56 protein-coding genes (1 of these 56 only partly in view) are annotated in these 55920 nt (G+C 65.7%); 31 read left to right on the top strand and 25 right to left on the bottom strand.

Annotation, left to right across the window (positions count from 1 at the left end; genetic code table 11):
* The 5 genes from PV772_RS14380 to PV772_RS14360 form a co-directional block, all read left to right on the top strand.
* A protein-coding gene (locus tag PV772_RS14380) for an ABC transporter ATP-binding protein (RefSeq protein WP_307360968.1) crosses the window boundary here: on the top strand, positions 1-841 show its final stretch. Its footprint begins 1091 nt before the window's first position; only the last 841 of its 1932 coding nucleotides appear in the window; its start codon lies off the left edge, out of view; the stop codon is at positions 839-841.
* Between the two features lie 38 nt (positions 842-879).
* A complete protein-coding gene (locus PV772_RS14375) occupies positions 880-1296 on the top strand; it encodes a thioesterase family protein (RefSeq protein ID WP_141157970.1) in 417 nt (138 codons plus the stop codon).
* A 95-nt stretch (positions 1297-1391) separates the two neighbouring features.
* The gene (locus PV772_RS14370; protein WP_141180857.1) at positions 1392-1649 is read left to right on the top strand and encodes a PLD nuclease N-terminal domain-containing protein; all 258 of its coding nucleotides are present in this window, start codon (positions 1392-1394) and stop codon (positions 1647-1649) included.
* A 71-nt stretch (positions 1650-1720) separates the two neighbouring features.
* Positions 1721-3952: an AAA family ATPase gene (locus PV772_RS14365; protein WP_347886588.1), complete on the top strand. Its 2232-nt coding sequence runs from the start codon at positions 1721-1723 to the stop codon at positions 3950-3952.
* Positions 3939-5183, top strand: coding sequence for a restriction endonuclease (locus PV772_RS14360; RefSeq protein WP_210411287.1), 1245 nt, complete (start codon positions 3939-3941; stop codon positions 5181-5183). Before PV772_RS14365 ends, PV772_RS14360 begins: the two co-directional genes overlap by 14 nt.
* Here PV772_RS14360 and PV772_RS14355 read toward each other — a convergent pair.
* Complete coding sequence (locus PV772_RS14355; RefSeq protein ID WP_347886587.1) at positions 5161-6816, bottom strand: HAMP domain-containing sensor histidine kinase; 1656 nt, start codon at positions 6814-6816, stop codon at positions 5161-5163. The two genes, PV772_RS14360 and PV772_RS14355, sit on opposite strands and share 23 nt — an antisense overlap.
* A 94-nt stretch (positions 6817-6910) precedes the next feature.
* Between PV772_RS14355 and PV772_RS14350 the strand changes: the two genes are divergently transcribed.
* Positions 6911-7675, top strand: a complete 765-nt coding sequence (locus PV772_RS14350; RefSeq protein WP_210411285.1) for a response regulator transcription factor — start codon at positions 6911-6913, stop codon at positions 7673-7675.
* On the opposite strand, the gene PV772_RS14345 is transcribed toward PV772_RS14350, so the two are convergent.
* Positions 7648-8058, bottom strand: a complete 411-nt coding sequence (locus tag PV772_RS14345; protein ID WP_141157966.1) for an Hpt domain-containing protein — start codon at positions 8056-8058, stop codon at positions 7648-7650. The genes PV772_RS14350 and PV772_RS14345 overlap by 28 nt on opposite strands.
* A 73-nt stretch (positions 8059-8131) precedes the next feature.
* Positions 8132-8377 (bottom strand): hypothetical protein, encoded by a 246-nt coding sequence (locus tag PV772_RS14340; RefSeq protein ID WP_347886605.1) that lies wholly within the window; start codon positions 8375-8377, stop codon positions 8132-8134.
* Here PV772_RS14340 and PV772_RS14335 point away from each other — a divergent pair.
* The gene (locus PV772_RS14335; RefSeq protein ID WP_347886586.1) at positions 8286-9521 is read left to right on the top strand and encodes a glycosyl hydrolase; all 1236 of its coding nucleotides are present in this window, start codon (positions 8286-8288) and stop codon (positions 9519-9521) included. The two genes, PV772_RS14340 and PV772_RS14335, sit on opposite strands and share 92 nt — an antisense overlap.
* A 137-nt stretch (positions 9522-9658) precedes the next feature.
* Here PV772_RS14335 and PV772_RS14330 read toward each other — a convergent pair whose 3' ends face one another.
* Together PV772_RS14330 and PV772_RS14325 are read right to left on the bottom strand one after the other, a co-directional pair.
* Positions 9659-10117: a very short patch repair endonuclease gene (locus PV772_RS14330; RefSeq protein ID WP_141180860.1), complete on the bottom strand. Its 459-nt coding sequence runs from the start codon at positions 10115-10117 to the stop codon at positions 9659-9661.
* 19 nt (positions 10118-10136) lie between these two features.
* Positions 10137-10571 carry a pyridoxamine 5'-phosphate oxidase family protein gene (locus PV772_RS14325; RefSeq protein WP_141157963.1) on the bottom strand — a complete coding sequence of 145 codons (435 nt, stop codon included), beginning with the start codon at positions 10569-10571 and terminating at the stop codon, positions 10137-10139.
* Positions 10572-10757: 186 nt separating this feature from the next.
* On the opposite strand from PV772_RS14325, the gene PV772_RS14320 reads away from it, so the two are divergent.
* The 4 genes from PV772_RS14320 to PV772_RS14305 all read left to right on the top strand — a co-directional run bounded on the left by PV772_RS14320 (position 10758) and on the right by PV772_RS14305 (position 15503).
* Positions 10758-12485: a hypothetical protein gene (locus PV772_RS14320; RefSeq protein WP_347886585.1), complete on the top strand. Its 1728-nt coding sequence runs from the start codon at positions 10758-10760 to the stop codon at positions 12483-12485.
* Positions 12486-12840: 355 nt separating this feature from the next.
* Positions 12841-13365 (top strand): DUF6318 family protein, encoded by a 525-nt coding sequence (locus tag PV772_RS14315; RefSeq protein ID WP_347886584.1) that lies wholly within the window; start codon positions 12841-12843, stop codon positions 13363-13365.
* Positions 13366-13580: 215 nt separating this feature from the next.
* Positions 13581-14315 carry a hypothetical protein gene (locus tag PV772_RS14310; protein ID WP_347886583.1) on the top strand — a complete coding sequence of 245 codons (735 nt, stop codon included), beginning with the start codon at positions 13581-13583 and terminating at the stop codon, positions 14313-14315.
* A 117-nt stretch (positions 14316-14432) separates the two neighbouring features.
* Positions 14433-15503 carry an alkene reductase gene (locus PV772_RS14305; RefSeq protein WP_347886582.1) on the top strand — a complete coding sequence of 357 codons (1071 nt, stop codon included), beginning with the start codon at positions 14433-14435 and terminating at the stop codon, positions 15501-15503.
* Positions 15504-15736: 233 nt separating this feature from the next.
* On the opposite strand, the gene PV772_RS14300 is transcribed toward PV772_RS14305, so the two are convergent.
* On the bottom strand, positions 15737-16054 hold the full coding sequence (locus PV772_RS14300; protein WP_141157959.1) for a hypothetical protein: 318 nt from the start codon (positions 16052-16054) through the stop codon (positions 15737-15739).
* Between the two features lie 129 nt (positions 16055-16183).
* Here PV772_RS14300 and PV772_RS14295 point away from each other — a divergent pair, with 129 nt between their 5' ends.
* Positions 16184-18616, top strand: a complete 2433-nt coding sequence (locus PV772_RS14295; protein WP_347886581.1) for a Tex family protein — start codon at positions 16184-16186, stop codon at positions 18614-18616.
* A gap of 33 nt (positions 18617-18649) precedes the next feature.
* Here PV772_RS14295 and PV772_RS14290 read toward each other — a convergent pair whose 3' ends face one another.
* From PV772_RS14290 to PV772_RS14270, 5 genes are all read right to left on the bottom strand, one after another.
* Positions 18650-19456: a DUF2071 domain-containing protein gene (locus PV772_RS14290; RefSeq protein WP_347886580.1), complete on the bottom strand. Its 807-nt coding sequence runs from the start codon at positions 19454-19456 to the stop codon at positions 18650-18652.
* A gap of 63 nt (positions 19457-19519) precedes the next feature.
* Positions 19520-20299: an isocitrate lyase/phosphoenolpyruvate mutase family protein gene (locus tag PV772_RS14285; protein WP_141180865.1), complete on the bottom strand. Its 780-nt coding sequence runs from the start codon at positions 20297-20299 to the stop codon at positions 19520-19522.
* Between the two features lie 64 nt (positions 20300-20363).
* Positions 20364-20759: a DUF1622 domain-containing protein gene (locus PV772_RS14280; RefSeq protein WP_141180866.1), complete on the bottom strand. Its 396-nt coding sequence runs from the start codon at positions 20757-20759 to the stop codon at positions 20364-20366.
* Between the two features lie 81 nt (positions 20760-20840).
* Complete coding sequence (locus tag PV772_RS14275; RefSeq protein WP_347886579.1) at positions 20841-21701, bottom strand: SDR family oxidoreductase; 861 nt, start codon at positions 21699-21701, stop codon at positions 20841-20843.
* A gap of 3 nt (positions 21702-21704) precedes the next feature.
* Positions 21705-22625: an MSMEG_6728 family protein gene (locus tag PV772_RS14270; RefSeq protein ID WP_307360931.1), complete on the bottom strand. Its 921-nt coding sequence runs from the start codon at positions 22623-22625 to the stop codon at positions 21705-21707.
* 156 nt (positions 22626-22781) lie between these two features.
* Here PV772_RS14270 and PV772_RS14265 point away from each other — a divergent pair, with 156 nt between their 5' ends.
* Entirely contained in the window at positions 22782-23369 is a 588-nt protein-coding gene (locus PV772_RS14265; RefSeq protein WP_141157952.1) for a hypothetical protein, read from the top strand.
* A 181-nt stretch (positions 23370-23550) separates the two neighbouring features.
* On the opposite strand, the gene PV772_RS14260 is transcribed toward PV772_RS14265, so the two are convergent.
* The gene (locus PV772_RS14260) at positions 23551-24192 is read right to left on the bottom strand and encodes a transglycosylase family protein (protein ID WP_141157951.1); all 642 of its coding nucleotides are present in this window, start codon (positions 24190-24192) and stop codon (positions 23551-23553) included.
* Positions 24193-24554: 362 nt separating this feature from the next.
* On the opposite strand from PV772_RS14260, the gene PV772_RS14255 reads away from it, so the two are divergent.
* From PV772_RS14255 to PV772_RS14245, 3 genes are all read left to right on the top strand, one after another.
* A complete protein-coding gene (locus PV772_RS14255; RefSeq protein WP_347886603.1) occupies positions 24555-25589 on the top strand; it encodes an adenosine deaminase in 1035 nt (344 codons plus the stop codon).
* Positions 25590-25850: 261 nt separating this feature from the next.
* The gene (locus tag PV772_RS14250) at positions 25851-26771 is read left to right on the top strand and encodes a glycosidase (protein WP_347886578.1); all 921 of its coding nucleotides are present in this window, start codon (positions 25851-25853) and stop codon (positions 26769-26771) included.
* A gap of 103 nt (positions 26772-26874) precedes the next feature.
* Positions 26875-27201 (top strand): acylphosphatase, encoded by a 327-nt coding sequence (locus PV772_RS14245; RefSeq protein WP_141157949.1) that lies wholly within the window; start codon positions 26875-26877, stop codon positions 27199-27201.
* Positions 27202-27223: 22 nt separating this feature from the next.
* On the opposite strand, the gene PV772_RS14240 is transcribed toward PV772_RS14245, so the two are convergent.
* The 4 genes from PV772_RS14240 to PV772_RS14225 form a co-directional block, all read right to left on the bottom strand.
* Positions 27224-30874: a TM0106 family RecB-like putative nuclease gene (locus PV772_RS14240; protein WP_141157948.1), complete on the bottom strand. Its 3651-nt coding sequence runs from the start codon at positions 30872-30874 to the stop codon at positions 27224-27226.
* Positions 30875-31022: 148 nt separating this feature from the next.
* Positions 31023-32225 carry a TerC family protein gene (locus PV772_RS14235; RefSeq protein ID WP_141157947.1) on the bottom strand — a complete coding sequence of 401 codons (1203 nt, stop codon included), beginning with the start codon at positions 32223-32225 and terminating at the stop codon, positions 31023-31025.
* A 37-nt stretch (positions 32226-32262) separates the two neighbouring features.
* Entirely contained in the window at positions 32263-33930 is a 1668-nt protein-coding gene (locus tag PV772_RS14230; protein WP_141157946.1) for an ATP-dependent DNA helicase RecQ, read from the bottom strand.
* Positions 33931-34052: 122 nt separating this feature from the next.
* Positions 34053-35027 carry an aldo/keto reductase gene (locus PV772_RS14225; RefSeq protein ID WP_141157945.1) on the bottom strand — a complete coding sequence of 325 codons (975 nt, stop codon included), beginning with the start codon at positions 35025-35027 and terminating at the stop codon, positions 34053-34055.
* A gap of 304 nt (positions 35028-35331) precedes the next feature.
* Here PV772_RS14225 and fdhA point away from each other — a divergent pair, with 304 nt between their 5' ends.
* Together fdhA and PV772_RS14215 are read left to right on the top strand one after the other, a co-directional pair.
* A complete protein-coding gene (fdhA, locus tag PV772_RS14220; protein WP_141157944.1) occupies positions 35332-36543 on the top strand; it encodes a formaldehyde dehydrogenase, glutathione-independent in 1212 nt (403 codons plus the stop codon).
* Between the two features lie 112 nt (positions 36544-36655).
* The gene (locus PV772_RS14215; protein ID WP_141157943.1) at positions 36656-37009 is read left to right on the top strand and encodes a GNAT family N-acetyltransferase; all 354 of its coding nucleotides are present in this window, start codon (positions 36656-36658) and stop codon (positions 37007-37009) included.
* A 69-nt stretch (positions 37010-37078) separates the two neighbouring features.
* Here PV772_RS14215 and PV772_RS14210 read toward each other — a convergent pair whose 3' ends face one another.
* Complete coding sequence (locus PV772_RS14210; RefSeq protein WP_141157942.1) at positions 37079-37537, bottom strand: hypothetical protein; 459 nt, start codon at positions 37535-37537, stop codon at positions 37079-37081.
* A gap of 393 nt (positions 37538-37930) precedes the next feature.
* Here PV772_RS14210 and PV772_RS14205 point away from each other — a divergent pair, with 393 nt between their 5' ends.
* Positions 37931-38884: a serine hydrolase gene (locus tag PV772_RS14205; protein ID WP_347886577.1), complete on the top strand. Its 954-nt coding sequence runs from the start codon at positions 37931-37933 to the stop codon at positions 38882-38884.
* 68 nt (positions 38885-38952) lie between these two features.
* A complete protein-coding gene (locus tag PV772_RS14200) occupies positions 38953-40314 on the top strand; it encodes an MFS transporter (protein ID WP_347886576.1) in 1362 nt (453 codons plus the stop codon).
* A 19-nt stretch (positions 40315-40333) separates the two neighbouring features.
* Here PV772_RS14200 and PV772_RS14195 read toward each other — a convergent pair whose 3' ends face one another.
* From PV772_RS14195 to PV772_RS14185, 3 genes are all read right to left on the bottom strand, one after another.
* Positions 40334-41086: a metalloregulator ArsR/SmtB family transcription factor gene (locus PV772_RS14195; protein WP_347886575.1), complete on the bottom strand. Its 753-nt coding sequence runs from the start codon at positions 41084-41086 to the stop codon at positions 40334-40336.
* A 43-nt stretch (positions 41087-41129) separates the two neighbouring features.
* Complete coding sequence (locus PV772_RS14190; protein ID WP_347886574.1) at positions 41130-42359, bottom strand: mechanosensitive ion channel domain-containing protein; 1230 nt, start codon at positions 42357-42359, stop codon at positions 41130-41132.
* A 105-nt stretch (positions 42360-42464) separates the two neighbouring features.
* Positions 42465-42872: a DUF1304 family protein gene (locus PV772_RS14185; RefSeq protein ID WP_141157938.1), complete on the bottom strand. Its 408-nt coding sequence runs from the start codon at positions 42870-42872 to the stop codon at positions 42465-42467.
* Between the two features lie 117 nt (positions 42873-42989).
* Here PV772_RS14185 and PV772_RS14180 point away from each other — a divergent pair, with 117 nt between their 5' ends.
* Positions 42990-43325, top strand: coding sequence for a cupin domain-containing protein (locus PV772_RS14180; protein WP_141180877.1), 336 nt, complete (start codon positions 42990-42992; stop codon positions 43323-43325).
* 99 nt (positions 43326-43424) lie between these two features.
* Here PV772_RS14180 and PV772_RS14175 read toward each other — a convergent pair whose 3' ends face one another.
* Together PV772_RS14175 and PV772_RS14170 are read right to left on the bottom strand one after the other, a co-directional pair.
* Positions 43425-44501 (bottom strand): glycerophosphodiester phosphodiesterase family protein, encoded by a 1077-nt coding sequence (locus PV772_RS14175; protein WP_347886573.1) that lies wholly within the window; start codon positions 44499-44501, stop codon positions 43425-43427.
* Between the two features lie 131 nt (positions 44502-44632).
* A complete protein-coding gene (locus PV772_RS14170; protein WP_347886572.1) occupies positions 44633-45874 on the bottom strand; it encodes an MFS transporter in 1242 nt (413 codons plus the stop codon).
* Positions 45875-46142: 268 nt separating this feature from the next.
* On the opposite strand from PV772_RS14170, the gene PV772_RS14165 reads away from it, so the two are divergent.
* The 6 genes from PV772_RS14165 (at position 46143) to PV772_RS14140 (ending at position 49487) form a co-directional block, all read left to right on the top strand.
* Positions 46143-47060 (top strand): 2-hydroxyacid dehydrogenase, encoded by a 918-nt coding sequence (locus PV772_RS14165; RefSeq protein WP_347886571.1) that lies wholly within the window; start codon positions 46143-46145, stop codon positions 47058-47060.
* Between the two features lie 31 nt (positions 47061-47091).
* Positions 47092-47559 carry an SRPBCC family protein gene (locus tag PV772_RS14160; protein ID WP_347886570.1) on the top strand — a complete coding sequence of 156 codons (468 nt, stop codon included), beginning with the start codon at positions 47092-47094 and terminating at the stop codon, positions 47557-47559.
* Between the two features lie 8 nt (positions 47560-47567).
* Positions 47568-47912: a DUF1801 domain-containing protein gene (locus tag PV772_RS14155; protein WP_347886569.1), complete on the top strand. Its 345-nt coding sequence runs from the start codon at positions 47568-47570 to the stop codon at positions 47910-47912.
* A 137-nt stretch (positions 47913-48049) separates the two neighbouring features.
* The gene (locus PV772_RS14150; RefSeq protein WP_141157931.1) at positions 48050-48373 is read left to right on the top strand and encodes a hypothetical protein; all 324 of its coding nucleotides are present in this window, start codon (positions 48050-48052) and stop codon (positions 48371-48373) included.
* Between the two features lie 239 nt (positions 48374-48612).
* Positions 48613-48999, top strand: a complete 387-nt coding sequence (locus tag PV772_RS14145; protein WP_141157930.1) for a VOC family protein — start codon at positions 48613-48615, stop codon at positions 48997-48999.
* A gap of 137 nt (positions 49000-49136) precedes the next feature.
* Positions 49137-49487, top strand: a complete 351-nt coding sequence (locus PV772_RS14140; RefSeq protein ID WP_141180883.1) for a cupin domain-containing protein — start codon at positions 49137-49139, stop codon at positions 49485-49487.
* Positions 49488-49511: 24 nt separating this feature from the next.
* Here PV772_RS14140 and PV772_RS14135 read toward each other — a convergent pair whose 3' ends face one another.
* Together PV772_RS14135 and PV772_RS14130 are read right to left on the bottom strand one after the other, a co-directional pair.
* Positions 49512-50768 carry an MFS transporter gene (locus PV772_RS14135; RefSeq protein WP_347886568.1) on the bottom strand — a complete coding sequence of 419 codons (1257 nt, stop codon included), beginning with the start codon at positions 50766-50768 and terminating at the stop codon, positions 49512-49514.
* A complete protein-coding gene (locus PV772_RS14130) occupies positions 50765-51226 on the bottom strand; it encodes a MarR family transcriptional regulator (RefSeq protein WP_347886567.1) in 462 nt (153 codons plus the stop codon). Before PV772_RS14130 ends, PV772_RS14135 begins: the two co-directional genes overlap by 4 nt.
* 133 nt (positions 51227-51359) lie before the next feature.
* Between PV772_RS14130 and PV772_RS14125 the strand changes: the two genes are divergently transcribed.
* Positions 51360-51866 (top strand): DUF3592 domain-containing protein, encoded by a 507-nt coding sequence (locus PV772_RS14125; RefSeq protein ID WP_347886566.1) that lies wholly within the window; start codon positions 51360-51362, stop codon positions 51864-51866.
* Positions 51867-51944: 78 nt separating this feature from the next.
* Positions 51945-52550: a heme-binding protein gene (locus tag PV772_RS14120; RefSeq protein WP_347886565.1), complete on the top strand. Its 606-nt coding sequence runs from the start codon at positions 51945-51947 to the stop codon at positions 52548-52550.
* 62 nt (positions 52551-52612) lie between these two features.
* Here PV772_RS14120 and PV772_RS14115 read toward each other — a convergent pair whose 3' ends face one another.
* Positions 52613-53005, bottom strand: a complete 393-nt coding sequence (locus tag PV772_RS14115) for a VOC family protein (RefSeq protein WP_347886564.1) — start codon at positions 53003-53005, stop codon at positions 52613-52615.
* A 393-nt stretch (positions 53006-53398) separates the two neighbouring features.
* Here PV772_RS14115 and PV772_RS14110 point away from each other — a divergent pair, with 393 nt between their 5' ends.
* Positions 53399-54670 (top strand): DUF1524 domain-containing protein, encoded by a 1272-nt coding sequence (locus tag PV772_RS14110; protein WP_347886563.1) that lies wholly within the window; start codon positions 53399-53401, stop codon positions 54668-54670.
* Between the two features lie 67 nt (positions 54671-54737).
* Positions 54738-55448, top strand: coding sequence for a PASTA domain-containing protein (locus PV772_RS14105; RefSeq protein WP_347886562.1), 711 nt, complete (start codon positions 54738-54740; stop codon positions 55446-55448).
* Positions 55449-55920: the final 472 nt, after the last annotated feature.

The raw sequence follows: 55920 nt of genomic DNA, 5'->3' as shown, positions 1-55920 counted from the left end.
CGAATTCCTGGACGCCGACGAACAGGACGTTGAAACGGCCACCGAACACCTGCCCGCCAAGACCGACGGGCACGTGGACTTCAGGAACGTGACCTTCAGCTACAGCCCGGACAAGCCGCTCATCGAGAATCTGTCCTTCACCGCGGAGCCCGGGAACACGGTTGCCATCGTCGGGCCCACGGGAGCCGGCAAGACCACCCTGGTGAACCTGGTAATGCGTTTCTACGAGCTCAATGCGGGCTCCATCATGCTGGACGGTGTGGACATCACCCACCTGAGCCGCTCCGAACTGCGTTCCAAGGTGGGCATGGTGCTGCAGGATGCATGGCTGTTCGGCGGGTCCATCTACGACAACATCCGGTACGGCAACCTCGAGGCCACCGAAGAGCAGGTCATGGCGGCAGCGAAGGCCACGTTCGTGGACCGATTTGTCCGGGCGCTCCCCGAGGGCTACCAGACCGTGATCGACGAAGAAGGCAACAACGTCAGCGCCGGCGAGAAGCAGCTGATCACCATAGCCCGCGCATTCGTGGCCAACCCGTCACTGCTGATCCTGGATGAGGCCACCAGTTCCGTGGATACCCGCACCGAGCTCCTGGTGCAGAAAGCCATGGCTGCGCTGCGATCGGACCGCACCAGCTTCGTCATCGCGCACCGGCTCTCCACCATCCGGGATGCCGATACCATCCTGGTTATGGAGAACGGACGAATCGTGGAACAGGGCAACCACCACATGCTGCTCGCCGCCGGCGGGGCATACCACCGCCTCTACATGTCGCAGTTTGCCGGGACCGACGCCGGGGACGTACCGGTGGATGATTCGACGGCGGTGCACAGCTGAGCGCGCATGGCGGCCAGCGGATCGAGGTGCTGGTGCCAATGCGCTGGGGCGACATGGACGCCTATGGCCACATCAACAACGTCCAGATCGTGCGGATGCTGGAGGAAGCCAGGATCGCGGCTTTCGGACCGCCGCGGGGCGCGGGCCTTCCCGGCATTGAACCACCGGTGTCCCTGTTTAACGACGTCCCCGAGGGCACCCTCGCCCTGGTGGTGGACCACAAGATCCGCTATGTCCGGACCCTGGAGTACCGCAACGTTCCGGCGGTGGTCCAGGTATGGATCGGTGCCGTCAAGGGCGCCAGCTTCGACATCCACTACCTGCTCCAGGACCCCGTCACGCGGGAGGACTGCGTGAAGGCCAGCAGCCATCTGGCGTTCGTGGATGAAGCGACGGGCCGGGTGCAGAGGCTCAGCCAGGAGCAGAAAGACCGGATGGCTCCATACAGGCACTAAGACTCTGGACGGGGCTGCCCCGGACCCGTGGACTGGAACCAGGTCCCCAGCATCACCCAGACCTGCAACACGTTGTACAGCGAAAGGAAGCCGCCATGGCCAGCAACAAGAACCGCGCCGCCCGGAAGAAGAAGACCTGGAAGGAGATGTCACCGGGTGCCAAGATAGGCACCATTGTGACGGGCCTGGTGCAGGTCTCCCTGCTGGTTGCCGCCCAGCGCGACATCTCCCGGCGGCCGGCAGAACTCATCAACGGTCCCAAAGCCGCGTGGCGGGCGGCGTCCTTCGTCAATTTCATCGGCCCCATGGGCTACTTCATCTTCGGCCGGAAGCACTCCGCCGCCGCCAAGTAGCCCAGTCCGGCGGAAGGGCGGCCGGGCGCCCGTGGAGCGGCCGCCCAGCTTGACCCTGTAAATTTGAGGGTATGACCCCCACTGCCACTGTTGCCATGACCCGCGCCCTCGGCATCTCCAGGGAGATCGAAGACGCAGCGTGGTTCGTCCTTGGCCCGGGTCTGCAGGGGAAGGCGTCGCCGCTGGACGGGCGGACCCGGACGTGGTCGGTCGCGGCGGCCTCGGAGCTGCTGGACCGCCTGGAACGGGGCATCCCGGACGCCAAGGCCCCGATGATGACCAACCTCCGCGAGAACCTGGACGGCGCCACCCGTGGAGCCAAGCAACTGGCGGTGGAGCTGCTCTTCCTGCAGTCCCTTCCGCTGGCCCACGAAGTGAAATCCCTCAAGGTCAAGCGCGCCCGCGTCGCCGAGGCCGCCGGCTGGCTGGAGCCGCCGCTGGAGCTTCCCGAAGAGCTTTACGCGGGCATGACGGACCACGGCGTGATCCGTGACCGGACGGCTGAATTCAACTGGACCATCTGGGACCACCTGAAGTGGCTGTGCCGGTTCGTCCGGAACGTCGCACAGCGGCCGGCCGCCGTGGTGCAGGCCGCCATCAAGGATCCGCTGCAGTTCCACCGCCTCGCGGCCTCCACCCCGGATGACCAGCCCGCCATTCGCCGCAGCATCGAATTCCTGGCCTGGCCCAGCTACTTCGAGCCCGTGGTGGCGGACGTGGAACGCCAGGAAATCCGTGACGCGTTCGCCTCCCTGGTGGGCGGGGCGAAAGGTGACGGGGAAGAGGACATCACCGCTGACATCCACCGCATCCGGCTGCACCTGGACGAGCAGGCGGGCCAGCGGATCGACTGGTACTCCCGCCAGCTGGTCAGCCAGTGGCGCAAGGTGGGCGACCCCGGCCGGCGCGCCTGGCTGCTCCGGACGCACAGCGATCACGCCGACCTGCTCACTGCCTGGCACGGAGAGGAGAAGGTGACCCTCGACGTCGAGCATCTCCGCACACTGGACCCCGGCGTGACCGCCGGCCTGGTGCAGAATGCCGTGGACGAGGACTACAAGCACCTTGGCTACGTGGAACGCGAGGACACCAAAACCGCGGTCTTTGCCTTCCTGACCGTCATGAAGCCCGGTGACCTGGTGCTGTACCAGCACGCCGGAACCGTACGGCTTGGCGGCGTGCTGGGGGAGCCCGAGTACAACGACGACAACCGGCGCCTGCGCCGCAAGGTGCGCTGGTTCGACGACGGCCACACCACCACCAGCCTTCCCCGCCACGTGCAGCGGCAGCTCGCCACCCCGGGCATTGTGGTGGACGTAACCCGCGTGGTCCAGGCGCTGCAGGCGCTGCTGCCGGCCGAAGCGGAAACCGAGCCCGACGGCGACACTGACGGCGCCGTCGTCGTCCCTCCTGTCCAGGAGGGCTTCCGCCCGCTGACGCAGGAATTCGCAGCCTCGCTGCACATGGAGCTGGAGCCTCTCCAGGAGATCGCCGACCTGCTGGAGGAAAACCGCCAGCTGGTGCTTTACGGCCCTCCCGGCACGGGCAAGACGTACTTGGCCAAGCACCTCGCCGCGGAACTGGCGGATGACACCACGGACGAACGCGTCAAGCTGGTCCAGTTCCACCCGTCCTACGCCTACGAGGACTTCTTCGAGGGCTATCGGCCGGATAAGACGGACGAAGGCCAGGTGTCCTTCAAACTGGTGGCCGGGCCGCTGCGCCGGTTGGCGGAGGAAGCCGCCAAGCCAGGGAATGAGAAGAAGCCGTACTTCCTGATCATCGATGAGATGAACCGCGCCAACCTGGCCAAGGTGTTCGGCGAGCTGTATTTCCTGCTGGAGTACCGCGATGACCGGATCTACCTGCAGTACAGCCCCAACGAGCCGTTCACGCTGCCGGACAACCTCTACATCATCGGCACCATGAACACCGCCGACCGTTCCATCGCGATGATGGACGCGGCTATCCGCCGGCGCTTCTCCTTCATCGAACTCCACCCCCAGACGGAGCCGGTCAAGGGCTCCCTGCTCCGGTTCCTGGAGGCGAGGGAGCTCGATACCACCCCGGCGCTGCTGCTGGACGCGCTCAACGGGGCCATTGACGAGTGGGACCGGGACCTGATGATCGGCCCGTCGTACTTCATGAAGCCGGCAGCCCAGACCCCTGCCGGCCTGCGCCGGATCTGGAAGTACGAGCTCATGCCGCTGCTGGAGGAGCACTATCACGGCCAGCTGACGCGGGCCCAGCTGGAGGAGCGGTTCGGGCTGGACCAGCTGCTGGGACGCGTTGCAGCGCGCTGACCCCAGGGCGTCCGTGCGTCACCTGGTCCTGGACGAGCTGTCCAGCGGGCTGGTGGAGCGGCTGGATGCGCCCAGCGCTTCCTTCCTGAACTCCAGTGGCCTGGCCAAGGCCTCGCCCATGGGCATGGGGCTGTACCGGATCGAGCCGGTGGGCAAGGTAGGCTCGGTGCGCACCTCAACGCTCCAGCTGGACGTCCGGCCCAAGGACCGTCTGGGCCTCAGCCGGCTCCTCTTCCTGCTCAGTTATGCGGGGGAGCAGGGCTTCCGGCCGGACCTGGTGGCTGCTGAGGAAGACCGGGACCTGTGGAGCGCCCTGGCCGAGTCCCTGGCGCAGCTCGCCGAACGTGCCCTGGGCCGCGGGGTCCTGCAGGGCTACCTGACCGTGGACGAATCCCTGCGCACGGTCAAGGGCCGGATCCGGATCTCGGACCAGATCTCCCGCCGCCCCGGCATGCTGGTTCCGCTGGAGGTCTCCTACGACGAGTTCACCGAGGACATCGCCGAGAACCGGATCCTGCGCGCCGCGCTGGAGCGGATGGGCCAGGTGCCCGGAGTCCGGCCCGAGGTACTGGGCCGGCTGCGCCAGCTGAAGGGAAAGCTCGACGCCGTCACCCGCCTTCCAGCCGGCAGCCCGGTGCCGCCGTGGAACCCCACCCGGATGAACCTGCGCTACCACTCCGTGCTGCGCCTGGCTGAGCTGGTCCTGCGCAACGCGTCCGCGGAAGCGGGGGAGGGCAGGCAGCAGACGGCGTCGTTCGTGGTGGACATGGCCCAGGTTTTCGAAGACTTCGTGGGAACGGCGCTGCGCAGCGCCATGGCGTCATATCCAGGGGAACTGCGGCTGCGGTACAACGCCCTCCTCAGCGAGGCGGTGCGCGACTCCGACCGGCTGTCCGTGCGCCCGGATGCCGTCCACATGCTCGGCGGACGCCCTGTGGTTGCCTACAATGCCAAGTACCGGGCGGCGTCGGACGCCGGTGCGTCCCTGACCGCCGACCATTACCAGATGCTGGCGCACTGCACCGCCCTGGCCGTGCCCACCGCCTGGCTGGTCTACGCGGGCAAAGGCGAGATGAAACTCCGCCGCATCCTGAACACCGACATCGACATCGTGGAGTTCCCGCTGGACCTCAGCCAGCCGCCGTCGGCCATCCTGGCATCCATCCGGGAACTTGCCTTCCAATCCTGGGGCGAGGTGCTCAGGACTGCTACACCGGAACCCGGAACGTAAACGTTGTCCCCTCGCCCAGCGTGCTTTCGACGTCGATGGTCCCGCCGTGGGCCTCTACGATCGCCTTGCTGATGGGCAGGCCCAGGCCCACGCCCGGGATGGCGGTCCGCCGGACGTTGCTGGTCCGGAAGAACTTGGCGAACACCTCGGAAGCGTCCTCCGAGCTCATGCCCATCCCTGTGTCCCTGACCCGGCACGCCAAATGGCCGTCTTCCCGTGCCAGCGACACCACCACCTCGCCGCCGTCGGGGGAGTATTTGATGGCGTTGGACACCAGGTTGTCCAGGACCTGGGAGATCCTGGCGCTGTCCACGCGGGCCTCCAGCCGTTCCGGGGTCTCCGCCCGCAGATCCACGCCGGCTGCTGCTGCGCGGGGCAACGCCGAAGACACGCTGCTGCGTACCAGCTCGGCAACATCCACGGCGTCCGGCGAGACGATCAGCTGGCCGTTCCGGCTGGCCAGCAGGTCTGACACCAGTGTCAGGAGGCGCTCAGAATTGCGGCGGATGATCTCCAGCATTTCCCGCTGGGGATCGTCCTGGTCTTCGGCGAGCAGAATTTCGACGTAGCCCAGGATGGATGTCAGCGGGGTCCGGAATTCGTGCGAGACGCTGGATACGAAGTCGTCCTTGGCGGTGAGTGCGTTCACCAGGTCCGTGACGTCGCTGAAGACGACCACCGAGCCGGTGAAGTTGCCGTCCGAGTCCTTCATGGCACGGGCGGTGGTCACGAGTGCCCGCTGGTCCTTCCCGTCGCCCAGCCACACCAGGTAGTCGGTGAAGGTTTCCCCCAGGACGGCCCGCCGGACCGGACGTTCCTGGACGGGGACCAGAGTCTTCCGGTCCGGGCCGTAGACCAGCAGCTGCGATTCGTTGGGGTCCGCAATGTTCTTTGGCCGGGCCAGTTCATGGTTGGCGCGCTGCTTCCGGTTCATCAGGATGTCGTGGCCCTCCGCATCGACAGCCAGCACCCCCAGGTGGACGGTGTCCAGCACGGTGTTCAGCAGCGATTCCTGGCGCTTGCTGGTCCGCAGGCTGGCACGCAGCTGCTCGTCCTTTTCTTCCAGCTGCGCCTGCTGGCGCATCATGCTCAAGGTCAGGACGCTCACCGACACGCCGATGCCCAGCATCATGACGGGCAACAGCAGTGAACGGGCGAAGTCCTGCGGCGTGTAGTTGCCCTTCAGGAGCAGCGGCACCCAGATGATGGCCAGCGGACCGAGGAAGGAAAACCACAGTGCAGCCCGCGGGTAGTAACCCGATGCGCAAAGCCATATGACGGGGAACACGGCCAGCAGGCTGATTCCCGTCAGGCTTTCCTGGCCGCCTTCCCTGCCTGCGGCAATGGAGACAAAGTCGAGCAGCGGGATCGCCAGGAAACTGGTGTAGGGCAGCCGCTCCCAAGGAATGATGTAGCAGAGCGCCATGATGGCCAGTTGGGAGACGAGGAACGTGACGAACAGCGGGTTGTCCATCGTGGCCGGGAAGAATGCCCACATCAGCAAGGCCGTCAGGATGGTGGTCATGAACAACGGCATCTGGCTTAGCGCCACCCGGTCCGTCAGCCGGTACTCATGGAACGGCCGCCTGAAGAACCGCAGCCGTCCCGAGGACCAGGCGGTGGGGTTGCTCATGCGGCGGAGGACGCGGACGCGGGGGTGTGCGGGACCATACCAGCAGGATATCCGCAGCCAGCTATACTTCAGACGTTGGCACTGAGGGGGCTCTATGAGTGAGGCACGTGTGGGTCTGGTCATCGAGGATGACCACGACATTCGGGAATTGGTTCGCACTGTGCTGAGCCAGGCTGGATTTGACGTGACCGTCGCCAGCGGGGGCGCTGAGGGCGTCCTGATGGCCAAGAGCCTCAATCCCGATGTCATCACCCTGGACCTGGGGTTGCCGGACATCGACGGCTTTGAGGTTTCGCGGCAGATCCGCGAGTTCTCGGATGCGTACATCGTGATGCTGACGGCGCGCACCGAGGAACTGGACACCCTGATCGGGCTTGAATCGGGGGCCGATGACTACCTCACCAAGCCGTTCCGCCCGCGCGAGCTGCGCGCCCGGGTGGCGGCGATGATGCGCCGGCCGCGGACTGCTCCTGACCCGCAGGAAGTTTCAGTGGATGCCGGCGCGGACAGCGCGGCCCATCCGGAGCGCGGTAACTTCAGCCACAACGGCCTGGAACTCAGCTACGCCTCCCGCACCGTCACAGTTGACGGCAAGGAGATGAACCTGACCCGCACGGAATTCGAACTCCTGTATGCCCTGCTGGAAGCCGGGCGCACTGTCAGGACCAAATCCGACCTGGTGCGGCGGCTTCGGGACGAGGATTACGACGTCGGCAGTTACATCAGCGAGGCCGACGAACGTTCTGTGGAAGTCCACATGGGAAACCTGCGCAAGAAGCTGGGTGACTCACCGCAGCAGCCGCGGTGGCTGCAGACGGTTCGCGGGGTGGGTTACCGCTTGGCGCCGGGGCAGCACTGAGCCTGCAGCCGGTGCATGGTCTGCCTGCTGCACTGGGTGATGGGCCGTAAGTACGTGGCGGCCAGCCGGGGCAGCGCCACCGCCATGTCCGCGTGGCGGGCTTCGGTCCGGATCTCGTTCTCCAGTTCCAGGGCCAGCCCGGCCAAGCGTTCGGCGCCAACCATCTGGCTTGAGGTTTTCAGGCTCAGGACCGCGTCCATGGAGCCTTCCAGGTCGCCGGTGGTCAGGGCCAGCCGCAACCGCCCCAACCGTTGCGGCAGGAAGTCGATGAAGTTCCCCACGAAGACCCGGCTGTAGCCCTCCTCCTCCTCGAGTTCATCCCGCAGCCGGTCCAGGACGGACTGGTCTACCAGCGGCCTGGGGGCATCATCTGATGTGCTCATGACACTCCTTTCTGCTGGCTTTGTTGACTCGGGAAACAGGGCGGTGGGGCCGGAATGCTTGCTCTTTTTCAGGTTAGGACTGTTCCCATGACCTCGCAGAAGACTCGGCAAGAATTGTGGTTTTCTTGATGGGAGTGCGGATTTCTGCCCTTAGGATCAAGGCCAGTGCTTTCTGCACTGACGCCACCGGCGGCCACGGCCGCATTTCAATCTGGGGATAGATTGCCGTGTTCCGAATACTGAGGTCCTTGTTTGTCGCGCTCATAATCGGGGTTGGATTGGCGGTATCCGTCATCCAGCCGGCCAGCGCAGCAGCCACGTCACCGCAAGTTTCGCTCAATCCCACTTCCGGTCCGGCCGGTGCCGCCGTGACAGTCACCGGAACCGGGTTCAAAGCCTCCACCACGGGGACCGTGATTGTGGGTTCCACAACCTTTGCGTTCCAGACCACCTCGCAAGGGGCATTCAGCACGGGCATCACCATTCCGGCAGCGGCCACCGGGAATCTCACCATCACCGCCAAGACATCGTCCATCAAGGCATCCGCAACCTTCGTGGTGCAGGCGGCGCCCGTTCCGGCCCCGGCGCCGGCTCCAACAATCAGTGCTGCCCCCTTGCGTTTTGGAGCGGCCACTCCGGGGGGACCCCTGGCCGGCAGTGAACTGGACGAGGTGGCCACAGTGTCCGGGGAGATCCCTTCCATCGTGATGAGTTACAAGGATTTCCTGCAGTCCCCGCCCATCACTGAGCTGGACGCTGTCCGCTCCCGCGGAGCCACGCCCCTGGTCACCTGGGAGCCCTGGGCATGGGGAGGCGGCGTCAACCAGCCCGCGTATTCGCTGGCCCGGATTACTGCCGGGGACTTCGACGGGTACATCAGCCAGTGGGGCCAGTCCCTCGCGGCCTGGGGCAAGCCGGTCATGCTGCGATTCGCCCACGAGATGAACGGCAACTGGTATCCCTGGGCTGAGGGCGTCAACGGAAACCAGGCCGGAGATTACGTAGCCGCCTGGCGGCACGTCCACGACGTCGTCGCCGCCACGGGCGCCTCTAATGTCCAGTGGGTCTGGTCGCCGAATGTGCCTTACTGGGGCTCTACCGACCTGGCAGGCCTGTATCCCGGTCCGGGCTACGCGGATATCGTGGCCCTGGACGGCTATAACTGGGGCACCTCGCAAACCTGGAGCAGCTGGGTTTCCCCGGTGAACCTCCTCGGCCCCGGCATCTCCCGGCTCCGCACCCTGGCCCCCGGGAAACCCGTGCTGATAGCGGAAACGGCGTCCAGCGAACTGGGCGGTTCCAAGGCGGCCTGGAACACGGACCTGGTGTCCTACCTGGCCGCCCAGCCGGACGTCATGGGCTTCGTCTGGTTCCACATGCAAAAGGAAACAGACTGGCGCATCAACAGCAGTGATTCGTCGGCGTCGGCGTTCAAGTCCGCCCTGTCGGCACGGAGAAGCTAGGGGATAGGGGATAGCTGCTCCGAAACTGTCAGTGGCGGCGCCCGATCGCCGGCAACCCGTTCATCGTGCCGTGCCAGGATCAAGGACAGTGCCGGCAGCAGCTAAAGATTGCCTCAAGATTTCCTTGATTGCTTGGCTCAGGCGCCGGCTTCGAGGAAGTGCACCAACTGGTCCTCGAGGGCTGAGCGGTCCTTCAGCTCGCACTCCCAGACCGTCAGCACTTCCCAGCCGGCGTCTTCGAGCTGCCGGCGCTGGCCGGCGTCACGCTCACGGGTCCGGGTACGTTTCGCAGCCCAGAACTCGGCGTTGGCCTTCGGGGCATGCAGGCCCACCCGGCAGTCGTGGAAATGCCAGAAGCAGCCGTTGACGAAGATTACCTTGTGCCGGGCGGCGAAGACGAGGTCGGGATTCCCCGGCAGCCTGTTGCCGCCGGAACTGCCGTGCAGCCGGTACCGATAGCCCCTGGCGTGCAGCAACCGGCGCACCACCAGCTCAGGCTTGGTGTTCTTTCCGCGGATCCGGGACATGTTCCAGCTGCGCTGCTCGGGCGTGAGCTTGTCAGCTGAGGCGTTGTCAGCGCTGGAAGTGTCCGGCATCTTCCCAGTCTAGGAGTGCCTAGATCTCCCGTTCCGGCTGTTCGCCGAACACGAAGTGGCGGCCGCTGACGGACTTGGGGTCGATCTCCACGTAGAAGTCCTTGAGCGTGGGGACCCAGGTTTTCAGGCCGAGTTCCTCGATGGCGGCGAGTTCGTCGGAATTACTGAGCACCCGCGCCGTCCCCCGCAGGACAACGGACCAGGCCTCCTGGGACAGGATGCCGTCGGTTTCGAACAGTACCTTGGCGTTGATGGTCAGTTGCGCCAGTTTGTTTCCGGGCGCCGTGCGCAGGTAAAGCTTCCGGTTGGAGGTTACATAGTTGACCGGGAAGATATCCGGCTCCCCGGCAACGGAGACCACCAGCCGGCCGTGCTGCGTTGCCGCCAGGAGCCGCCACGACTGTTCATCATCGAGTTCAAGGACGGGATTGCCGTCCGCGTGTTCAAACATCATGCGGCCATTCTTCTACGTGAGGTAGAAATGCGCCAGAGGCTTTGTGCCCCCATTTCCCTGTGGTTTTGACAACACCGTCAAGGCTTAACAGTCCGGAAACAGGGCTGTGACCGGGTTGTATTTCCGGCTGGATAGCGTCGCACGCAGGGCCATGACGGCTGACTGCAAACGAAAGCGACGCACCCAATGGGCAACGACACAGACACAACCCAACTGCTGGAACCGGCGGCACCTGCTGGTGCCGCCGTCGTCGGACGCTCCCCGGCGATCCCCACGGCAGGCAACACCGCCGCACTGAACGCCACCAAGGAAAGCCTGGAGGACTATACGCTGCGGTTCGCGCCGCGGTCCTACCGCAAATGGAGCGCGGGAGTGGTGGCCACCAGCGCGCTGGGCGGTATCGCCTACCTGGCGGACTTCTCGATCGGGGCGAACATCGGCATCTCCTACGGGACCGTTAATGCGATCCTGGGAATCCTGGTGGCAGCCGTGGTCATCTTCGCCACCGGCTTTCCCTTGGCCTACTACGCGGCCCGCTACAACATCGACCTGGACCTGATCACCCGCGGCTCGGGCTTTGGCTACTACGGTTCAGTGGTCACCAACGTCATCTTTGCCACGTTTACCTTCATCTTCTTCGCGCTGGAGGGCTCCATCATGGCGCAGGGGCTGGAGTTGGGACTCGGCATTCCGCAGTGGCTCGGGTATGCCGCGTCTACTGTGCTCATCATTCCGCTGGTCATTTACGGCATGAACACGCTGGCCAAGCTCCAAGTATGGACCACTCCGCTGTGGCTGCTCCTGATGGTGGTGCCTGTGGGTTACCTTCTGGTCTCGCACCCGGAGAGCATCGACAGCTTCTTCGCCTACACAGGTGCAACGGGCGACGGCGGTCCGAACCTTGCGTCCGTGATGCTCGCCGCCGGCGTGTGCCTGTCCTTGATGGCGCAGATTGCCGAGCAGATCGACTACCTCCGGTTCATGCCGCCGCGCACCGATGCCAACCGGGCCGCCTGGTGGCGGGCAGTGATCCTGGCCGGGCCGGGCTGGGTGATTTTCGGGGCCATCAAGCAGATCGTGGGTCTGTTCATCGCCATCTACCTGATCGCCACGCTGGATCCTGCCGCCTCCGCCACCGCCAATGAGCCCGTGCACCAGTTCCTTGGCGTGTACCAGGAGATGATGCCGGCCTGGCTGGCCATGACCCTGGCCGTGGTTCTGGTGGTCATTTCGCAGATCAAGATCAACGTCACCAACGCCTACTCCGGCTCGCTGGCCTGGACCAACTCCTTCACGCGCATCACCAAGACCTACCCAGGCCGGATGGTGTTCGTGGTGGTCAACCTGCTGATCGCGCTGGTGCTGATGGAAGCGAACATGTTCGATTTCCTGAACACCATCCTCGGGTTCTACGCGAACTGCGCCATGGCCTGGGTTGTCACGGTGGCGTCCGATATTGCGATCAACAAGTACCTCCTCAGGATTTCCCCCAAGGTGCCTGAGTTCCGCCGCGGCATGCTGTACGCCGTGAACCCTGTTGGCTTCGTGTCCATGCTGGTGTCCGCAGGGGTTTCGATTGCCGTGTTCTTCGGGGCCTTTGGTGCCGCGATCCAGCCGTACTCGCCTATCTTCGCCGTAGGACTGGCGCTGGTCCTGCCACCGGTACTGGCCGTTCTGACCCGCGGCAAGTTCTACCTGCGGCGATTCGACGACGGGATCGACCTGCCGATGTTCGACGCCGACGGGAATCCCAGCGACGCCAAGCTCCTGTGCCACGTGACGGGGTTGGAGTTTGAGCGGCCGGACATGGTGCGTTCCGCCCAGGACGCGTCCGACGGCGGCCCGCAGTATGTTTCATCGCTCGCCTTGTCGACGGACAAGACGGGGGAGCTGGTGCTGCCCGAACAAAAATAGGGCGGTTTATCAGGAAGCCGGTGCACTTAGGTGCGCCGGCTTCCTTTGTGACTTCGTTTGTCGGATTCCTGCTGGTAGACAATTCCTGGGCTCTAGGGCTGTGGATAACTATCCCGCCGAATTGTGACGTGGGCTACCCTTAAGTCACTGTCCGGAACAAGCCGTCTTGAAACTACTGGGGGATTAGCGGCCCATGACATCACAGAACTCCTTTGCGTCACGCGTTGCCCCGTCGGGGGCCTTCCACTCCAGAGTTTCCAGGTCCGGTGCCGCGGCCCTTGTTGTCGGTTTGGCCCTCGCCTTGTCCGGCTGCAACTCCGGAGGGTCGCCAGGACCGGGCGGCACGTCGTCCCAGGTGACCGACGAGACGCCGACAGCCACCGCCGCCGCCACTCCCACCTCAACGCCGAGTGCCGTCTACAAGCCCGCCGACGCTACCGGCCCAGCCCAGAACGTCCCGGTTCCTGTGCTTCCGGAAGTGGCCAAGACGGAGACGAAAGAAGGGCTCGAGGCGTTCGCTAGGTACTGGTTCCAGCTCCTTAGCTATGGGTACGAAACCGGTGATACTGACCGTCTGTCAGCACTTTCTGGACCGGACTGCCAATTCTGTAAAGGGCTTGTCGAGAACATAGAAGCAGCTTGGAGCGAGGGAAAGTGGATATCGGGTGGCCAGATGGAGACTCCGGCAGTTACGGCTGATGCGCCTGCTGGCGGACCAACCTTTGTCACGCTGCAGGTGATCCAAAAGGAACTGGTAATTCGGGATGCGGATGGAAGCCCGTATCAGGAACCAACGGCCGCCACGAACTCCGGGAGCCGGGCTACCGCAACATTTGATGGTTCGGGCTGGACCATTACCAAGTTGAGCCTGATTCGCTAGCCATGCGCTGGGAACGTAGGGGGATCGTTGCACTTTGCGTGCTGGTGTTTCTGTTTCTGTTACCTCTTCTTGGAAGCCCGGCTTTCGGCGAAGACCGCCCTAGGCCCAAACCTCCTGTAGACGTAGGCTTCGTGGACACCGGACTCCAAGCGGGTGCTGACGACCTAATGACGGATCCCTCGAATGGATCAGTAGTATCGGTACCTGCCGGCACGGTGAGTACAGACCCCAACGAGTACAAATACGAGCTCCAGTGCCACCTTGGCGGCGGCGACTTCGATACGCCCTGCCTCGCCCGCCAGCTCGACTGCAAAGACCGGGAGGACGGCGCCAAGGGTATTCCGGTTATGTGGCTGTCGCGGCCGCGTGGTGTACCGGGAGCAGTGTGGGCGCACCATTCCGGCCCCACCTGCCTCTACGATCCGAAACCCGAGGACCTCCTGCCCCGGATCGCTGCCGACATCCAACGGCAGTTCCAGAACCTCCCGGTCAGTGCCGGTGCGGTCGTGGCCCAGCCCAGCCCCAACACGCTGCGCGGCGCCGAGACGAACTTCTACGCAGAAGCCACTGAACAGCAGTTCGACATCACCATGTTCGGCCAGAAGGTTCACGTGGTCGCCACGCCGGTCCAGTACACATGGAACTACGGAGACGGCATAGTCTTCGGCCCGCAACCTTCCATGGGCGGCCCGTTGCCGCAGGACCGTTGGGGCGAGAAGACCCGGACCAGCCACGCGTATGCCTCCACAGGCGACTTCCAGGTGGTCCTGACCACCTCGTTCCAGGGCACCTACTCGGTGAATTCCGGGCCGCCGCTGCCGATCCCGGGCCAAGGCCAGTTCAACGCCCCATCGCAAACCATCAGCGTATGGCGATCCCTCACCCGCAACTATGCCGACGACTGCAACGCCAATCCGCAGGGCCAAGGCTGCCCGGGCGTGGGCGGATAGCGCGGGCATCGAGGTGGGCCTGTGATCCCCGTCCCACCATCGACTGGCACGGAATAGTTGCATGCGCCCCACAGTTGCCAAAGACAGTACGTCTTCAGCCTTCGAAAGGAACTGCGCATGCTGTTTTCCCCGCTCACCCTCGGCGAAATGGAACTTCCCAACCGTTTGGTGATGGCGCCCCTGACCCGCCTTCGCGCGGGTGAGAAAGGCGTCCCCGGCCCGCTCCTCGCCGAGCACTACCGCCAGCGTGCCTCCTTGGGCCTGATCGTCAGCGAGGGCACCTACCCCGCGCCGGTCGGCCAGGCTTACCCGGGCCAGCCCGGTATCGTCACCGAGGAGCAGGTTGCCGGGTGGAAGAAGGTTACCAACGCCGTCCACGCCGAAGGCGGCCGGATGTTCGCCCAGATCATGCACGGCGGCAGGGTTTCCCACTCTGATATCACCGGTGGCCTGCCCATCGTCGCCCCCAGCGCAGTAGCCATTGATGGCGTGGTCCGGACACCGGCAGGCAAGCAGCCCTATCCTGTGCCGCACGCCCTCACCACTGACGAGCTCCCCATGGTCATCCAGGAATTCGTCAACGCATCGCTGAACGCGATTGAGGCAGGATTCGACGGCGTGGAACTGCATGCCGCCAACGGTTATCTCTTGCACGAGTTCCTGGCGCCGAACTCCAACGTCCGGACGGACAGCTACGGCGGGTCACCGGAAAACAGGGCCCGTTTCGTCATCGAAACCATCAACGCCGTCGTGGCAGCCGTTGGCGCGAACCGGGTGGGCGTGCGCATTTCCCCTGAGCACAACGTGCAGGGCATCGCCGAAACCGACGCAGCCGACGTGCGCGCCACCTACGAGGTCCTCGTGGACAGCATCGCACCGCTCAACCTGGCCTACCTGAGCATCCTGCATCACGAACCCACCGGCGAACTGGTCCAGGACCTCCGTGCACGCTTCGGCGGCACCTTCCTGGTCAACACCGGCTTCGGTGTCATCACCACCCGGGAAGAAGCCGTGAACCTGGTGGCCGAAGGCCACGCAGACGCCGTCGTAGTGGGACGCCCGGCAATCGCCAACCCGGACCTGGCCCGGCGCTGGAAGGAAAGCCTCCCGCTCAACGAACCTGACGCCTCCACCTTCTACGCAGACGGCGCCACCGGGTACACGGACTACCCGGTGTACCAGGGCTAAGCGGCTCGCCGGCCAACCCGGACAAGACAACGACGGCGGCACCCACCGTGGGTGCCGCCGTCGTGGGCTGTCAGGGGTGCTGGTCCCGGGCAGCTGTACCGGAAGGTCATCCGACGACTTTCCGGCAGAAGGATAATGTGGCCCGCCGGACTCCATCGGATGCCGGCGGTGATCAGATGATACTCCAACGAATGGACTCCTGCCAGAGCCAATTTCGCCGCTTGGAAAACGGGCTAAAGGACAGCCTCGCGGCCTGTGCCTTCCTTCATCAGCAAGCGCCCATCCTCGATCGATACCAGCACGCTCTTCGGCTTCCCGCTGACCTTGGTGATGGCCTTCAGGCCCCGATTGGTGACTTCGACCCCCACCTGTGCACCCTTCGCCGGGAGCTCGACGGACACCTCGGATGCGATCCCGAGCAGCGGATTGGTCGAGATCCCCAAGTCCCGGCGGACCTCCTTGCCGTTGACGGTCACGGTAACGTTGGCCTCGTCGAACCCCTCCTGAAACACCACAAGCAATTCCCGCATGATGGCCTCTTCCTCGAGCATGGGTACCAGTAACGGCATGTCCACTACAGCACTTTGCCGGGCCCAGCGGAATACCTCCCTTGCCCCGCCGAACCCCTATCCGCACGGATTCCGGTGGAGCCCGGCAGCGCGGTAAGGCAAGATGTTCTGGTGACTCAACTGCCTGCCCCCGCCACCACGTCCGCCCCCTCCCGCGCATCGGAGGAGGACGCGATCTTCGCCCAGATCGCTGCCGAGCTGGAGGTCAAGGACTGGCAGGTCAAGGCTGCGGTCGGATTGCTCGACGGCGGGGCGACGGTTCCCTTCGTCGCCCGCTACCGCAAGGAAGCCACCGGCACGCTGGACGATACCCAGCTTCGCGACCTCGACGAACGGCTTCGCTACCTCCGCGAACTGGCGGACCGCCGTCGTGCAGTCCTCGACGCGATAGAAGCGCAGGGCCAGTTGACACCGGAGTTGCGGAAAGCGGTCCTGGCCGCGGACACCAAGTCGCGGCTCGAAGACATCTACCTGCCGTTCAAGTCCAAGCGCCGGACCAAGGCCCAGATGGCCCGGGAGGGGGGCCTGGAGCCCCTCGCGGACACGCTGTTGAAGCGGCCGGACCTGGACCCCGAACACGAGGCCGGGAAGTACCTCAACAGTGAGCACGCCATCAGTGATCCTGCCGCCGCGCTCGCGGGTGCCCGCGCCATCCTGGTGGAGCGCGTGGCCCAGGACCCTGACCTCGCCGCCAACCTGCGGGACAGGATGTGGACCCAGGGCCGGATGGTCTCCCGCGTCAAGAAGGGCAAGGAAGCCGAAGGCCAGAAGTTCGCGGACTACTTCGAGTTCGCGCAGGCGCCGGACCGGATGCCGTCCCACCGGGTGCTTGCGTTGTTCCGCGGCGAGAAAGACGGCGTCCTTGAGCTGGACCTCGCTGAAGCCGACCCTTCGGACGACGCTGCCCTCACTGCCGCCCGCGCCCGTTACGAGTCTGCGGTGGCCAGGTTCCTCGGGGTCGCCGACCGGGGCCGCCCCGCCGACGCATGGCTGATGCAGACTGCCCAGGTGGCCTGGCGTTCACGCGTGCTGGCCCGCCTCACCTCCGACCTCCGCGCCAGGTTGTTCGCCGCAGCTGAGGACGAAGCGGTCCGGGTCTTCGCCGCCAACCTCCGGGACGTCCTGCTGGCCGCACCAGCCGGCAACCGTGCCACCCTGGGCCTTGACCCAGGGCTTCGGACCGGGGTGAAGGTCGCCGTGGTGGACGGCACCGGGAAAGTGGTTGCCACTGACACGGTCTACCCGCATGCCCCGGCGCGGAAATGGGACGAAGCTTTGGCCACCTTGGTGCGTTTGGCGCGGCAGCACGCCGTCGAACTCGTGGCCATCGGCAACGGGACCGCCTCACGGGAGACGGACAAACTGGCTGCTGAACTGATCAAGCTGCTTCCGGAGGTGGACCGGAAACCCCAGAAAATTGTGGTGTCCGAGGCCGGCGCATCGGTCTACTCCGCCTCGGCGCTCGCCGCGGCGGAGCTCCCCGGGATGGATGTATCGCTGCGTGGCGCAGTTTCCATTGCCCGCCGGCTGCAGGATCCGCTCGCTGAACTGGTGAAGATCGATCCCAAGTCCATCGGGGTCGGCCAGTATCAGCACGACGTGACAGCGTCGAAGCTCGACCGGAGCCTGGATGCCGTGGTGGAGGACTGCGTGAATGCCGTGGGTGTCGACGTCAACACTGCCTCGCCGGCGCTGCTGAGCCGGGTCGCCGGCGTCGGTCCCCTGCTCAGTGAGAACATCGTGGCCTACCGGAATGAACACGGACCCTTCAACAAGCGGACCGACCTCAAGAAAGTGCCGCGGCTGGGCGCCAAGGCTTTCGAGCAGTGCGCAGGCTTCCTGAGGATCACCGGGGGAGCAGAGCCGCTGGACGCATCGAGTGTGCACCCCGAATCGTATGCGGTGGCGAGGAAGATCCTCGTGGCAGCCGGTTCCGCCCCGGCCTCCTCCCTGGACCCGCAGAAGTTCGTTGACGGTACGTTCGGCCTCCCCACCGTCAAGGACATCCTCGCAGAACTGGACAAACCCGGGCGCGACCCCCGGCCCGCCTTTGCCGCTGCCACGTTCTCGGAAGGCATTGAGAAGATCTCGGACCTGGTGCCGGGCATGATCCTCGAAGGAACGGTAACCAACGTTGCTGCATTTGGGGCGTTCGTGGACGTTGGAGTCCATCAGGACGGCCTTGTCCACGTATCCGCCCTGTCCAACCGCTTTGTGTCCGATCCGCGCGAGGTGGTGAAGTCCGGCCAGGTGGTCCGGGTGAAGGTGCTGGAGGCGGATCCGGAGCGGAAGCGGATTTCGCTGACGTTGAGGCTCGACGACGAACCCGCCAGCGGCGGCGCAGGTTCAGGCCGTCGCGATTCCGGTTCCGGTCGCCGCGATTCCGGGAGCCGCACGCCCGAGCGTGCCGGGCGTCCGGACCGCCAACAGCCGGCCAAGCAGGGAGCAGGCCTGTCCGGCGGGAGCGTCCGGTCAAGCCCCAAACCCCAGCCTGCCAACACGGCCATGGCCGAGGCACTTCGGAAGGCGGGCCTGGGCAAGTAGTCCACGGTGTTGGGCGGTCCAGGATGAGGTTCTTTAGCCGGTGGCTCCCAGCACGCGTGGCCGGCCGAACCTTGTCCGGACTCCCGGAGAGTAGAGGGCGGACTCTGGCGGGCCCTTGACGTTGATACCGGCCGCCCTCACCAGTCCGTCACGGAGCCGATGGACCTTGGCGCTAAAAAGTGGCCATTCGTGGTGGGTGTTCGGGACGTAGATGCTCCTGCCGTGAAAGCGCCCGTGCATGCCGTACCTCGCCGTCAGGAAGATGGATAAAGGGTCGACGGCCGCGGTGTGCAGATCGGGGATTACCCCGAAGTTGCTGCGTGCGCCGGCGGCGCCGAGCCGGCGCACCGAATAGCCGACCGTGGATTGATTCGCACTCCCAGGTGTACGAGCCGCTCCAGTTGCCTGTTGCCGCGCGTCGCCGCCGGGAAAGGACGGCCATTGCCGGATCTGCGACCACACGTATGGGATTCCGGCAGCCCGCGTGGCCAGAACCACCGGCAGCCTGGTGGCGTCGAGGCTTAGGAAGACAACTCCGCGCGTCCCATTCGGTTCGCGGGAGTAAAGCCGGACGTTCACCTCGTTGAAGCTGCCCAGGTACGGTATGCCGGGGCCGGTTCCGAGTCCCGCTTGTTCCATGCGGAAGCCGATCAGGCCCACCCAGGAACTGCCGTCGAAAACATCGGGTTGAACCCCCTCAGGCATGTACGCGGCGGCGGCGGCCTCCGGAATGCGCCAGTGAAGGAAGACGGCATCAAGCCACCTCTGGTCGGAAAATACCGGCCTGGGAAGTGCCGGCGGCCGCGGCCACACTCCTGCGGCATTCAGGTTTCCGGTCAAGGTCCTCCCACTCCTTCGCTCGGTCCGGATGGCTAAGCGCCCTGTTATTCAGCTCCGCAGCTCTCAGTTCAGTGGGCGTGTGTCTTCGGGAAGGTGGCCACCGGCGAGAAGTTTGGCAGCTGTGTCAGCCAGGGCCGTCAGCGCCACCCTCTGGGTCCAGGGACCGTACGAAATGCGGGCCACGCCCAGTTCCTCCAGCTTCGCCGGCGGCAGGGACCCGGGCACGTTGATGACCGAGACTTTGTTCCAACCGATGGCTTCCACCAGGGCCGTGACCGTGGGCTCGTCCAGGAGGCCAGGGACGAAGACCGTGGTGGCACCGACGTCCAGGAAGGCCTTGCCGCGCGCGATGGCATCGGCAAGAACGTCTTGAGGATCCCGGTCCTTTCCCTTGAGGAAGGCGTCGGTCCGCGCGTTCAGGACAAAGTCGATTCCTTCTGCAGCGCCAGCGTGCACGACGGCTGCCATCTGGTTTACGGCGTCCTCGAGCGGGCGCATCTGGTCCTCGATATTGGCTCCAACGATTCCGACTCCGATGGCTTTGCGGGTTGTCTCCCCGGGGTTCCCATAGCCGGACTCAAGGTCAGCGCTGACCGGCAGGTGGGTGGCCGCCGCGATGCGGCCCACAAAGCTGATCATCTCGTCGACGGGAATGTTCTCGCCGTCCTCGTAGCCCAGCGTCGCGGCGATCGAGTGGCTTGCCGTTGCCAGGGCAGTAGTTCCCGGGATGTCCGTAATGACTTTGGCCGTGATGGCATCCCATACGTTGACCACCTGGAGGATCTCAGGGGCCTGGTGTAGGCGGAGAAGTTCGGAGGCTCTTGCGCTGCTGTTTTCGGTCATGGGTGAAGCCTAACGGACAGTCTTTGGACACACTTCGCTGGGGTGGGCTAACCCCAGCGGGCCCTTAGCTGCGTGCGGCGGTGGAATGGGGACGGGCAGCCGACGGGTCCTTTTGCCACGGCCAGCGCCCGGTGATTTCCAACTCGAGGGAGAAGCTGAGGAACGTCCTGATCAGGACGATGATGGCCAGCACTCCGACGCTGGCGAACGTCGGCGTGACGGCAACTGTGCGGATGATGTCGGCAGCGACGAGTAGTTCGAGGCCCAGCAGGATGGATCTTCCCAGCAGTTGGCGGTAGGAACGGTAGAAACTCAGTTTCTCATTGCCCGCCGGAAGCTGCCGCGGCTGATGACCCCGGAGCGCCATGGGGAGGGAAACCACTGCTCCGACGACCATGACTGCGACTCCTGCGAAGTCGACCAGCTGCCCAACCGTCTCAATAACCTGCCGAAACTCCATGCCCTGCCCCAGTCCGTGCCAAGCTTGTCCAAGCCCGTGCGCGGGCCCCGCTTGGCGGTCACTTTGGAACGGCGGCCCCGGTCACGGGTGGCGGACGCCGTTCCCTGCCATAACGTCCCTGTACCCTTCGCGGAACGTCGGAAACGCGAAGGTGAACCCCGTGCTGCGGAGCAACTCGTTCCGGCACCGTTTGTTGCCCCCACGGGCCGGCCCGGCATCGCCAACGCGGGGTGAGGGGAGGCCCAGTTGGGCCGCCAGGAAACGCAGCACGCTTCCCAGGTCGGCCGGATCGTTGTCCACGCCGATGTAGACGGGGCCCGGTGCGGCTGCCTTCCCGGCAAGATGCACGATGGCAGCCGCGGCGTCGTCGCGGTGGATCCTGTTGGTGTAGCGAACGTCCTCAGGGACCACGGCAGAGCCCGCCTTCACCTGGTCAATCAGGCGCGTCCGGCCCGGCCCGTAGATGCCTCCCAGCCTGAGCGAGACGCCGGCTGTGCGGCTCCCCGAGAGCCTGGCCTGCAGGAGTCCCTCGGCTTCCAACAACACCCGCCCGGAAAATCCGCCGGGCTCCGGTGGGGTGTTTTCGTCCACCCAGCCGCCACCCGCATCGCCGTAAACAGCAGTGGAGGAGACAAAGATGACCCGCTCCGGCGTCACCTTGTCCCGGTCCAGCGCATCAAGAACGTTTGCCACCCCGCGTACATACGCAGACCGGTATGCCTCCTCCGTAGGGGAGTCCGCAGCAACAGCGATGACGACGGCGGTGGTGTCCGCGGGGACGGGCGGCAGGTCCGTCGAGCCCAGGTCAGCCGCGGCGCCTTCAATGGCTGCCGGCAGTTTCGTGGGGGAGCGGCGCCAGCCCACCACGCGGTGGCCCAGGGCAGCAAACCGCAGCCCCGCCTCGGTGCCCAGGTCCCCGCACCCCGCCAGGAGAACCGTCATGGCCTACGGTGCCTCCACCGGGAAGAACACGCGGGGATCCTGCAGCAGCGCCGGATAGGTGAATGCCGAGCGGTCGATGATCTCGGTGACTTCAAAATTCCTGCCAAAACGGCCGTCGGCCAGGGTAATGGGACGCCCCACCACCTGGCCCACTGCAAACCTGGCCCCGTTTTCGAAGGGGACAGCAACCGGAGTCTTGCCAGGAAGGGTACGGAACGCCTCCTCCTGCGCCTGGCGTTTGCGGGTGGGCTTCTTCGCCTGGGGCCTGGGCGGCGCTTTCTTCGGCGCACGCGACGGCCGCCGCGAGCCGTCCTCGACGTAGACGGGCGAATAGCCGTCGTCCCCGGCGGACATCGCGGCCGCGGCAGCAGCGCTCCGGTTCACGGGCGGGAGCGCCACAGTGGAAAGGGACTGGGGATCGACGTCGTCATGCGGTTCGCGAAGGATCCACAGCAGGTCCCCTTCCGGCTCCTGCGGCAGGAATTCGTGCCGGGGTTCGGGCCAGAGATAGTCCATTTCAGGAATTGCATCCGGGAAGACAGGAGCATAGAACTTGGGTTCCTTGTGCACCAACTTTGAGCGGTGGCTCAGGTGGAAGTCCGGGTCTCCGAGCCATGGCGGCATCACGATTTTGGCGGCGTAGTCGGGGTGCCCGGCCTGCGGCGCGAACTCTGCGATGTTCGCTCGTGTGTTGTCCGGGTGGCCGCGTTCGAGCCATTCGTCCACCATGGCCAGTCCGTACATGGTGAGGGCGGGCACGTGGCCCATCCACATCCGGATGGCGGGGTGGGTCTGCCAGCCGTACCCGGGAATCACCAAGGCACGGAGGGTTTGCAGGGCTTCGACCCGCTGCTTGCCCAGCCGTGCGGTGTCCAGGGCTTTGGCGCTTTCGCGGAAGTCAGGGTACGGGAGGAAGGTTTGCATCTATTCAGTCTGACGGCATGCGGCGGATGTTCCAATTACAGTGCCCAGGACCACTTGGGGCATGACGGTGTGTCCAAATAATGGACACCTGCATACGGCTCCCAGCTTGACCCACTAAGATCACCGCAACCACCCCCGCGTTTTGGAAGCTCTCTCATGACATCTACACCTGACAAAGCCGTCGACCACGCCCGAGCCGCACTGCCCCGCTACGGACAGATGTTGGGGCCGGAAGCCCAGGGAATCCTGGTTCTCGACGAGTTCACAATCGATCCTGCCACGGCGCGCAAGGATCAGCACCGGTTCCGCGACGGCATGGCTGCCGTTGCCAGGACGGTCCGCCGCATTGCTGCCCTCAGGGTGGTCATTGCCCTCGTAGCCATCGGAAACCTGCCCCTCTTCCTGCTCTCCAGCGGCTGGTGGATCTATGGCGTTTCGCTGACCCTCGTGGTTGCAGTGCACGCCGCCGTGACGCTGCTCAACCGGCACGAGCCGCGGCTCAAGCAACGGTCCGCCCTGGAACTGCACATGCACCGGGAACGCAGCGCCAACTACCGTCAGCTGCGGGACGCCGTGAAGTACATGATCGACACCCCCAGCCGCATGAACGAGCACCTCTACTTGGAGCTGCTGGCCGTGAAGCGGGTGGCACTGAACCTTGCGCATGGCACTGTCGCCTTGCTGGACACCAGTGACGAGTCCGCCTGGAAAGTTCGGATCGTCCGCGAGCTCCCCGCCAGCTGACCGTCCGGACCCTGCCGCCCACGGCGGCAGGGCTTGGCGGTTAAAGTACGACGCCGGCACATCCCTCGTGGGGGTGTGCCGGCGTCGTACTTTGGTCAACGGAATTTGTCTATCGCCGACCTGCCTGTGTCGCCTTGGAAAGGCAATGCGGCCAAAGCCGCTGGTGAAGCGTCCGCTGGTGCTACGCGGGAAGCTGGATGACCTGTCCCGCGAACACGAGGTTCGGATCCGAGATGGTGTCCAGGTTGGCGTCGGCAAGGTGCTGCCACCCACCCTGGATGCCCAGCTTCTGCGCAACGATGCTCAGGGTGTCCCCGGCCTGCAGGGTGTACGTCTCGCCGCTGAGCGGAACCGAGGTTGCGTGCCGCGGCGCGGGGGCCTGCCTGACCGGAGCGTTCTGGACCGGCGCGCTCTTAGCCTGGGTGCTCTGCACCGGTGCGCTCTGTACGGGGGCGCTCTGGACCGGTGCTCCGCCGCCGCCGCTCAGTCCCAGCTGCGACGAGCAGGACGGCCAGGCACCCCAGCCCTGGGAAGCCTGAACCCGCTCGGCTACAGCGATTTGCTGTTCACGGCTGGCGTTTTCGGGGGAGCCCGTTCCGCCATACGCGGACCAGGTGCTGGAGGTGAACTGCAGGCCACCGGAGAAGCCGTTGCCCGTGTTGGTGGACCAGTTGCCACCGCTCTCGCACTGCGCGAGTGCGTCCCACGTGGACGTGGGGGTAGCTGCGTTGGCCGCCGTGGCGGAAAGGGCCAAACCTGCCGCGGAGACGGCGGCCAGGGTGACTCCGCGGCGCGCGGCAGTACGGAATTTGGTGTTTTTCATGATGGTGATGCTCCTGAAGGCCACCAGCGCTGGTTCCGTCCCCGGAGATCGTCGCGCCACTGCCCGCCCCTGACGAATAGAGGTCACTGTCGGTGGCTGCCGCTGGGCAGTTCTGGTGAAGGCAGCACCGGGCAATCAAGTCGCCCGCCGAACGGGCATGTATTTCACGCTAAGACATCGTCTGGGCGTTATCAAATCGAGATTCCGCCGGCGCGCTGGGGATGGGCCCTCGCATAGATAGCCACCACCGCGCCGGTGTGCGTTCAGGAGCGCGGGCGGACTGCCTCCGCGAGTGCGGACGGGCGCGAATCGCGCGGGGGCACTATTCTGTCCCGATGGACAACTTTTCCGGCGGCAGCGCCATGCCCGAAACCGAGACGGACTCCGTGGAACCCGCGGCACCCGCCAAGCCCCTTCCGGTGGCCGAACTTCACCTGCACATCGAAGGCACGCTGCAGCCCGAACTCATCTTTGCCCTGGCTGAACGCAACGGCATTGAACTGCCCTACTCGGGCCTGGACGAGCTCCGCGAAAAGTATGAGTTCACCGATCTGCAGTCCTTCCTGGACCTCTACTACGCCAACATGGCCGTGCTGCGCACCGAGCAGGACTTCGCGGACATGACGCGGGCATACCTTGAACGGGCTGCCGCCGCGGGCGTCCGGCACGCGGAGATCATGATGGACCCGCAGGCGCACCTCTCCCGCGGGATTTCCTTGGAGGCGTGCGTCAGCGGTGTCGCCTCGGTGCTGGCAACCTCGGAGGACGAATTCGGCATCTCCACCATCCTCATTGCGGCGTTCCTGCGTGACCTGCCGGAGGAGTCGGCGCTGGAAGTCCTGGACCAGCTGCTGGCCATGGATGCCCCCATCGGCGCCATTGGGCTGGACTCGGCAGAGGTGGGAAACCCGCCCTCCAAGTTCGAGCGGCTGTACGCGAAAGCGCGTGAAGCAGGCCTGCGGCTGACGGCGCACGCAGGGGAGGAGGGCCCGGCGTCGTACATTTACGAAGCCCTGGACATCCTGGGTGTGGAGCGGATCGACCATGGCATCCGCTGCATGGATGATCCGGAGCTGGTGGAGCGTCTGGTGGACGCGCGCGTTCCGTTGACGGTGTGCCCACTGTCCAACGTCCGGCTCCGTGCCGTTGACACCCTCGCTGACCATCCGTTGCCCGCCATGCTGGCCGCAGGATTAAACGTGTCAGTCAACTCAGACGATCCCGCCTACTTTGGCGGCTACGTGGATGACAACTTTGCCCAGCTCACCGCGGTGTTCGAGCTGTCCGATTTCGACAAGGCGCGGCTGGCAGCGAACTCCATCCACTCTTCCTTCGCAACGGAGGAGCGGAAGGCGGAGCTGGTAGCGGAATTGAACGGCAGGGAAGTAGCCGACTGACCGCTGCGGTACCGGGCGCAACAGCCGGTCTTTCCGCCCGGTAAACTAGGTGCCGCAGGCGTGTCTGGGGAGTGCAGGGCAGCACCCGTGTCAGCGCTTGAGGGTTATGCAGACAGCCCTTACCCGAGACCTCCGCCTCACTTGCGGCACCATCCGCTTCATAGTCGGTCACGACACGCAGAGTTAACCAATTAAAGTCGCGCGATTTAATGGGCAGTTGGCAAGATGCCTAAGACCGATCGCTTTTATATAAGGGGAATCATGGCCAAGTCCACCGCAGAAAACACCTACCTTCGACTCAAGACCGTCCTGGATGTCCTGACCGAAGGCGTGTGGTCCGGCGATGCACTGAATGCGGGCCAGGTCCTGGCGGAAGCAACCGCCCGGGTACCGTTCAACGACCATGAGTCCGAGCTCCTCAGCGGCGGAATCCCGCGCGGACACAAGACCCTCACCTCGGCCACCGCCAAGCTGGTCAAGGCGGGCTGGCTGGTTAAGGGCCGCTCGGGCTGGACCATCACCGAGGACGGCATGCGGGCCACGGTCGCCTTCCCTGATGCGGACTCCTTCGCGGCCGCGCTCGACGCCGGCACTCCCGTCCCTGCCGACACCCCGGTTCCCACGGCTCCCGCAGGTTTCGTCCGGCCGGTCTCCGCCGCTGCGGCAACACTGGAGGTTCCGGCGAAGGCGGAGGCTCCGAAGAAGACCACCCGCAAAGCCCCCGCCAAGAAGGCGGCCTCTGTTGTGGGCAAGGCAGCGAAGGCACTCGAGGACGCCGTTGAGCCCGTGGTTGCAGCCGTCCGCAAGAAGGCTCCTGCGAAGGACAAGGCCGGAACGGCTGCTGCCGCCGAGCCGCTGGAGGGCCCTGACGTCGAAACGCTGCCGCAGCCCGAGGCCGTGGCACTGGCCGGCGATTTCAACACCATCCTGGGTGCGCCGGAGAACTGGGCACCGCAGTACGACGAAGCACAGATGGAATTCGACTTCCTGGACCAGCTGTGGAAGAAGAGCGCCGAACTGCCGGCAGGCTACTACACGTTCAAGATCGCCCTTAACCGCTCCTGGACCGAGAACTACGGTGCCTTCGGCACCTTCGACGGACCCAACCACGAGCTGCACCACACCGGCGGCACGGTCACCATCCGTTACAACCACGCCACCCGCGATATCACCATCAACTAACCGGCCTGCAACCCCTTCTTGGGTCGCAGGCGCCCGTCCCATGGCATCATGGCGGCGGTCACTGCGACCCTATGGGGGCAGCACGGTTTGGGAGAGGAACAGCATGGGCAGGCACGCAGGTTCTCCGCACGATCCAGCGCGGGGCGGTTCTGCGCAGGACACTGTCAGGCTGGACGCCAGGGTCTTCGGCCTGGTCCAGGGTGTGGGTTTCCGCTACTGGACCATGGGCACGGCGGAGGAGCTTGGATTGTCAGGCGAGGTAAGCAACCTCGACGACGGTTCAGTTCGGGTGATTGCCGAAGGCGCCGAACCGCAGGTCAAGAAACTGCTGGACTGGCTCAAATCGGACCGGACTCCCGGCCGGGTGGAGCGGGTCGAGTCTGACTTTTCTGCTGCCCGGGGGACTTTCAACAGATTCCGGGCCCACTGACCGGCGTTTGCCGCCGGTGCGGCTACTCCCGCGGGCTGAGCCCGATGAAGGCACCGAGTTCCTCCAGCGCCGCTGGCTTGTGCGGCATATAGCTGGTGAGCTCGGGGGAGCGGACAATCACGGCACGCCATTGTCCGCGCGACACGGCCACATTGATGCGGTTCCGGTTCAGCAGGAACTCCGCTCCACGCGGAGCCTCAGCCACTGCCGAACAGGCCATGGAAACCAGCACCACCGGAGCTTCCTGGCCCTGGAACTTGTCCACCGTGCCCACCCGCACCTCCGGCAGCCCGGCCTCGGCCAAATGTTTGCTGATCAGATGGACCTGGGCGTTGTAGGCAGCGACCACCAGCAGGTCCTGCTGCTCGAGCGGGCGGGACTCAGAGTCCGCGCCCGGTGTCCATTTCAGGCCGAGATGGCGGCGCGCCTGCCGGACCACTTCCTCTGCTTCTTCCCGCGAGGCAGTGGCATTGCCGCTGTGATCAACGAAGACCGTTTCCACTCCAGGCGGCAGCCCCTCGAGCTCGCGAAGCGATGCAGCAGGAGCAGAGTGCAGCTTTCCTTCGTAGCTGAGGTTGGATACCGCCCGGCACAGGTCCGGATGCATCCGCCAGGTATCTGCCAGGAAATACCCCAGGCTTGAAGGCAGGGTGGCGTGGCCGGCCGCCAACCAGCCCAGCGCTGACTCATCCACGGGTTCGGGGTGCGTGCCCTGGGTAACCTGCGGAAGCTGTTGCGGGTCGCCCAGCAGGAGCAGCCGCTTGGCTGCCGCAGAGACCGCCAGGGTGTTGGCGAGGGAGAACTGGCCTGCCTCGTCAATGACCAGCAGATCCAGTGACCCGGACGGGACTTCCTTGCCCGTCATAGTCCAGGCAGTGCCGCCGACCAGGCAGCCGGAAGGCGACTCAAGGAGGCGGGCCACGTCGCCTTCCGATGTGAGGCCCCAGGGAACGTGATGTGGCGCGGCCAATTTCTTGGCCACCGCGTGCGGATCCACTCCGCCGGTTTCGATGGCTCGGCAGAGCAGGTTTTCCACCACGTTGTGCGACTGCGCCACCACGCCAACCTTCCATCCCCGGGCCACGAGCCTGGCTATAACGTGGGCGCCTACGAAGGTCTTGCCTGTCCCCGGCGGGCCCTGGACGGCCAGGTAGGAGTGGTCCAAATCGTGCAAGGACTCCGTAATGGCTCCGGCGTAGTCGGCAGCGCCATCCCGGCCGTGCAGCACCTCCGCGGGACCCGGCCTGGAACGAAAACGCGGTGGCAGTTTGCGCAGGATGTCCAGGCCCGGCTGGGCTGGAAGGACCGGGGCAGAAGCCCCCACCGTCCGGGCTATTTCCGCGATGGCTGCTTCAATACTGGCGGTGGCCAGGGGCTGGTCCTCGGTCAGGGCCACGGGCAGTTGCGGGTAGGCGCCCACCTTTCCGGTCTCCCGCTCCGCAATGGTGATAAGGTGTTCCGGGCTGTCCGGCGCCGCCTCAAGCTCACTGATCCTGGTCCCGAACGTGAAAGCCCTTGTTCCGGGCGCGGCCTGCGGGTCAGCCATCCCATTAGGCCCGGGTGCATCATACAGCCGGCACCAGCTGGAGCCGGGGCGGAAATCGGAACCCTCTGCCATAGTGCCCCGGAGCTTCAGGACGCGCGTGCGCATCCGTTCCCGGGGCTTGGCCAGAGCCCAGTCTGAGACCACTTCCGCGGAGGACACAATGAACACGTTCCGTTGGTCGGCCCAGGTGTCCAGTGGCGCCTCGACCCGGTCGAAGTGTTGCCACCAAAACTGCTTGCGCTCCCGCCGGTGGTATCCGGTGGCGGCTGCCACCATGGCGAGGGCCCTCTCATCATCGGTCCAGGGCCGGTCATCGGGAAGGCTGGCCAAGTACTCCCGCAGCTGCGTCTCTTCCTGGGTTTCCCCGGGCCCGCGCCTGACGCCGCCGTCGCCTTCCCCTCCGGCGGCCATCACTTCCATGGGTGGCCCGTTGGCGGCGACCGCTCCGCCACCGGCTCCGTCTTTCTGCGCCCGCGGTGCGATTTCCAGCAGCCAGTCCCGGAGCCGAAGGGTGGAGAGGCAGTCGTAGTGGTTGTAGTCGGAGATGGAAGCCAGGATTGTGGCGGCTTCCTCATGCCGTCCGGCGTCACGCGCGGCGCAGTAGGCGGCGTAGGCCACCACGGAGGCGCCGGCATCCTTGACGTCGCCGGACCGAAGGTTGTCTCCCATGTAGAGCGGTTCGAGCTTCTTGATGGAGTAGGAGGCCTCCGAGATGCGGATCGAGTGCCGGACGGTGGCATACAGGTCCACCAGCAGGCCCTGCCTCAGCCAGTCATCCACCGTGTCCTCGCCGGCCTGGTGGGCCAGGGACAGGTTCCGCAACGCAGTTTTTTCGTAGGCAGCGTAGTGGTACACATGCATGTCCGGGTAGACGGCACGGCGTTTCTCGACGTACTCCAGGAAATCCAGGAAGGCGCGGCGTTCCCCGGACCGGGAGTGCGCCCAGAACGGCCGGAACACCGGATCACCGGCGGCACCCGGCACCGGAGCTTCGACGACGCCAAAGAGGTACTCGATGCCCCACGCGCCCGTGGCCGGATCCTGCCATAGCGGATCGCCCTCGAAGTCGAAGAAGATGTCACCGTCGCTGGGGGCAGGAAGCGAGCCGATGGCATTGTCCGGCAGCACGCTGAACGACACTGTATGCGGCTGTCCATCCTTCGTGAACGTCCGGGACCCTGCGGTTCGATCCAGGCCGAGCTGCATCCGCGCCTGGGCACGGAGCCTGGCCACCGAGTTCCTTGCCTCGCCGGCTGGCATCGCAGCCAGTTCGTCGATGGTGGTGATGCCGGTCCCGTGCAGTTTCCGCCGCTGGGCCACCGACATGCCCGCTACCATCAGGAGATCCCTGTGGAGCTGCACCTGTTCCGCGCAGTAGTCGCAGCGTCCGCAGTGCACGACGCCGGGCTGTTGCCACTCCACTGTGCCGTCACCGGCGCGGTGGCTGGCTGTGAGGTGGCGGAAGCGCCGGCGTCGTTCCCGGAAGACGGGCAGCAGGTCCGGCAGCGAATGGCTGCTCCGCAGCCAGTCCTCACCTACCCGCGTTCCAAGGACCAGCGTGACGACGGGGAAGGGGTCCAGCTTCATCCCCAGGAGTTGATCGCCGTAGGCGGCCAGCTGCAGCAGTGCCCCAACTTTGGCGTGACGGGCAAGTTTGGTGTCCCAAACCTCGTAGCGGCCCGGGTTGCCGGTGCCCGCAGCCTCGTTGACCAGGAAGTCGGCGTAGCCGAGGAACTCGCCGTCGAAAAACGTCGCCTGAAAGACCACATCTGCCCCGGAGCGGAGGGCGAGTTCGGTTTCCGCGTGCTTTGCCTGCAGCTCCCCGCGCAGGTTCTGGCCACGTTCGAGGGAGTAGACCCCGGCGCCGCGGCTCGCGTCCCACTTACCGTACTTGGCCACCAGGCTGGCGAGCACGGTCTGCTCGTGTTGGTCGCCCAACTCGCCGGCGCGCTTCTGCATCTCGTCCACCGGGAACTCCGCCTTGGGGGCACGACCCAGTTTTTCGTCCAGGATCCGGAGCGTGCGGTACTCACATTCGGAGGCCGCCACAAGGTCGCTGGCGGAGAAGACCAGGTCCGGCGGCGCGTCGGATCCGGCATGATGACCGGCAGCGTCCAGCAGAAACACGGGGCCTCCCCAACTGTTTGCGGGCCCGGAGTCGGTTCCCCCGGCCTGGAATCAAACCTAGCAAGAGGGGCTGACAATCAGATGCCGGGCCAACGCAACAGGTCTGGTGATCAGGCACATTCCACGGTCCCGAACTGGGCCGGTAACCTCAGCCCTCGTTGGCGGCCGCCCTGACTTGGGCCTTGTCGTGCTCGTCATGGGCTTTCCGGATCAGGTCCATGAACTCCGTTTCATGGCGGACCAGCCGCTTGTACTTCTCGGGAAGCTTCCGGATCTGGTCCTCCTCACGGACCATCTTGGCGAAGATCTTGTCCCGCTCCGCCATGTCCGTTTCGTAGTTGAGGTCCACGTACTCGGTGGCGTGCCGCCTCGCCCCCGATACCGCGTTCTTGGCCTTGCCCTTGGGGCTGAAGACCGAAGCGAGGATGGTCACCACCAGAACCCCGAGGATCACGCTGAGTGACAGGCCGGTGCTGACCTCCACCACGTTGACATGCCCGCCGTCGTTAATGAAGGGCAGCGTGTTTTCGTGCAGGGCGTGCAGGATGAGCTTCACGCCGATGAACCCCAGGATGGCGGCAAGGCCGTAGGAGAGGAAGATCAGCCGGTCCAGCAGGCCGTCTATCAGGAAGAACAGCTGCCGCAGGCCCATCAGCGAGAACGCCGTGGCAGTGAAGACAACAAAGACGTTCTGGGTCAGCCCGAAAATTGCCGGGATGGAGTCCAGGGCAAACAGGATGTCTGTCCCGCCGATGGCCACCATGACCAGCAGCATCGGCGTCAGGACCCGCTTGCCGTTCTCCACCGTGAACAGTTTGTCGCCATCGTAATGTTCCGAGGCGGGCAGCAGTTTCTTGGCGAGCCGGACCACCAGTCCGTCGGAGTCGTCGTCGTGGTCGTCCGGTTTGAGCAGGTTTCCCGCCGTAACCAGCAGGATGAGCCCAAAGATGTAAAACACCCAGGCGAAGCTGTTGATCAGCGCCGCACCCAGGAAGATGAAGGCCGTACGGGCAATCAGGGAGAAGACAATGCCGAAGAGCAGCACCTTCTGCTGGTCAGCCCGCGGCACCTTGAAGCTGGCCATGATGATCAGGAACACGAAAAGGTTGTCCACGGACAGGGCCTTCTCCGTGACGTAGCCGGCGAAGTACTCGGTGCCCATGTCGGATCCGCCGAACACAAGCACAACCAGCCCAAAGAGCACCGCGATGGTCACGTAGATGGCGGACCAGGTGGCTGATTCCTTGAGGGAGGGGGTGTGGGCCTTACGGACGTGGAAGAAAAAGTCGAAGGCCAGCAGCGCAACGATCGCCGCGATGGTCAGGGTCCAGGCATAAGCAGGTACGTCCACGCGGCGGGCCTTTCGTTGGGGTGTACCCCCAGCCTACCTAAGCGGGTTTCAGCAGCTGGTGCTCCACGACGGCTGCCCTGGACAGCGTTTTGTACCCTTCCTGCTCGAAGAGCACCGTGATGACATCGTCCTCGTGCCGCATCACCAGGCCGGGGCCCCAGTCCTTATGGACCACCGTGGACTGCAGCGGGAAAGGCTCGCCGGCAGCGGATGCCGGCGCGCCGCCGTCGGACTCCTTCGCCGCCGCCTGGTTGGCGGCTTCAGCACACCCGTCACAATTGCCGCAGGGGTCCGGCAGGTCCTCGCCAAAGTAGCCGAGCAGGAACTGCCGGCGGCAGCCGTCCGTCTCGGCGTAGGCGCGCATCATGGTCAGCCGCGACTGGTCAACCCGCTGCCGGGCTTCGGCCAGCTCGACGGCGTCACCCACCAACGCGGGCAGCTTGGCTTTGGACGTGAGCCGCACCCCGCGCTTCCCGGTGCTGACGGCATCGATTTCCTCCAGCTGGTTCACAAGGGACGTGATGCGCCGGGCCTTGAACCCCGTCAACTCCGCGAGGGAGGACTTGGGCGTGGGTGCATGCGCGGCCTTGAGTACCTTCAGGACGGCAAGGAGAGACCCGGGATCGGGGGAGTGGGTGCCGAAGAATTTCCGCAGGCCAAGGTCCTCTGACCGGTAGTGCAGGACGGCTGAGGCGGGTGCGCCGTCCCTGCCTGCCCGTCCGATCTCCTGGTAGTAGGAGTCCAGCGATTCCGGGATGTCAGCGTGCACCACGAAGCGCACGTTGGGCTTGTCGATTCCCATGCCGAAGGCGGTGGTGGCCACCACCACGTCCAGCTCGTCGTTCAGGAACAGCTCGTGGATGCGTTCCCGGTCCCCGGCGGACCGGCCCGCATGGTACGCCTCGGCACGCAGCCCCTCCGCGACCAGTTTGGCGGCGTATTTCTCCGTGTCCTTCCGGGTGGCGGCGTAGAGGAGCCCATGCCCTTTGCGTGCCAGGCCGGCGACCTGCACCAGCACGGCTTTGCGCTTGTCCTTGTCTTCGTGGTGCCGGACCACGTCGAGGCTGATGTTGGGCCGGTCGAACCCATGCACCAGCACCAAGGGCTTGTTCATACCAAGCCGCTCCATAATCTCGTCCCGGACCGGAGGGGAAGCCGTAGCTGTCAGGGCAGCCACGGGCGGGTTCCCCAGCTGCGCGCGGACACGTCCGAGCGCCAGGTAGTCGGGCCGGAAGTCGTGTCCCCAGGAGGAGACGCAGTGTGCCTCATCCACGACGAACAGCGTGATGTCCAGTGCCTTGATACGGTCCACGGTTGCCTGCTTGGCCAGCTGTTCCGGGGCGAGGAACAGGAACACGGCCGAGCCTTCCCCGGCAGCGCGCCAGGCATCCTCGATTTCGGCATCGCTGTGTGAGGAATTGATGGCTACGGCGGCATCCGGTCCGAGGAGCTGGGACAGGCCGTCCAGCTGGTCCTCCTGCAGGGCAATCAGCGGTGAAACCACGACGGCGGGACGTCCCGTTGCCTTGTGCAGGTGCAGTGCTGCGACCTGGTAGATCGCTGATTTGCCGTAGCCGGTGGGCATGACGGCCAGGACATCGCGGCCTTCCGCGAGCGCGGCCATGCCGGAAAGCTGCCCGTCCCGAAGGTCCGGCAGGTTGAAGGAGGAAGCAGCAAGGGCCCGAAGGGCAGGTTCGTCGGACATGGAACTGGGCTCCGCACAGAAGGAAACTGCGGCCGCTTGCTTCAGCCGTAGGAACCACCCTACGCCAGCCCCGCCCCGCCGTCGTGCACCATTGCAGTGGCCGGCCGTGCGTGCTTCCCTGGCTACGTGTCGATAGAGGACATGTTGGGGTAGCGGGCACCGGCAGTGGACCCCGCGGGTGCCAGCTCGTCCAGGAGTTGGAGCTCGTCCTGGGTCAGCTCCACGTCCACGGCGCCGAGGTTCTCGTGCAGGCGTTCGCGTTTCTTGGTACCGGGGATCGGCACGATGTGTTCGCCCTGTGCCAGCAGCCAGGCGAGGGCCAGCTGGCCGGGAGTGCACTGTTTCCGGTCCGCCAGCTCCTTGACGCGGTCCACGAGTTCCAGGTTCCGTGTGAAGTTCTCCCCCTGGAAGCGGGGGGAGTGCCTGCGGAAATCGTCCTCGGCGAAGTCGTCCACGCTGCGGATCTGGCCGGTGAGGAAACCACGGCCCAGGGGGCTGTACGGCACGAAACCGATGCCCAGCTCCGCGAGCACGGGGAACACCTTGGTCTCGGGCTCCCGCTCCCACAGCGAGTACTCCGTCTGCAGCGCGGTGATCGGGTGCACGGCGTGGGCCCGCCGGATGGTTTCCGCGGATGCTTCGGAGAGGCCCAGGAAGCGGACCTTCCCGGCCTGGACCAGTTCCGCCATGGCGCCCACCGTGTCCTCGATGGGAACCGTCTTGTCCACCCGGTGCTGGTAGTAGAGATCGATGTGGTCCACCCCCAGCCGCTGCAGGCTGGCGTCGCAAGCGGACCGGACGTAGTCGGGCCGGCCGTTGATGCCCACCCAGGAACCGTCCTCGCGGCGTTCATTGCCGAATTTAGTGGCGAGCACAACGTCTCCGCGGCGTCCTGCAATGGCGCTGCCCACAAGTTTCTCGTTGGTGAAGGGGCCGTACATGTCGGCCGTGTCCAGCAGCGATCCGCCGGCGTCCAGGAACTCGTGGATCGTGGCCACCGACTCCTGCTCGTCACCGGTGCCGTAGAACTCGCTCATGCCCATGCAGCCAAGGCCAAGGGCGGAGACTGTCAGTTGTCCAATAGTGCGCGTTTTCATGCCGTTCTCCTCAACGGTAGAACTTGCCTGGGAACCGGCCGTCCTGCATGTGCGGAGCCGGTTGGTACAGCGTACGCCGCGAATAAGAGTTACCCGTTGGAAGCCCCCGGCAAACAAGGGGCACTTACCCCTAGACCGCTCTGGGGGCCATGCCTAGACTGGGCGGATCCCCACCCCGGGAACCGGTACCTGACCACGACAAACATCAGGATGCACCAACCGGCCAGGACTGTTCCCCACGCGGGATGTCTCACCTACCCAGATCACGGCCGTCCCACCGGACGCCTGACTACAGGAGCGATAGATGACAGGGAACAAAGCCGTTGCCTACAAAGAAGCCGGCAAGGTCGAAGTAATTGACATTGATTATCCAACGTTCGAGCTCAAAGACGGCCCCGGGGTCAACCCCGCCAATGTGGGACGCCCGGTCAACCACGGGGTCATCCTCAAGACCGTGGCCACCAACATCTGCGGATCGGACCAGCACATGGTCCGCGGCCGCACCACAGCCCCGCCCAACCTTGTGCTGGGCCATGAGATCACCGGCGAAGTGGTGGAGGTGGGCCGCGACGTCGAGTTCATCAAGGTGGGCGACCTCTGTTCCGTGCCGTTCAACATCGCCTGCGGACGCTGCCGGAACTGCAAGGAACGCAAGACCGGCATCTGCCTGAACGTGAACCCAGACCGGCCGGGCAGTGCCTACGGCTACGTGGACATGGGCGGCTGGGTGGGAGGCCAGGCCAACTACGTGCTGGTCCCGTATGCAGACTGGAACCTGCTGAAGTTCCCGGACAAGGACAAAGCCATGGAGAAGATCCTGGACCTTGCCATGCTCTCGGATATCTTCCCCACCGGGTTCCATGGTGCGGTCACAGCCGGTGTCGGCGTTGGCTCCACCGTATACGTGGCCGGTGCCGGTCCTGTTGGCCTCGCAGCGGCCACCAGCGCGCACCTGCTGGGTGCCGCCGTCGTGATTGTGGGCGACATGAACGAGGGCCGGCTGGCGCAGGCACGCAGCTTCGGCTGCGAGACTGTGGACCTTTCCAAGGGCGACCCGAAGGATCAGATCGAGCAGATCCTCGGCGTCCCGGAGGTGGACTGCGGCGTGGACGCCGTCGGTTTCGAAGCGAAGGGCCACGGCCATGACGCCAAGGAGGCACCGGCGACCGTCCTGAACTCCCTGATGGAGCTCACGGCCGCCGGCGGAGCGCTCGGCATCCCCGGCCTGTACGTCACCGGTGATCCGGGCGGCATCGATGACGCCGCCAAGAAAGGTGCGCTGTCGCTGAGCCTGGGCACGGGCTGGGCCAAGTCCCTTAGCTTCACTACCGGCCAGTGCCCGGTCATGAAGTACAACCGGCAGCTGATGATGGCCATCCTGAATGACCGGGTCAACATCGCCAAGAACGTCAACGCCAAGGCGATTCCGCTGGAGGAGGCACCGAAGGGCTACGCGGAGTTCGACGCGGGCGCAGCCACCAAGTACGTCCTGAACCCGAACGGCTACCTGAGCTGACGCGGCGGCGGGCGGGGGTGCCGGGATACACCGCCGATTGCGGAAATAAGTGGTGCCCCGTGCAGGTTAGGCTTTGCACGGGTCAGCACCATCCGCAATCGAAGGAGTTCCCTTGAGCGACATCACCGTCCGCCACAACCCCGGGCGCGAACGCTTCGAGATTCTTGATGCCGGCAATGTGATCGGCAAGGCGGCGTACAAGGAGTACGACGGCGGGGAGTCGCCGCAGCGGATTTTCTACCACACCGTCATCAACGAGGAATACGGCGGCCAGGGCCTGGCCGGCCGCTTGGCCACAGTTGCCTTGGACAGCACGGTGGAGGAGGGCATAGGCATCGTCCCGGTGTGCCCCTTCATCAAGAAGTTCCTGGCCAAGCACCCTGAATACCTGGCCAGCGTGGTGACCGTGGCCCCTGCGCACCTGGAATTCCTGGACACGGCGCTCGCCGCGCGCACCCGGGGCTAGGCTTCGGCAGGCAACGGCCTGCCGCGCTCCTTGGCTTTTACCTGGGCAGCCCACTTTCGAGCTGAGGCCTTAGTGCCGGAACCGCTCCCGGGCCGTTCGGGCGGATGTGCCGAGCGCGGCGCCGATGGCCTCCCAGGAGTCTCCGTTCGCGCGGGCCGCCCGGACGGCCGCCTCCAGCTCGGACTCCGCGTTCTCGGCAACCGTCCGGGCAGCGGTGATCCGGCGGAAGCCTGCGGCGCTTTTGTCAATGCGTGGCGTCGGGCCCAGGCGAAGGAGAGTACCGTCAATCCGTAGCGGCGCTGCCAAATGCTCCACCTGCAGCACGTATCCGTCGTCGGGGCCGCGCTGGATGAAGAGGGTGAGGACGGTCTGTCCGTCGCCATCGTCAAAGTCGACTTTTCCGTAGCTCTCACGCGGTCCAACCGGCCATGGGCGCGGCTTCAGCCGCCCTGTCGATTCGTAGTTTGCCCCCTCGTGGACGTCGTGCGCGACTCGCGCGCGCGGGGCTGGTGCTTCACGCGGGTTCATGCACCGTTCTCCTTCGAGTTGTCCTGCTGCTTCACGATCGGTTCCCCCCAACAACGTGATCTATTTGTGCCCGTGGCGGCGTGCGGCACCGCCCCCGTACAGGTACCAGTAGACGCCACGCCGATTTGAAGCGCACGAGTACCGTGTACTCGAAGTTTTCGACCCCAAGAATTGTTACCGAACCGGAGAGTCCCTAGGGCGGCCGGCATTCGGGCGGCGCCAGGGAAATTGCGCGTCGGCAAAAATTCGTCGGGTCGCCGGAACGGCCCGGCGGAACGTCCGGCAAGCCTTCAGGAAGCTCCCAAATTCCGGTGATTTAATCAGCATCTGTCAGCGCGCACACCCCCGCGCTGACGTTGTTTGAAATTGCCGAAGCGGACCAGGAGCCCTTGTATGTCCAAGCACCACATGGTGCCCAAACCCGGCCGCGATGCTCCGCCGCCGGTGCCGGGCAAACCGCCGGCTCCGGGTACGCCGTCAGCCGGCAGGCGGCAGGGCCATAAGAGGCTGATCATCCTGGCTGTCGCCTTGGTGCTCGTGATCATCGGCACCGTGACCCTCGCGGTGGTCCGGTCGGAGCCGCCCTCGGGCGCCGTAGTTCCCACGCAGCCCGCGGTTCCCGCCTCACCGGTGGCGGCCGCCCCGCCGTCGCTGCAGGACAGCGTGGACAACATCCTTGGTGAAGCGGACCAGTACCGGATCGGGCTGGCGCTCGCCGACGTGTCCGGCGGTGCTGAACGGACGTTTGGCGATGCGGACACCTTCACGGCGGCCAGCACGGCCAAGATCCTGACCGCCGCCGCCTACTACCACCTGGTGGAGAACGGCCAGGCGAGCCTGGACGATCCCATGGGCGACTACGACGCGGCGTTCCAGCTCAAGGCCATGGTCAACGACAGCAGCAACGATTCCTGGCTGCTCCTGATGGATGCCGTCGGCTACCCGCAACTCATTGCCTACGCGGCGTCAATCGGGGTCACCTACGATCCCGAACAGAACATGCTGACCGCGGCGGACATGGCCCTGATCCTCAAGAAGCTGTATGCGGGGGAGCTCCTGGACAAGGACAACACGGAGCAGCTGCTGGGCTACATGCAGGACACCAACAACGAGGACCTCATACCCGCAGGATCACGTTCCGGAGTGGACGTCTACCACAAGTACGGGGAGGTGGGCGGGGAACTGCACGATGCAGCGCTCCTGAGCTACCGCGGCTCCACTTTCGCACTGGTCATCTACACCGAGAACCCGGAAGGCGTGCCGGATGACGGGCAGGCCGAGGTGATCCGGGACCTCACCAGGGCCGTCGAGGACGCGCTGTTCCCGGTGGGACTGACCGCCAAGTAGCCAACGCCACACCACGATTAGCGTCCGCCAAGTCGTTCCCGGCGCCTGCTGTGGGCCAGACTGTTACCGTGAGCAACCAACCCAGGACTGCCCTGGCCGTCGCCGGACTCAGTCTGGGCACGGCACTGAACCCGCTGAATTCCTCCATGATCGCCGTGGCCCTGGTGGTGCTGCGTGCCGACTTTGGGCTCGACGTCGCGGCCGTCACCTGGGTGGTCACATCCTTCTATCTGGCCTCTGCCGCCGGCCAGCCGGTGATGGGCAGGCTGGCGGACCGGTTCGGCCCGCGGCGGATGTTCCTGCTGGGCATGGGACTGGTGGCCATCACGTGTGCGCTGGCTCCGCTGGCCCCCAACTTCGCGCTCCTCTGCGTCGCGCGTGCGGTCATGGCCCTCGGCACGGCCACCGCGTATCCGAGTGCGGTAGTGATGGTGGGCACGCTGGCACACCAGGCAAACGTGGAGGCGGCGCGCCCCCTGGGGCGGCTGCAGATGGCCAACACGTCGGCCGCCGCTGTGGGTCCCGTGGTAGGTGGTTTGCTGGTGGGTTTTGTGGGCTGGGAGTCGCTGTTCCTGGTCAACGTGCCGTTGTCCCTGGCGGCGCTGCTGATCGTCGCGAGGGCGGCACCGCCGGACAAGGCCAGGGAACGCGGCAGCGTGGCCGAGCTGGTGCGGGACTCGGATCTCCCGGGCATCGCAGGTTTCATCGGCGCCCTGTTGCTGGTCATGATGGCGGCGCTGAACGTGGCGCCGGACTACCGCTGGCTGATGCTGGCCGGCGGAACCGTGCTCGCAGCGCTGTTTGTCTGGCGCGAGCTGCGCTTCGCCAAGCCCTTCCTGGACCTGCGGCTGCTGGGCCGGAACCGGCCGCTGATGCTGGTGTACCTGGCCTTCGCCGTATTCAGCAGCGTTTACTACTTCGTCTTCTTCGGCCTCCCGCAGCTGCTCCAGGAAGCCGGCGGCTACGACCCCGGCGTGGTGGGCCTGCTGATGCTTCCCCTCGCCGGAATGTCCGTCGTAGCCACCCCATGGGCGGTTGCGGCGATGGGACGGTTCGGTGTCCGGCGGGTGCTGCTGGCCGGCGTCGTACTTTTGACGGTGGTGGCGGCCCTCATGTGGGTGCTGACCGGCACCCTGGCCATCCCCTTCGTGGTGGTCCTGACAGCCCTGATGGGCATCCCCTACGGAACCGTGGGCATCGCCTCCAACCAGGGCATGTTCGTCTCGACGCGGCCGCAGGACCGGGGCGTCGCGGCCGGCATCTACCAGACCTGCCGCTATGTGGGTGCCATCACCGCCACCGTGATGATCGGGGTTTTCGCGTCCGGCGGGGTGCACCAGGACAGCTGGATGCGGATGGTCCTGGCCATGCTGGTGCTGTGTGTGGTGACGTTCGGGATTTCCGTATTCTGGCGGCAGCAAAAGGCCTAGCCCGGTTGCGCGGGGGACTCTACGTGTACATCAGGGAGCCTGGCGTGGTGAGCTTCTCGCCGGTTTCCAGCCACGTCTTCAGGCCGGAGAGGATCATCGGCCAGCCGCCGTAGAGCTGTTCGTTGGCGCCCTCCCGCAGGTCGCTGTGCGTGACGGTGAGGTGGCAGGAATCGCCCACCGGTTCGATCTCCCAGGTGATCTTCGATGTGCCTTCGGCCTTGACGTCATCGCCCCAGAGGGCCCGCATGGTCTGCACCAGCCTCCGCGGCGGGTCGACTTCCAGGTTTTCGCCTTCGCCGAGGATCTGGCCGGCCTTGGGATTGCCCATTTCGAAGCGGCCGCCGGGCGTCCAGTCAGACTGCAGTGTGTTGCCGAACTGGTACTTGCTGCGGATGTCGCTGTCCGTAATGGCTTCCCAGAGCCGTTCGGGCGTGGTCTTAATGTAAATCTCGAAGATCTTTTCCATGGGACTTTCCAATCTGGATTTGAGGTCGCTGAGGGCAGCGGCCCATGGTTCTGCGTATTTGCTGACCCAGCGGTCGTGGACCAGGCGGATGGGGACGGGATTGAGGAAATGAAGCTTTTCCCGCCCGCGACGGCGGGCCACCACCAGGCCTGCGTCCTCCAGGATGCGGAGGTGCTTGGCGATCCCGAACCGGCTCATGCTGAACCGTGCCTCAAGCGCACTCAGGCTCTGGCCGTCCTCGCGGAACAGTTCGTCGAGCAGGTCCCGGCGGGTGGGGTCGGAGAGTGCTTTGAACACGTCGTCCATGACTCCCATGATAGGTGACCATATGGTCACCTATCAAGGGTTTTCAGTTGTGGGATGCCAGGTTGCGGCCGCGTTCCTCGAATACCTCGTCGCCGGGGCCGGTAAAGGCCCTCGACCGCTCCACGGCCTCGACCGATCCGGTGAAGAGCTGCGATTCGTGCGGGTCCGCGTGCGCCCCTGCTGCCCCGGGCCCAGCCAGTCCCCGCAACGGTGCCTTGCGCCGGGTGGCCGTGCCGGCGTCGTCCGCTGCCTGCTCCCAGCGCTGGTGTGGCAGCGCCTGCGGATGGTCCTGCTGGAGGAACGTCACCATGGTTTCGCGGACCAGGCAGCGGAGGTCGAACAGCGCTGCACTGTCCGCCGCGCTGACCAGGATGCGGATCCGGACAAAGCCTCCGGTGGCATCGGTGATCTGCAGGACGCCCACGCGCCCGTCCCACAGTTCGGTGCCGGCCAGGGCGCGGCGCAGTTCGGTGCGCATGTCCTCAACGGGGGCGCGCCAGTCGAGGTCGAACTCCACGGTGCCCATTACCTCGGACTGGCGGCGGGTCCAGTTCTCGAACGGGGTGGTGGTGAAGTACGTGGACGGCAGGATCAGCCGGCGGTCGTCCCACAGGTGCACCACCACATAGGTGAGGGTGATCTCCTCGATCCGCCCCCACTCCTTCTGGACCACCACCACGTCATCCACGCGGATGGCGTCGGTGAACGCGAGCTGCATCCCGGCGAAGACATTCACCAGTGAGGTCTGCGCGGCGAGGCCCGCCACGATGGAGATCACACCCGCGGACGCCAGAAGCCCGGCACCCAGCGCCTGGATCGCGGGGAACGTCAGCATGGCGGTGCCGACGGCGAGCACCACCACCAGTGCCACGGCGATCCGGCGGGCCAGGATCACCTGGGTGCGCAGCCGCCGCGCCGTCCTGTTGTCCGCCACGTCCACGCTGTGCCGGTTCAGCACCACCGCCTCCACGATCAGCAGGACCGCGATGGCAAGCCACGCGAACGAACCGATCAAGGCAAGCAGCAGGAGATGGTCGACGCCGGCGTGCCAGCTTTCACCGCCGGCTGTCAGGCCCAGCGCGGCCCGGACGCCCACCAGGCACAGTGCCAGCCGCAGCGGCTGGCGGGCCACCCGGGAGGTGGCCTGCAGCTCGGGCCGTTTCCGGTTCAGCTTCAGGACGATCTTGCGGAGCAGCCATGACAGGGTGAGTCCGGCCGGCACGGCCAGGGCCATGGCGATGAAGGGCAGGGCGGGGTTCAGGACATCGAGCATCCTTTAACGTCTATCAAGCCTTTGCCGGGGCTCCGAATTCGGGTACCTGCGTGCGTGTCCAGTCCGGGGCGACGGCGGCCGCCGTGGACGGTGGCCCCGGAGGAGTTACGGACCGAAGGGCAGCAGGAGCAGGGCCACCAAGGCAGGGACGGTTGCCGCGACCGTTCCCGGCACGCTGTCCCACTTCCGGGGGTAGTGCCCCTGGAGGTCTGCGAGCAGCATGGTGGGCGCCGTGAGGACCATGTTGGCGCAGCAGTAGACCACCAGCGTGTAGCCCACCACCAGCTGGCCGGAGTTGGCCGCGACCACGCCTGCGAGCACGCCCAGCGCGACCAGCAGGTTCCGGTACCCGGTGGGGATGGCCCACATCATCACGGCGGGGACATTCTCCGGCGGCGTACTCAGGAATTTCTGCGCCCACCTGTTGCGGCGGAGGAGGAAGCTCTCCACCGGAAAGACGAAGATATAGATGACCGCGGCCATCACCGCGAAGATCTGCGACACGGTGTTCATGGTCGAAGAGTAGGCCCGGCCTCACCGGTGCTCCATCCCCTCCCCAGGGGATTTCCGGCCGGCCCCGACCGGAAGAATCCGGCGCCCCGGTGCACGAACGCGGGTAGCCTTGGGCTCATGCAGAAGATATCGATCGACGCGCTGGCCCGGCAGCAGCTCGAGGCGGCGGTCACCTCCAGCAACGGGCGCGCCGCGGACACGGTCTATGGCGGCCACGAGAAGGTCCTCCGGCAGACGGTCATGGCCATGAAGGCCGGAACCCAGTTGAGCGAGCACCAGAACCCTGGCGACGCCACGGTCTTCGTGATTCAGGGCTGCGTCAGCCTCAGGGCCGGCGGCGAGTCGTGGCAGGGCAAAGCCGGCGACCTGTTGATTGTCCCGCCCGGCCTGCACAGCCTCCACGCCGAGGAGGATTCGACGTTCCTGTTCACGGTGGCCAAGTACCGTACCTGAGCCCTATGGTCCGGACGGACGACGGCGGCTGCCGGGCTTCCCCCAGCGGAAGTCCGGCAGCCGCCGTCGTGCATTGACGTATGGCCCGGGTCCTCGGAACTATGCCTGCGGGGCGTAGGCCTTGGGCAGCTTCAAACCGCGCTCGTCCATGACCGCGCGCAGGCGGGTGGGGTAATCGGTGATGATGCCGTCCACTCCCTGGTCCATCAGGCGCTCCATGTCCGTGGCCTTGTTGACGGTCCACGGGATGACGGCGAGGCCCAGCTGGTGTGCCTCGGCAATCATCTGGGGTGTGACGGAGCTGAACGTGGGGGAGATGACGTTGTACCCCTGGGCGGCTGCGGCCTTGGCAAGGGAGCCGCCGTAGGCGTCGATGTCGATGCCGCCCAGCTCGGGCGCGGCACCCGGCTGGCCCACCTGCATCCACTTGTCCCCGCTGGAAAGCGCAACGAGCGTCAGCTCCGGTGCCAGTTCCCTGGTGAGGTTCAGCGAGGACCAGTCGAAGGACTGGATGGTGGTGCGGTCCGCGGCGCCGGAGGCTTCGACTTCTGCCACCACGGCTTTGGTCAGCGCCACCATGCCTTCGCCGCCGGCCTTCCCGTCCTCCACCTTGGTCTCCACGTTGAAGCGGACCTTTTTGGCGTTGTACTGTTCCGCCAGCTGGTAGACGTCCTTGAGCTCGGCGATGCGGTTCCCTTCGACCACCTCCTGCCCGGGGAAGCCGGGCAGCTGCATGAAGCCGCAGTTGAGGGTCTTGACCTGGGCCAGGGACAGTTCGGCCACACGGCGGCCGACGTATGGGAACTCGGGATCACCGGCGGTGGCCGGGGCGGTATCGACGCATTTGTTGGCCTGGATGGTGTCGTCATGCCAGACGATGATCTTTCCGTCCTCGGTGAGGTGGGTGTCCAGTTCCAGGGTGCTGACGCCGAGCTTCAGGGAGTTGCCGAACGCCGCCAGCGACTCCTCGGTCCACTCGCCGCGGCCGCCGCGGTGCGCCTGGAGGTCGAAGGAGCCGTTGCGCTCGTTCGTCTTGATGGCGGAGGTGGCGGTGCCGGCAGCGTTCGACGACGGCGTTCCGGCCTCGGCGGTTTCGGCGGCGAAGGCGGCGCCCGGCGAGGCGATGGCGGCGGCGAGCAGTGCGGCGGTTGCCGCAGCGGTCAGGACTGTGCGCATGGGGATGGTTCCTCCTGGGTGACGGGTTCCGGCGGCGCCGGGTGACCCGCCAACGGTAGGCCGGACAGGTTGCGCCCGAGGTTCACGCAGTTGGAGGGGAGGTTAACGCCAGGTTCTGCTGTGCCCAGGGATCAGGCGGGGTCCTTGACTTTGTCGGAGACCGGCCGGGGTTCCAGCCAGATGCGTTCCCGCGGGCCGGGCGGGTACGCGTACCTCTTGCCGGCGAGCGTGATGGCGAACGCGGCAACCACCGGGACTGCCGCCGCGGCCGGAACCAGCAGCGGGCCGCCGACCACCAGGGCTGCCGAGCCGTAAAGCGCGCCGATGGTGATGCCCAGCTGGATGGTCAGGACCGTGAGCCCGTTCGCAGCCTCGCTGTACTCCCCGCCGGCCCGGAGGATCGCCGACTGGTTGTAGATGCCGATGGCGCCCAGGCCTGCACCCCAGATGGTCATCAGTACCAGCGCCACTGGCAGGTTCCCAACGGCGAGCGGCAGGAGGAACATCGATGAGGCGATGGCCGCCGTCGTGATCAGCAGCGAACGGCGGGGCCGCGAATCCACGGTGAGGCCCGCGATCCAAATGCCCAGCAGGCCGGACCCGCCCAGCACCGTCAGCGAGAGGCTCGTAGCGTAGTCCGGGAGGTTCGCCTCGCGGATGAAGGGCGCAATGTAGGTGAACAGGGCGAAGTGCGCCAGGACCAGCAGCGGCCACGCGATGGCAACGGACTTCACACCCGGCTGGCCGATCGCCTTGCGCAGGGACGGCCGGGCAGCATCGGAAATGCGCTGCACGCGGGGAAGCAGCCAGAACGCGAGGACCGTCAGGACCACACCGAAGCCCGCGAGAACCAGGAACGCGGCGCGCCAGCCCAGGAATCCGCCCAGGGCAGTCCCCACCGGTGCACCGATGGCCAGGCCCAGGCTGTTGCCGCTGAAGACGATTGCCAGGGCTTTGCCCACTTTGTCTGCCGGCACCACGCGGGATACGAACGGCGCCATGGTGGTCCAAAGCAGCCCGTGCGCCAGACCGCCCACCAGCCGGGCGATCATCGCCGAGGTGAAGTCCGGTGCCAGACCCACCAGTGCGTTGCTGAGCGCGAAGGTCAGCACCAACGCAACCAACAGGGCATGCCGCGGGATCTTCCCCAACAGCCGTGCCGCCGGGACCACCGTGACCACAATGACGGCGGCGTAGGCAGCGGCAAGGTAACCGGCCACCGGCTCGGAAACGCCAAGGCCGGTACTGATCTGCGGCAGCAGCCCGGACGGGAGGAGCTCGGTGGTGATGGCTGTGAAGGCGATCGTGGCAAGGACCACCATCGCGGCGTAGGGAAATCGGGCAGGGGACGGCGCGGAAATCGCGGAAGACATGGGGGAGCGTCCATTCAAAGGGTGGGGTTGGAAAGCGGCTCGCTGGCCGGACAATTCCTCCCTTAAATTTACAGGATTGGACGGGCTGTCATGGACGTGACAGGGCGCCGGCGGCAGCGTGTTGCGGAGCGAAAAATCGGCGTGGGCGGTACCGGGGGATAGGTTGGTTGTGGAACTTCAACGCCCGCTGCAGCTGCGCCGGGCCCGGAACCCTGGAGACCCATGAGTACCTGCTGCCTGCCAAACGGCACCTTCTGATGGTCGCCGCGTGACGGCGCCGCTGCGTGTCTGCCTGCCCGCCCAAAACCTGCTGGACGCACTCACGCCCATTGACGGCGTCGAGTTTGTCCTCTGGGACCTGGACGGACCCGCGCCGGAAGGCCGGCTGGACCTTCTGGTGCCGCCCTATATGGGCAACCCAACCGCGCTCGCGGCCCTGGAGGGGGTCGACGTCGGCCTGGTGCAGAGCCAGTCCATCGGGTACGACGGCGTCTCCGCAGTTCTGCCGCCAGGCATCGCCTTCGCGAACGCGGCAGGAGTGCATGAGACGTCGACGGCGGAGCTCGCCGTGGGCATGATGGTGGCCTCCCAGCGCGGTATCCCGGACTTCGTCCGCAACCAGGAAACCGGGACCTGGGACAACAGCCCGCGGCCCAGCCTGGCTGACCGGCGGGTGCTGCTGGTGGGCTACGGGGGAGTGGGGAAGGCCATCGAAGCCCGGCTCCTGCCCTTCGAAACCGAGGTCACCCGGATGGCCAGCCGCGCCCGCGAGGACGCCCACGGGACCATTTACGGAATCGACTCGCTCCACGACCAGCTGCCGTTGCACGAGATCGTGGTGGTCAGTGTTCCGTTGGGTGGGCAGACCCGGCAGCTGGTGGATGCAAAGTTCCTGGCAGCCATGCCCGACGGAGCCCTGCTGGTGAATGTGGCCCGCGGGCCCGTGGCGGACACCGACGCCCTGCTCGCCGAGACGTCAAGCGGCCGGCTGCGGGCTGCCCTGGACGTGACCGACCCGGAGCCGCTGCCTGCGCACCACCCGCTGTGGACCACTCCGGGCGTGCTCATCACCCCGCACGTCGGTGGCGCCAGTTCGGCCATGTTCCCCCGGATGGTCCGGCTGCTCAGGAAGCAGATTGGGCTGCTGGTGGAGGGCAAGGACCCGGTCAACGTGGTCCTCCCTTAACGCGGGCGGCCCGCGGCCCTATGCTGGGCCCATGTCTACTTTCGAAGTCCGCCGCAGCGCCGTCATCCCTGCCCCCGCCGAGGAGATCTTTCCGCTGGTGAACAACTTCCACGAATGGACCGCGTGGTCCCCCTGGGAGGCGGTCGATCCAGGGATGAGCCGCCGCTACTTCGGCAGTGACGCAGGGACCGGCGCGGGCTATGAGTGGAACGGCAACCGAAAGGCCGGCAGCGGAACCATGGAGATAGTGGAGTCCGTACCTTCGAGCCGAATCGGGATCCGGCTGCAGTTCACCAAGCCGTTCAAGGCCCTGAACCCCACGACGTTCACGTTCAGCCCGGCTCCTGGCGGCACGGAGGTGACGTGGCTGATGACCGGGGAGAACAAAGGGCTCGGTAAGGTCTTTGCGCTGTTCATGAACATGGACAAGATGGTGGGCGGCGACTTTGAGCGGGGCCTGGCCGCGCTGGCCTCCACGGTTGCGGCCAGGAAGAGCTGAGGTTCCCGTTGGGCGCCGTGGACGATGCGCTGGCCGCGCTGGATGAACCGGACCGCAGCTGCCTGCAGCACGTGGTGGAGCTCGCCAGGTCCATCGCCCCGGACACCACGGAGGGCATGAGCTACGGCATGCCCGCGCTGAAGCTGGACGGCAAACCCCTGTTTGCCGCCGTCCAGGCAGCCAAGCACCTCTCGATCTTCCCCTTCTCCGGCGCGGTCGTCGCTGCAGTCGCGGACCGGCTGGAAGGGTATTCACTTTCCAAGGGGACCATCCGCTTCACCGCGGCCCACCCCGTGCCGGACGACGTGGTGGAGGACATCGTCCGGCTGCGTATGGCGGAGATCCGGGGATAGAGCAACGGACGACGACGGCCCGCGCCACCTGCGGCCACGCCACCTGAAGGGACGGGCGCCCGGCCACCGGAGCCCATGCAGTCCGGCAGGACTTATGGTCCTTCCGAATGCGCTGCAGGGGTGCCTAATGTGATGCCATGGCTGACACTCTTGAGTCCCTCGCGGAAAGTTTTAAGAACATGGGCGTCGCCCGCGCGTACGGCGCCCCCGTGAACCTGAACGGGGAGGAGATGGTGCCCGTGGCCCTGGTGTCCTTCGGTTTCGGTGGCGGCACGGAATCCGGGGAGGGTGCCTCCGGCGGGGGAGGCGGCGGGGTTGTGGTGCCGCTTGGTGTCTACCGCACGGTCAACGGCAGGACCGTCTTCCGCCCCAACACCATTGCCGCCCTGGTGTGCCTGGTGCCCCTGGTGACGGCAACCGGAGCCGCGGTACGCAAGGCTGTCCGGGCAGCCCGGAAATAGTTCCGGAAGGCAAGGGCCCCCTTAAAAATCCCCTATTTCGCCGCGGGAAATTCAGTTCCATAATGGCCTCGTAGACTTCGGGGACCCCGCTGCGCTGGCTGCTGCCACCGCTCCGCCGGGGTTTCGGGTGGCCGCCCCGGCAGTCGGCGGGAAGGACGGCCACGAGGCCCGGCGGGGGACGGCCGGACCGTTTTCGGGGGAGAGCGACGCCATCACAACAGCAAGGGAAGTTGTTTGTCATGCTCAAAGATATGGAAGTCATGGCTGTGCTGCCTGCGAAGGATATCGACCGGGCCAAGGAATTTTATCGGGACAAGCTGGGGTTTGAGCCCGAGCGGACCATGGCCGATGGCGGCCTTGTCTACCGGTGTGGGAAGGGGACCTCGTTCCTGATTTACCAGACGGACAACGCGGGTTCGGCCAAGAACACACAAATCGGCTGGGCCAGTGATGATGTCCAGCGCGACGTGGACGAACTCCGTGCCCGCGGCGTCGTTTTCGAAGACTACGACATGCCCGGACTCAAGACCGAGAACGGCATCGCATCAATGGAGGGCTACGGCCAGGCGGCCTGGTTCCTGGACAGCGAGGGCAACATCCTCAACATCTCCTCGATGCCTTCTTGACGGCCAGGGCCCGTAGTGCAGGCCCCGCAATAGAAAGTACGACGCCGGCCCGTGCCGCCCGAAGCACCCGCACCCGGGTGCGTGGCAGCGGCAGGCCGGCGCCGCCGTCGTAAGCAGTCCGGAGGGAAGGGAAAGCGGTGGGCGTGGAAGAAGTGGTGCCGGAGACAAAGGGCGTCTCCATGGAGGTTCTGTCGACGGTGGATCTTGCCGGCGAAATTGAGGGTATGGACGGGCGCCAGCTCCGGATGCGGATGGTGACCATCGAGCCGGGCGGAGTTTTCGGCCCCCTCCATGACCACGTGGGCCGGCCCGGGACGGTTTATGTCCTTCAGGGGACTGTCACGGAGCACCGGGACGGCTTGGTCACCGAGTACGGGCCGGGGGTGGGCTGGCAGGAGGACCGCCACACCACCCACTGGCTCGAGAACAAGGGGACGGTGCCGGTTGTCGAAATCTCGGTGGACATCGTGGCCGCCCCGCAACAGTGATGCCCCGCCACCGCAGCAGCGGGCTCAGACTGCGGGCTCGCGCCTGCCCAGGGCCATCCGGAGTGCGCCGCGCAGGGTGAGCTGGTTGCGCCTGGTGACGGCGATAACGGCGGCGATACCGGCAAGCAGGACCACGATGCCGCCCACCGCGACGGACCAGCGCGCGCCGAACTCGCTGCCGATCCAACCCACCAGCGGCGAACCGATGGCGGTGCCGCCTTGGAGGATGGCCAGGTAGAGGGCCAGTACGCGGCCCCGGAACTGTGGCTCCACGGAGAGCTGGATGCTGGTGTTGCAGCTGTTCAGGAACGTGATGGACGCCAGGCCCACGGGAATCAGGATTGCCGCGTAGATCCAGAACGTCGGGGCGATGCTGCCCAGGACCGTGAAGATGCCCAGTCCCAGCGCTCCGCCCAGCAGGAACCGCAGCCGCGGCCCGGAGCGGCGTGCCGCGAGGAGGGCGCCGGCCAGCGTGCCCACGGCCATGATGGAGCCGAGAAGCCCGAATTCACTGGGTCCCATGCGGAACTCGGTGGTGGCCATCAGCGAGTTGATCACCGGGAAGTTCATGCCGAACGCACCCAGGATGCCCACCAGGACCATGATCAGCATCAGGTCCGGCCGGCGCCGCACGTAACGGATGCCCTCGGCCACCTGGTGCTTGTTCCGCTCGCCCCTCGCGATAGGGGCGGGCTGGGTGGTGCGGATTCGGAACAGCGAAACCAGGACGGCGGCGAAGCTCGCGGCGTTGAGCAGGAACACCGGCCCGGTACCCACCCAGGCGATGAGCACGCCGGCGATGGCAGGTCCGGTGAGCCGGGCGGTGTTGAAGGATGCTGAGTTCAGGGCCACCGCATTGGAAATGTTCTCCTGGCCCACGAGCTCCGATACGAAGGCCTGGCGCGCCGGTGCGTCCACCGCGCTGGCCACGCCCAAGCAGAAGGCGGCCACGTAGGCGTGCCATAGTTGCGCGGTGCCGGTGACCACCAGGAGGCCGATGGCCAGTCCGGTGAAGCCCATGGCCAGCTGCGTCCACATGAGGATGATTCGCTTGCGGTAGCGGTCCGCCAGGACCCCGCCGTAGGGGCCGAAGAGCAGCATTGGCAGGAACTGCAGGCCCGTGGTGAGGCCGACGGCGGCTCCCGAGTGATCGGTAAGGACGGTCAGGACCAGCCAGTCCTGGGCGACGCGCTGCATCCAGGTGCCGATGTTGGAGACGATCGCGCCGCTGGCCCAAATGCGGTAGTTGGGATTTTCGAGGGCGCGGAACATCGCACTCATTTGCCGCTCATTTCCTGCATGATGCGGGCTGCGCGGCTGAGAATGAGCCGGTCTTCCTCACCGAGTCCGGCCACACGCTGCGCCAACCAGGCGGTCCGCTGGCTCCGGGCCTCGGCCAGGACTTTCCTGCCGGCGTCGGTGATGTCCACGCGGACTTGCCGGCCGTCGTCGGGATCGGCGCTCCTGGTAACGAACGCCTGCTCCGCAAGAGCGTTGACGATCCTGGTCATGGACGGTGCCTGGACGTGCTCACTCCTGGCGAGATCGCGCAGGGTGCTGGGGCCGCTGCCGTTCAGGAGGGCCAGGACTGTGTACTGGCCGGGGGTGATGGCGTCTCCGGTGGCCTCGACGCGAAGCCGGCGCGACGTGCGCATCACAGCGGTGCGGAGATCGATGGCGAGGGTGTCGGGGGCCGTGGGGCCGGCGCTTGCCTGGTGCGTCGTTTGGATGGGGGACATATAGGGGTGTGCGCCTCCTGCTGGCATTTATTAGCACTGCTAATTAGTTCTGCTAACCATTATGCCCGCGTTGGTTGCCGCAGGCAATGGATGGAGGTGTGGTTTTGCTGACAGCTCCGGCACAATGGGAGCCGTGACTGGGCGCAGAACTGATGGAAACCGTAAACCCCCGCTGTCGTGGAAGCGGAAATTGAACCTGGCCGTGACTGTCCTGGTGCTCTGCCTGGGGCCCATCATGATCGGCGTAGGCAGCTTCATGATCAACGCCGATGAGGAGCTCGCCCGTTCTGGTGTCCAGGCGACCGGAACCATCATCCACTTCGACGACGTCACCAAAGCGTCCGAACGCAGGATGCAGGTGGAATTCCCGGCCGCGGACGGGGCGGTCCACCGGACCTTCGCCGCTGTGGACCACGATCAGTATCCCGTAGTGGGCAGCAGCGTGACGGTCGTCTATGCCGAAAACAATCCCGGGCGGGCCATCGTGCCCGGCTACGAGAGCGACGGCGTTTGGCTGCGTGGAGCCGGGGTTGTCCTGACGGTCATTTTCGGAGTTCTGGGCCTCTTGTACATCGTCCTGGTCGGCAGCGCTGTTCTGCGCGCCAGGTCGCGGCGGCGCCGAACGCCACAGGTGGTGTAGCCGGAGCTTCCGGCTGTCCGCTCCGGGCCGTACCCCGCCCTGTCCGCTCCCGCCTGACGGGCGTAGGCTGTGCGCACCATGACTGAACAACAGCCCTTTGAGTTGGTCCGGCGCTACCCCCACTTCGAACTTCGCCGGTACCCCGATTACGTGGTCGCCGAGGTGTCGGTGACGGCCGATTTCGACCGGGCAGGCAACGCCGCCTTCCGGTACCTCTTCAACTACATCAGCGGCAACAACACGGCCCGGCAGAAACTGGCGATGACCGCACCGGTGATCCAGGAAGCGGGAGGGCAAAAGCTCGCCATGACCGCACCCGTACTCCAGCGCGGACCACTGCCTGGATCAGGGGAGCCGGCGGAATTCTCGGTGGCCTTTGTCCTGCCGGCCGGCTTGAATGCCGAAACTGCTCCCGTGCCCACCGATCCCAGGGTCACGGTGCGGGCGGTGCCCGGTTCCCTCGCTGCCGTGCTGGGCTTCTCGGGCAGCGGTTCGGCGTCGGCCTTTGAGCGGCGCAACGCCGGTCTGCAGGCGGCGCTCACCCTGGCCGGCCTTACGCCTGTGGGTGCACCGCGGTTCGCCCGCTTCGATCCACCCTTCAAACCCTGGTTCCTGCGGCACAATGAGCTGGTCCAGGATGTAATGGAGCGCCCTCCGGGTGGCGCGGCGCCCGCATCCGGGTAGCGATTCTCCGCTGCCGACGCCCGCTCGCCTCTGGGCGCTTCTGGAGCTATAGCCAGCCCTTCCTAGGGTTTGTGTGCGTCCCGGACATGGTCCTGCGTCTGGCCCTGCATGACCCAGCGGTTGCCGTCGGGATCGCTGAAGTAGGCGAACAGGACACCGCCCAGGTCCTGGATCTCGCTGATGTCCGCGCCGCGGCCCACCAGCTCGCTGCGAACCTCGGCGATGTCCGGAACAACCAGCTGCAGGCCCTCGAGGCTGCCTGGGGTCATGGTGGTCATGCCGGTGCCGATGACCACCGACGTGGCAGAGCCAGGGGGCGTCAGCTGGACGACGCGCATGCCCGGGATATGTTCCACGTCATGGTCGAGGACGAAGCCCAGCTTGTCCGTGTAAAACGCTTTTGATCTGTCGACGTCGGAAACCGGGACCTGTACAACCTCAAGGCGCATTTGCATGGAGGCCACTCTAGCCTTGGACGTCACGCCAGGGGAACGGCAGGCACAGATCGATTGCCGGATTGAATTACCGCGCATTTATTGAGCCTCGAACGCGGAGTGCGACGGGAATTTCTCAAGGTTTCCTCAAGACTGCGTGAATGTTGCCTGAGGATCGCAGTAAGTTGCGTAAACGGAGCAGCGGGGTGCATAGGCTCGGCGGTGATGAGTTTACCGGGCTATGCAGCAGGCCCGGGATTGCGGGGGCAAAACTCTCTAGGCCCCTTGTATATGGGGAAATGAATGTCCGACTATGACACCCTCTTGGGGTTTGTTCCTTCCGCGCCTGCGCCGAAGCCGCCACGGAAACCGCGCTTTTCCACTTTCATTGTTGCCGGTATTACCGGGCTGTTCATGCTTTTCGGAGCACTGGGCGGCGGCATTGGCGGAGCCCTGATTATCCTGGGCATTTCAGCTGCCCTTACCGGCCTTTATGTACTCCTCACCGGACGGCGCTCCTGGGCGTGGCTGCCCGCCAAACGCAAGGCCGGCGCCGTCGCAATCGCCGCCGCTCTGGCGCTGTTCATCGGTGGCGCTGTCGCGCTGCCGCGCGTTGTCGGCGCGGACCTGGAGGCAGCCTCCTCGGAAAGCACTGCCAAAGCGGCGACGGCGAAAGCGAGCCCGACGGCGACAGCCAAGGCCTCGCCGTCGGCCACCCCAACTGCCACGCCGACGGACACCGGGGAGCCGCTGGACCCGGAGAATCCAAGCGTTCTTGCCGCCGGTGCCACCGCGGCCGCGCCCAGTGCGCAGCCAGCGTACGCAAGCAAGGCGCTGGACGTATTGGCAACCTTGCCGATCAAGGGCCGGGCGCCGAAGACGGGGTACGACCGCGCGCAGTTCGGCCAGGCGTGGGCAGACGTGGACCGGAATGGGTGCGATACGCGCAACGACATCCTCAAACGCGACCTCACCGGCGTGTCGTACACGAACAGTGTGCCGTGCAAGGTGCAGTCGGGAACGCTGGCCGACCCCTACACGGGCAAGACCATCAGCTTTGTCAGGGGTTCGGCCACCAGCAGTGCCGTCCAGATCGACCACGTGGTGGCCTTGAGCGACGCCTGGCAGAAGGGCGCGCAGCAGCTGACCGCCGAGCAGCGGACGGCGTTCGCCAACGATCCGCTGAACCTGCAGGCCACGGACGGGCCCACCAACCAGCAAAAGGGCGACGGCGATGCGGCCACCTGGTTGCCGCCGAACAAGGGCTTCCGCTGTGAGTACGTTGCCCGGCAGGTTTCCGTGAAGGCGACATACGGGCTGTGGGTCACCCAGGCGGAGCACGATGCGATTGCCCGGATCCTGGGCGACTGCGCCGGGCAGCTGGCGCCGACCAACCAGCTGCCGCCGGCACCCGCCGCCGCTGCTGTACCTGCTCCACCTGCCGCCGCTCCTGTACCTGCTCCCGCTCCGGCAGCACCCGCACCCGCACCTGCCGCCGTCGCCCCTGTTCCTGTTCCTGTTGCACCAGCACCCATGGCCCCGGCTCCTGCCGCGCCGGCACCTGCTGCTGCCTACTACGCCAACTGCGCGGCGGCGAGGGCTGCAGGAGCCGCGCCGCTCTACGCCGGCCAAGCCGGATACCGGCCCGCGCTGGACCGTGACTCCGACGGAGTCGCCTGCGAGTAGCCGCCGGATCTTTCCTCGGGCCTCGGCCCAACCGCATCACCACCACATCGCATTCCTAGGGGGAATCATGAACAACAACCTGTATGCCGCCCACCCGGTCACCGCGCGGCTGAAGAAATCGTTGGCGCTTGCCGTCCTGGCCGGCCTGTTGCTGACCGGCTGCGGAGGCAAGCAGGCATCCGTCGAACCCGCATCCGCTGCCACGTCCACCGCCACCGCTGGGGCGTCTGTTGCCGTTCCAGGTGTGGTGGGCCTGACCCTGGACAAGGCCACGGACCAACTAAAGGGTCTCGGCTTCAAGGTTGAGGCCAAGGACATCGTGGACGGCAAGACCATCATCGTGGAGAAGAACTGGCAGGTGATGACTCAGGATCCCGCCAGCGGCGCCACAGCAGCGAAGGGCTCCACCGTGCACCTCGGCGTGAAGTCGCTCGCCAAAATTGCCGCAGAGAAGGCGGCTGCCGAGAAGGTCGCCGCCGACAAGGCTGCCGCCGAAAAGGCTGCAGCTAAAGCGGTAGCGGACAAGGCCGCTGCCGAAAAAGCCGCGGCTGACAAGGCCTCCGCCGATCAGGCTGCTGCTGCAAAGGCTGCAGCCGACCAAGCGGCCCGGGACGCAGCTGCCAAGGCGGCGCAACAAGCTGCGCAGCAAGCTCAGCAACAGGCGCCGGCCGTCACGGTGCCCAATGTTGGGGGTGCGATCATCTGCAGCGACGGCTACGTGTGGCCCTCCACGACGAGGCAGGGCGCCTGCAGCAAGCATGGCGGTATTGCCAAGTAGCTGGTAGCCACCAGGACGAGCTGTGGACGCTTCCCTTTGTTGGGAGGCGTCCACAGCTCGTTCGGTAGCGGTTCCAACGGCGGTCATGGCCGTGGTGGTGCAGTGTGCGGCAGCACACACAGCGGATTTACGACGCCGGCAGCCTGCTTGGGTGCCCGAAACGCCCCTCCTGCCCCGGAATTCCGCGGATTCGCCACCACCTTCCGCCCGATTTGCGGTGGGGGTTGTGTGCGGGTATTGTTTTCTGAGTCGCCGCCGCTGAAGCGGAAAGATAGCGGCCAACCCCCCTTTTTTGAACGGCCTGGAAAATGGTTCGCTTTTTGTGCGTGCTGTTGGTGGGTGGGGGCTGATCCTGGTGGTTGTGGGTCACGGAGACGTGGTTTGCAAAGCCGGGTGGGATCGGGTAAGTTTGAAAAGTTGCTCCGGAGCGATCCTGAATGTTTGGTTTGGGTGGTGCCGGGTGTGTCTGTTG

The organism is Pseudarthrobacter sp. CC12 (assembly GCF_039907755.1).
Taxonomy (GTDB): Bacteria; Actinomycetota; Actinomycetes; order Actinomycetales; family Micrococcaceae; genus Arthrobacter; species Arthrobacter niigatensis.
The sequence above is the reverse complement of the archived record's forward strand: the minus strand, read 5'-3'. Positions and strand labels throughout refer to the sequence as shown.

What these genes read in the sequence shown, in the direction of transcription:
- PV772_RS14305 (WP_347886582.1), top strand. Translation starts at nt 14,433, where the DNA reads ATGCTGTTTTCCCCGCTCACCCTCGGCGAAATGGAACTTCCCAACCGT.
- PV772_RS14175 (WP_347886573.1), bottom strand. Translation starts at nt 44,501, where the DNA reads ATGCGCACAGTCCTGACCGCTGCGGCAACCGCCGCACTGCTCGCCGCC.
- PV772_RS14185 (WP_141157938.1), bottom strand. Translation starts at nt 42,872, where the DNA reads ATGAACACCGTGTCGCAGATCTTCGCGGTGATGGCCGCGGTCATCTAT.
- PV772_RS14320 (WP_347886585.1), top strand. Translation starts at nt 10,758, where the DNA reads ATGGGCAACGACACAGACACAACCCAACTGCTGGAACCGGCGGCACCT.
- PV772_RS14255 (WP_347886603.1), top strand. Translation starts at nt 24,555, where the DNA reads ATGCCCGAAACCGAGACGGACTCCGTGGAACCCGCGGCACCCGCCAAG.
- PV772_RS14145 (WP_141157930.1), top strand. Translation starts at nt 48,613, where the DNA reads ATGCTCAAAGATATGGAAGTCATGGCTGTGCTGCCTGCGAAGGATATC.
- PV772_RS14330 (WP_141180860.1), bottom strand. Translation starts at nt 10,117, where the DNA reads ATGCCGGACACTTCCAGCGCTGACAACGCCTCAGCTGACAAGCTCACG.
- PV772_RS14350 (WP_210411285.1), top strand. Translation starts at nt 6,911, where the DNA reads ATGAGTGAGGCACGTGTGGGTCTGGTCATCGAGGATGACCACGACATT.
- PV772_RS14130 (WP_347886567.1), bottom strand. Translation starts at nt 51,226, where the DNA reads ATGTCCCCCATCCAAACGACGCACCAGGCAAGCGCCGGCCCCACGGCC.
- PV772_RS14345 (WP_141157966.1), bottom strand. Translation starts at nt 8,058, where the DNA reads ATGAGCACATCAGATGATGCCCCCAGGCCGCTGGTAGACCAGTCCGTC.
- PV772_RS14370 (WP_141180857.1), top strand. Translation starts at nt 1,392, where the DNA reads ATGGCCAGCAACAAGAACCGCGCCGCCCGGAAGAAGAAGACCTGGAAG.
- PV772_RS14325 (WP_141157963.1), bottom strand. Translation starts at nt 10,571, where the DNA reads ATGATGTTTGAACACGCGGACGGCAATCCCGTCCTTGAACTCGATGAT.
- PV772_RS14205 (WP_347886577.1), top strand. Translation starts at nt 37,931, where the DNA reads ATGTCCAAGCACCACATGGTGCCCAAACCCGGCCGCGATGCTCCGCCG.
- PV772_RS14150 (WP_141157931.1), top strand. Translation starts at nt 48,050, where the DNA reads ATGGCTGACACTCTTGAGTCCCTCGCGGAAAGTTTTAAGAACATGGGC.
- PV772_RS14355 (WP_347886587.1), bottom strand. Translation starts at nt 6,816, where the DNA reads ATGAGCAACCCCACCGCCTGGTCCTCGGGACGGCTGCGGTTCTTCAGG.
- PV772_RS14230 (WP_141157946.1), bottom strand. Translation starts at nt 33,930, where the DNA reads ATGTCCGACGAACCTGCCCTTCGGGCCCTTGCTGCTTCCTCCTTCAAC.
- PV772_RS14275 (WP_347886579.1), bottom strand. Translation starts at nt 21,701, where the DNA reads ATGACGGTTCTCCTGGCGGGGTGCGGGGACCTGGGCACCGAGGCGGGG.
- PV772_RS14245 (WP_141157949.1), top strand. Translation starts at nt 26,875, where the DNA reads ATGGGCAGGCACGCAGGTTCTCCGCACGATCCAGCGCGGGGCGGTTCT.
- PV772_RS14270 (WP_307360931.1), bottom strand. Translation starts at nt 22,625, where the DNA reads ATGCAAACCTTCCTCCCGTACCCTGACTTCCGCGAAAGCGCCAAAGCC.
- PV772_RS14265 (WP_141157952.1), top strand. Translation starts at nt 22,782, where the DNA reads ATGACATCTACACCTGACAAAGCCGTCGACCACGCCCGAGCCGCACTG.
- PV772_RS14195 (WP_347886575.1), bottom strand. Translation starts at nt 41,086, where the DNA reads ATGGACGACGTGTTCAAAGCACTCTCCGACCCCACCCGCCGGGACCTG.
- PV772_RS14110 (WP_347886563.1), top strand. Translation starts at nt 53,399, where the DNA reads ATGCTTTTCGGAGCACTGGGCGGCGGCATTGGCGGAGCCCTGATTATC.
- PV772_RS14375 (WP_141157970.1), top strand. Translation starts at nt 880, where the DNA reads ATGCGCTGGGGCGACATGGACGCCTATGGCCACATCAACAACGTCCAG.
- PV772_RS14190 (WP_347886574.1), bottom strand. Translation starts at nt 42,359, where the DNA reads ATGCTCGATGTCCTGAACCCCGCCCTGCCCTTCATCGCCATGGCCCTG.
- PV772_RS14105 (WP_347886562.1), top strand. Translation starts at nt 54,738, where the DNA reads ATGAACAACAACCTGTATGCCGCCCACCCGGTCACCGCGCGGCTGAAG.
- PV772_RS14260 (WP_141157951.1), bottom strand. Translation starts at nt 24,192, where the DNA reads ATGAAAAACACCAAATTCCGTACTGCCGCGCGCCGCGGAGTCACCCTG.
- fdhA (WP_141157944.1), top strand. Translation starts at nt 35,332, where the DNA reads ATGACAGGGAACAAAGCCGTTGCCTACAAAGAAGCCGGCAAGGTCGAA.
- PV772_RS14250 (WP_347886578.1), top strand. Translation starts at nt 25,851, where the DNA reads ATGGCCAAGTCCACCGCAGAAAACACCTACCTTCGACTCAAGACCGTC.
- PV772_RS14285 (WP_141180865.1), bottom strand. Translation starts at nt 20,299, where the DNA reads ATGACCGAAAACAGCAGCGCAAGAGCCTCCGAACTTCTCCGCCTACAC.
- PV772_RS14170 (WP_347886572.1), bottom strand. Translation starts at nt 45,874, where the DNA reads ATGTCTTCCGCGATTTCCGCGCCGTCCCCTGCCCGATTTCCCTACGCC.
- PV772_RS14115 (WP_347886564.1), bottom strand. Translation starts at nt 53,005, where the DNA reads ATGCAAATGCGCCTTGAGGTTGTACAGGTCCCGGTTTCCGACGTCGAC.
- PV772_RS14210 (WP_141157942.1), bottom strand. Translation starts at nt 37,537, where the DNA reads ATGAACCCGCGTGAAGCACCAGCCCCGCGCGCGCGAGTCGCGCACGAC.
- PV772_RS14300 (WP_141157959.1), bottom strand. Translation starts at nt 16,054, where the DNA reads ATGCTCGAGGAAGAGGCCATCATGCGGGAATTGCTTGTGGTGTTTCAG.
- PV772_RS14280 (WP_141180866.1), bottom strand. Translation starts at nt 20,759, where the DNA reads ATGGAGTTTCGGCAGGTTATTGAGACGGTTGGGCAGCTGGTCGACTTC.
- PV772_RS14365 (WP_347886588.1), top strand. Translation starts at nt 1,721, where the DNA reads ATGACCCCCACTGCCACTGTTGCCATGACCCGCGCCCTCGGCATCTCC.
- PV772_RS14180 (WP_141180877.1), top strand. Translation starts at nt 42,990, where the DNA reads ATGCAGAAGATATCGATCGACGCGCTGGCCCGGCAGCAGCTCGAGGCG.
- PV772_RS14135 (WP_347886568.1), bottom strand. Translation starts at nt 50,768, where the DNA reads ATGAGTGCGATGTTCCGCGCCCTCGAAAATCCCAACTACCGCATTTGG.
- PV772_RS14225 (WP_141157945.1), bottom strand. Translation starts at nt 35,027, where the DNA reads ATGAAAACGCGCACTATTGGACAACTGACAGTCTCCGCCCTTGGCCTT.
- PV772_RS14160 (WP_347886570.1), top strand. Translation starts at nt 47,092, where the DNA reads ATGTCTACTTTCGAAGTCCGCCGCAGCGCCGTCATCCCTGCCCCCGCC.
- PV772_RS14120 (WP_347886565.1), top strand. Translation starts at nt 51,945, where the DNA reads ATGACTGAACAACAGCCCTTTGAGTTGGTCCGGCGCTACCCCCACTTC.